Source organism: Salegentibacter sediminis, assembly GCF_002078605.1.
GTDB classification, from domain to species: Bacteria; Bacteroidota; Bacteroidia; order Flavobacteriales; family Flavobacteriaceae; genus Salegentibacter; species Salegentibacter sediminis.
Window position 1 is genome coordinate 173,015 of sequence record NZ_MSJR01000005.1, and the last position, 50,128, is coordinate 223,142.

General features: G+C 40.4%; 51 protein-coding genes and 1 other RNA gene (1 of these 52 only partly in view). 29 read left to right on the forward strand and 23 right to left on the reverse strand.

From position 1 onward, the window contains the following. Positions 1-740: the 3' portion of a glycosyltransferase family 2 protein gene (locus BUW93_RS09570; protein ID WP_081211478.1), read on the forward strand. 85 nt of this gene lie to the left of the window's left edge; 740 of the gene's 825 nt are visible here — the last part of the coding sequence; the start codon falls outside the window, past its left edge; it ends in the stop codon at positions 738-740. Positions 741-742: 2 nt separating this feature from the next. Here BUW93_RS09570 and BUW93_RS09575 read toward each other — a convergent pair whose 3' ends face one another. Beyond that, positions 743-1,798: a glycosyltransferase family 9 protein gene (locus BUW93_RS09575; protein ID WP_081211479.1), complete on the reverse strand. Its 1,056-nt coding sequence runs from the start codon at positions 1,796-1,798 to the stop codon at positions 743-745. A 117-nt stretch (positions 1,799-1,915) separates the two neighbouring features. Continuing rightward, positions 1,916-2,731, reverse strand: coding sequence for a 2,3,4,5-tetrahydropyridine-2,6-dicarboxylate N-succinyltransferase (locus BUW93_RS09580; protein ID WP_081211480.1), 816 nt, complete (start codon positions 2,729-2,731; stop codon positions 1,916-1,918). 88 nt (positions 2,732-2,819) lie between these two features. Between BUW93_RS09580 and ruvX the strand changes: the two genes are divergently transcribed. From ruvX to BUW93_RS09595, 3 genes are read left to right on the forward strand one after another with little or no spacing between them, the layout of a single operon-like run. Next, complete coding sequence (ruvX, locus tag BUW93_RS09585) at positions 2,820-3,227, forward strand: Holliday junction resolvase RuvX (RefSeq protein ID WP_081211481.1); 408 nt, start codon at positions 2,820-2,822, stop codon at positions 3,225-3,227. A 56-nt stretch (positions 3,228-3,283) separates the two neighbouring features. Further along, positions 3,284-3,874, forward strand: a complete 591-nt coding sequence (def, locus tag BUW93_RS09590) for a peptide deformylase (protein WP_081211482.1) — start codon at positions 3,284-3,286, stop codon at positions 3,872-3,874. 58 nt (positions 3,875-3,932) lie between these two features. After that, positions 3,933-4,355, forward strand: coding sequence for a DUF5606 family protein (locus tag BUW93_RS09595; protein ID WP_081211483.1), 423 nt, complete (start codon positions 3,933-3,935; stop codon positions 4,353-4,355). A 56-nt stretch (positions 4,356-4,411) separates the two neighbouring features. Here the strand turns inward: BUW93_RS09595 and smpB are convergent, their stop codons facing one another. Continuing rightward, positions 4,412-4,876, reverse strand: a complete 465-nt coding sequence (smpB, locus tag BUW93_RS09600) for an SsrA-binding protein SmpB (protein ID WP_081211484.1) — start codon at positions 4,874-4,876, stop codon at positions 4,412-4,414. Positions 4,877-5,016: 140 nt separating this feature from the next. On the opposite strand from smpB, the gene BUW93_RS09605 reads away from it, so the two are divergent. Then, positions 5,017-5,757 carry a DUF6503 family protein gene (locus BUW93_RS09605; protein WP_081211485.1) on the forward strand — a complete coding sequence of 247 codons (741 nt, stop codon included), beginning with the start codon at positions 5,017-5,019 and terminating at the stop codon, positions 5,755-5,757. Here the strand turns inward: BUW93_RS09605 and BUW93_RS09610 are convergent. From BUW93_RS09610 to BUW93_RS09620, 3 genes are all read right to left on the reverse strand, one after another. After that, positions 5,754-6,278, reverse strand: coding sequence for a phosphoglycerate mutase family protein (locus BUW93_RS09610; RefSeq protein ID WP_081211486.1), 525 nt, complete (start codon positions 6,276-6,278; stop codon positions 5,754-5,756). The two genes, BUW93_RS09605 and BUW93_RS09610, sit on opposite strands and share 4 nt — an antisense overlap. Before the next feature lie 197 nt (positions 6,279-6,475). Next, a complete protein-coding gene (locus tag BUW93_RS09615) occupies positions 6,476-8,683 on the reverse strand; it encodes a DUF5916 domain-containing protein (RefSeq protein WP_081211487.1) in 2,208 nt (735 codons plus the stop codon). Between the two features lie 365 nt (positions 8,684-9,048). Next, positions 9,049-10,149 (reverse strand): esterase-like activity of phytase family protein, encoded by a 1,101-nt coding sequence (locus BUW93_RS09620; protein WP_081211488.1) that lies wholly within the window; start codon positions 10,147-10,149, stop codon positions 9,049-9,051. Between the two features lie 125 nt (positions 10,150-10,274). Here BUW93_RS09620 and BUW93_RS09625 point away from each other — a divergent pair, with 125 nt between their 5' ends. Next, positions 10,275-10,460, forward strand: coding sequence for a CsbD family protein (locus tag BUW93_RS09625; protein ID WP_081211489.1), 186 nt, complete (start codon positions 10,275-10,277; stop codon positions 10,458-10,460). 65 nt (positions 10,461-10,525) lie between these two features. Here the strand turns inward: BUW93_RS09625 and clpB are convergent, their stop codons facing one another. After that, positions 10,526-13,132, reverse strand: a complete 2,607-nt coding sequence (clpB, locus tag BUW93_RS09630) for an ATP-dependent chaperone ClpB (RefSeq protein WP_081211490.1) — start codon at positions 13,130-13,132, stop codon at positions 10,526-10,528. Positions 13,133-13,313: 181 nt separating this feature from the next. Here clpB and ytxJ point away from each other — a divergent pair, with 181 nt between their 5' ends. Beyond that, positions 13,314-13,706: a bacillithiol system redox-active protein YtxJ gene (gene ytxJ / locus BUW93_RS09635; protein WP_081211491.1), complete on the forward strand. Its 393-nt coding sequence runs from the start codon at positions 13,314-13,316 to the stop codon at positions 13,704-13,706. Positions 13,707-13,789: 83 nt separating this feature from the next. Beyond that, positions 13,790-14,020 (forward strand): hypothetical protein, encoded by a 231-nt coding sequence (locus tag BUW93_RS09640; RefSeq protein WP_081211492.1) that lies wholly within the window; start codon positions 13,790-13,792, stop codon positions 14,018-14,020. Positions 14,021-14,062: 42 nt separating this feature from the next. On the opposite strand, the gene fahA is transcribed toward BUW93_RS09640, so the two are convergent. Continuing rightward, on the reverse strand, positions 14,063-15,352 hold the full coding sequence (fahA, locus tag BUW93_RS09645; protein WP_081211493.1) for a fumarylacetoacetase: 1,290 nt from the start codon (positions 15,350-15,352) through the stop codon (positions 14,063-14,065). 109 nt (positions 15,353-15,461) lie between these two features. Between fahA and glyA the strand changes: the two genes are divergently transcribed. Further along, on the forward strand, positions 15,462-16,739 hold the full coding sequence (glyA, locus tag BUW93_RS09650) for a serine hydroxymethyltransferase (RefSeq protein ID WP_081211494.1): 1,278 nt from the start codon (positions 15,462-15,464) through the stop codon (positions 16,737-16,739). A gap of 96 nt (positions 16,740-16,835) precedes the next feature. Here the strand turns inward: glyA and BUW93_RS09655 are convergent, their stop codons facing one another. Together BUW93_RS09655 and BUW93_RS09660 are read right to left on the reverse strand one after the other, a co-directional pair. Then, positions 16,836-17,240 (reverse strand): acyl-CoA thioesterase, encoded by a 405-nt coding sequence (locus BUW93_RS09655; RefSeq protein WP_081211495.1) that lies wholly within the window; start codon positions 17,238-17,240, stop codon positions 16,836-16,838. Continuing rightward, positions 17,240-18,295, reverse strand: a complete 1,056-nt coding sequence (locus BUW93_RS09660) for a glutaminyl-peptide cyclotransferase (protein ID WP_081211496.1) — start codon at positions 18,293-18,295, stop codon at positions 17,240-17,242. Before BUW93_RS09660 ends, BUW93_RS09655 begins: the two co-directional genes overlap by 1 nt. Before the next feature lie 84 nt (positions 18,296-18,379). On the opposite strand from BUW93_RS09660, the gene ffs reads away from it, so the two are divergent. The 3 genes from ffs to fsa all read left to right on the forward strand — a co-directional run bounded on the left by ffs (position 18,380) and on the right by fsa (position 20,056). Next, positions 18,380-18,478, forward strand: an RNA gene (gene ffs, locus BUW93_RS09665) — signal recognition particle sRNA small type. Between the two features lie 44 nt (positions 18,479-18,522). Then, a complete protein-coding gene (locus BUW93_RS09670) occupies positions 18,523-19,344 on the forward strand; it encodes an SDR family oxidoreductase (RefSeq protein WP_081211497.1) in 822 nt (273 codons plus the stop codon). Positions 19,345-19,399: 55 nt separating this feature from the next. After that, positions 19,400-20,056: a fructose-6-phosphate aldolase gene (gene fsa, locus BUW93_RS09675; RefSeq protein WP_081211498.1), complete on the forward strand. Its 657-nt coding sequence runs from the start codon at positions 19,400-19,402 to the stop codon at positions 20,054-20,056. A 70-nt stretch (positions 20,057-20,126) separates the two neighbouring features. Here the strand turns inward: fsa and BUW93_RS09680 are convergent, their stop codons facing one another. Continuing rightward, positions 20,127-21,548: a hypothetical protein gene (locus tag BUW93_RS09680; protein ID WP_081211499.1), complete on the reverse strand. Its 1,422-nt coding sequence runs from the start codon at positions 21,546-21,548 to the stop codon at positions 20,127-20,129. A 177-nt stretch (positions 21,549-21,725) separates the two neighbouring features. On the opposite strand from BUW93_RS09680, the gene BUW93_RS09685 reads away from it, so the two are divergent. Beyond that, positions 21,726-23,357 (forward strand): ABC-F family ATP-binding cassette domain-containing protein, encoded by a 1,632-nt coding sequence (locus tag BUW93_RS09685; RefSeq protein ID WP_081211532.1) that lies wholly within the window; start codon positions 21,726-21,728, stop codon positions 23,355-23,357. A gap of 76 nt (positions 23,358-23,433) precedes the next feature. On the opposite strand, the gene BUW93_RS09690 is transcribed toward BUW93_RS09685, so the two are convergent. The 3 genes from BUW93_RS09690 to BUW93_RS09700 form a co-directional block, all read right to left on the reverse strand. Next, on the reverse strand, positions 23,434-25,716 hold the full coding sequence (locus BUW93_RS09690; protein ID WP_081211500.1) for a TonB-dependent receptor: 2,283 nt from the start codon (positions 25,714-25,716) through the stop codon (positions 23,434-23,436). Between the two features lie 86 nt (positions 25,717-25,802). Next, positions 25,803-26,102, reverse strand: coding sequence for a hypothetical protein (locus tag BUW93_RS09695; RefSeq protein ID WP_157893308.1), 300 nt, complete (start codon positions 26,100-26,102; stop codon positions 25,803-25,805). Positions 26,103-26,322: 220 nt separating this feature from the next. Then, positions 26,323-28,680, reverse strand: coding sequence for an outer membrane beta-barrel family protein (locus BUW93_RS09700; protein ID WP_081211502.1), 2,358 nt, complete (start codon positions 28,678-28,680; stop codon positions 26,323-26,325). Positions 28,681-29,092: 412 nt separating this feature from the next. Here BUW93_RS09700 and BUW93_RS09705 point away from each other — a divergent pair, with 412 nt between their 5' ends. Next, complete coding sequence (locus BUW93_RS09705; RefSeq protein WP_081211503.1) at positions 29,093-29,455, forward strand: CoA-binding protein; 363 nt, start codon at positions 29,093-29,095, stop codon at positions 29,453-29,455. On the opposite strand, the gene BUW93_RS09710 is transcribed toward BUW93_RS09705, so the two are convergent. Next, a complete protein-coding gene (locus BUW93_RS09710; RefSeq protein ID WP_081211504.1) occupies positions 29,426-30,871 on the reverse strand; it encodes a sodium:solute symporter in 1,446 nt (481 codons plus the stop codon). The two genes, BUW93_RS09705 and BUW93_RS09710, sit on opposite strands and share 30 nt — an antisense overlap. Positions 30,872-30,965: 94 nt before the next feature. Here BUW93_RS09710 and recR point away from each other — a divergent pair, with 94 nt between their 5' ends. Together recR and BUW93_RS09720 are read left to right on the forward strand one after the other, a co-directional pair. Further along, the gene (recR, locus tag BUW93_RS09715) at positions 30,966-31,583 is read left to right on the forward strand and encodes a recombination mediator RecR (RefSeq protein ID WP_081211505.1); all 618 of its coding nucleotides are present in this window, start codon (positions 30,966-30,968) and stop codon (positions 31,581-31,583) included. 200 nt (positions 31,584-31,783) lie between these two features. After that, a complete protein-coding gene (locus BUW93_RS09720) occupies positions 31,784-33,115 on the forward strand; it encodes a dihydrolipoamide acetyltransferase family protein (RefSeq protein ID WP_081211506.1) in 1,332 nt (443 codons plus the stop codon). Between the two features lie 50 nt (positions 33,116-33,165). On the opposite strand, the gene BUW93_RS09725 is transcribed toward BUW93_RS09720, so the two are convergent. Further along, complete coding sequence (locus BUW93_RS09725) at positions 33,166-33,582, reverse strand: BLUF domain-containing protein (RefSeq protein WP_081211507.1); 417 nt, start codon at positions 33,580-33,582, stop codon at positions 33,166-33,168. 140 nt (positions 33,583-33,722) lie between these two features. Between BUW93_RS09725 and BUW93_RS09730 the strand changes: the two genes are divergently transcribed. The 10 genes from BUW93_RS09730 (at position 33,723) to BUW93_RS09780 (ending at position 40,677) form a co-directional block, all read left to right on the forward strand. Then, a complete protein-coding gene (locus BUW93_RS09730; protein ID WP_081211508.1) occupies positions 33,723-34,499 on the forward strand; it encodes a 3'-5' exonuclease in 777 nt (258 codons plus the stop codon). Positions 34,500-34,511: 12 nt separating this feature from the next. After that, positions 34,512-35,126 carry a fumarylacetoacetate hydrolase family protein gene (locus tag BUW93_RS09735; RefSeq protein WP_081211509.1) on the forward strand — a complete coding sequence of 205 codons (615 nt, stop codon included), beginning with the start codon at positions 34,512-34,514 and terminating at the stop codon, positions 35,124-35,126. Positions 35,127-35,130: 4 nt separating this feature from the next. Beyond that, entirely contained in the window at positions 35,131-35,472 is a 342-nt protein-coding gene (locus BUW93_RS09740; protein WP_081211510.1) for an Hpt domain-containing protein, read from the forward strand. Continuing rightward, positions 35,469-36,725 carry a competence/damage-inducible protein A gene (locus BUW93_RS09745; protein WP_081211511.1) on the forward strand — a complete coding sequence of 419 codons (1,257 nt, stop codon included), beginning with the start codon at positions 35,469-35,471 and terminating at the stop codon, positions 36,723-36,725. The genes BUW93_RS09740 and BUW93_RS09745 overlap by 4 nt, the downstream gene beginning before the upstream one ends. 261 nt (positions 36,726-36,986) lie before the next feature. After that, positions 36,987-37,226 (forward strand): 50S ribosomal protein L28, encoded by a 240-nt coding sequence (gene rpmB / locus BUW93_RS09750; protein ID WP_081211512.1) that lies wholly within the window; start codon positions 36,987-36,989, stop codon positions 37,224-37,226. 24 nt (positions 37,227-37,250) lie between these two features. Further along, positions 37,251-37,433 carry a 50S ribosomal protein L33 gene (rpmG, locus tag BUW93_RS09755; RefSeq protein WP_081211513.1) on the forward strand — a complete coding sequence of 61 codons (183 nt, stop codon included), beginning with the start codon at positions 37,251-37,253 and terminating at the stop codon, positions 37,431-37,433. Between the two features lie 8 nt (positions 37,434-37,441). Continuing rightward, positions 37,442-37,594 (forward strand): DUF4295 domain-containing protein, encoded by a 153-nt coding sequence (locus BUW93_RS09760; protein ID WP_081211514.1) that lies wholly within the window; start codon positions 37,442-37,444, stop codon positions 37,592-37,594. A 209-nt stretch (positions 37,595-37,803) separates the two neighbouring features. After that, a complete protein-coding gene (gene ftsY, locus BUW93_RS09770; RefSeq protein ID WP_081211516.1) occupies positions 37,804-38,757 on the forward strand; it encodes a signal recognition particle-docking protein FtsY in 954 nt (317 codons plus the stop codon). Between the two features lie 10 nt (positions 38,758-38,767). Next, complete coding sequence (locus BUW93_RS09775; protein ID WP_081211517.1) at positions 38,768-40,399, forward strand: amidase family protein; 1,632 nt, start codon at positions 38,768-38,770, stop codon at positions 40,397-40,399. Next, the gene (locus tag BUW93_RS09780) at positions 40,399-40,677 is read left to right on the forward strand and encodes a hypothetical protein (RefSeq protein WP_081211518.1); all 279 of its coding nucleotides are present in this window, start codon (positions 40,399-40,401) and stop codon (positions 40,675-40,677) included. Before BUW93_RS09775 ends, BUW93_RS09780 begins: the two co-directional genes overlap by 1 nt. A 42-nt stretch (positions 40,678-40,719) precedes the next feature. Here the strand turns inward: BUW93_RS09780 and BUW93_RS14930 are convergent, their stop codons facing one another. Both BUW93_RS14930 and BUW93_RS14935 read right to left on the reverse strand, forming a co-directional pair. Beyond that, the gene (locus BUW93_RS14930; RefSeq protein WP_157893309.1) at positions 40,720-40,860 is read right to left on the reverse strand and encodes a hypothetical protein; all 141 of its coding nucleotides are present in this window, start codon (positions 40,858-40,860) and stop codon (positions 40,720-40,722) included. Between the two features lie 314 nt (positions 40,861-41,174). Then, the gene (locus BUW93_RS14935; protein ID WP_157893310.1) at positions 41,175-41,336 is read right to left on the reverse strand and encodes a hypothetical protein; all 162 of its coding nucleotides are present in this window, start codon (positions 41,334-41,336) and stop codon (positions 41,175-41,177) included. Positions 41,337-41,669: 333 nt separating this feature from the next. On the opposite strand from BUW93_RS14935, the gene BUW93_RS09785 reads away from it, so the two are divergent. Continuing rightward, on the forward strand, positions 41,670-42,530 hold the full coding sequence (locus BUW93_RS09785) for an aminotransferase class IV (RefSeq protein WP_081211519.1): 861 nt from the start codon (positions 41,670-41,672) through the stop codon (positions 42,528-42,530). A 77-nt stretch (positions 42,531-42,607) separates the two neighbouring features. Here BUW93_RS09785 and BUW93_RS09790 read toward each other — a convergent pair whose 3' ends face one another. Further along, complete coding sequence (locus BUW93_RS09790) at positions 42,608-44,062, reverse strand: MltF family protein (RefSeq protein WP_081211520.1); 1,455 nt, start codon at positions 44,060-44,062, stop codon at positions 42,608-42,610. Positions 44,063-44,440: 378 nt separating this feature from the next. Here BUW93_RS09790 and BUW93_RS09795 point away from each other — a divergent pair, with 378 nt between their 5' ends. Continuing rightward, entirely contained in the window at positions 44,441-45,100 is a 660-nt protein-coding gene (locus tag BUW93_RS09795; RefSeq protein ID WP_081211521.1) for a hypothetical protein, read from the forward strand. A 77-nt stretch (positions 45,101-45,177) separates the two neighbouring features. Beyond that, positions 45,178-46,149 (forward strand): Acg family FMN-binding oxidoreductase, encoded by a 972-nt coding sequence (locus tag BUW93_RS09800; RefSeq protein ID WP_081211522.1) that lies wholly within the window; start codon positions 45,178-45,180, stop codon positions 46,147-46,149. 105 nt (positions 46,150-46,254) lie between these two features. On the opposite strand, the gene BUW93_RS09805 is transcribed toward BUW93_RS09800, so the two are convergent. From BUW93_RS09805 to BUW93_RS09820, 4 genes are all read right to left on the reverse strand, one after another. Beyond that, the gene (locus tag BUW93_RS09805) at positions 46,255-47,259 is read right to left on the reverse strand and encodes a TlpA disulfide reductase family protein (protein WP_081211523.1); all 1,005 of its coding nucleotides are present in this window, start codon (positions 47,257-47,259) and stop codon (positions 46,255-46,257) included. Between the two features lie 195 nt (positions 47,260-47,454). Next, positions 47,455-48,219, reverse strand: coding sequence for a DUF6090 family protein (locus BUW93_RS09810; RefSeq protein ID WP_232778340.1), 765 nt, complete (start codon positions 48,217-48,219; stop codon positions 47,455-47,457). Between the two features lie 4 nt (positions 48,220-48,223). Then, a complete protein-coding gene (locus BUW93_RS09815) occupies positions 48,224-48,847 on the reverse strand; it encodes a DUF4386 domain-containing protein (protein WP_081211524.1) in 624 nt (207 codons plus the stop codon). Positions 48,848-48,961: 114 nt separating this feature from the next. Then, positions 48,962-49,999: a serine hydrolase domain-containing protein gene (locus BUW93_RS09820; RefSeq protein WP_081211525.1), complete on the reverse strand. Its 1,038-nt coding sequence runs from the start codon at positions 49,997-49,999 to the stop codon at positions 48,962-48,964. Positions 50,000-50,128 lie beyond the last annotated feature (129 nt).

Below are 50,128 nucleotides of genomic sequence, written 5' to 3' on the forward strand. Positions count from 1 at the left end.
AGGACACTACCGATTTTGAACTCGTGATTGCCGACGATGGCTCTTCAGAAGAAACCAGGCTTTTCCTTGAAGCATTTAAGAAAGAAAGTCCGGTACCGGTAATTCACGTATGGCAGGAAGACGATGGTTTTCAAAAGACGAAAATTCTTAATAAGGCGATCCTGGCCTGTAATGCTAACTATATTCTAATGAGTGATGGGGATTGCATTCCCCGCAAGGATTTTGTAAGTACTCATTTAAAGTATAGGGAAGAAGGATATTTTCTCTCCGGGGGCTACTTTAAACTCCCCATGGATATTTCAAAAAAGATTGTAGAAGAGGATATTATCGCTCAAAAATGTTTCGAAAAGGCCTGTCTTAAAAAATACGGCTTAAAATCTTCTATTAAAAATCTGAAGCTTACAGCAGGCCAGAAAAGGGCGTTTCTTCTTAATAATTTAACTCCCACCGGCGCCACCTGGAATGGGCATAATGCCAGTGGATGGAAAAAGGATATTATTGCAGTAAACGGTTTTGATGAACGAATGCAGTATGGTGGGGAAGATCGTGAACTGGGCGAGCGACTTTTTAATTACGGGATTAAATCTAAGCAAATTCGCTACTCGGCAGTTTGTGTACATTTGGAACATCCCCGGGGCTACAAAACCCCTGAAGCTATGGCTTTTAATAAGCAGATTAGAAGAGAGACCCGGGAAGAAAAAAAGACCTTTACTCCACACGGTATTGTAAATAGGCTTTGATCTTAACTGGTCTTTAGGGAATTGAGCTCTGCTAAAAATCTTTGGAGTTTAGGAATTATAAGGATTGGAGAAAAACTTTGATAAAGATTAGGATTCGCTTTCTTTTCTTTAAAAAGCTCGGGTTTAAAATCTTTGAGATGAACACTTTGATTCTGCCTGTCTTCATAGATCGCCCAGGCATCTTTGTTAATTTGGGGAGAGAAGATAGCAAAAGTCGGAATTTTAAGAGCCTTCGCCATATTAATGGCGCCGCCTTCGTTACCTATTAAAGCATTACAGTGAGCGGTAAGTGCCAGGAATTCCCGGAGATTCTTTCCGTATATATTTAGGTGAATTCTTTCCCGGGTCTCAGGTGTGCATAAATTATAAATAACTTCTACTTCCTTTTTTTGCTTCGGAATATAATTAAATAGAAAATCGGCCTGGGGATTTTTTGCTATTTCATCCAGGAGAACGGCCATGAATTCCGGGGGGTAAGTCTTTTCTTTTGAGCTTCCCAAAACTCCTATCATAAACAAAGAGTTTTTAGGATCAATTCCCGCTTTGAGAAGTTGATTTTTGGCTTTAGCCTTTTCCTTTTCAGTAAGATAGATTTCTGGCTTTAATTCTACGGGGAAAGCTTTCTCCAAAGCCTTTAACAGCAACATCCTGTTCTCGATGGCTAATCCGGCATTTGTAGTTGGTTTATGGCGCTGTTTTACCGTTTTGGTATATAAATAAGACGTGTACCATTTGTGGTATGAGATACGCACTGGAGCTCCCGATGCTTTACTTATAATTCCGGTAGCAATCTTGGAGTATACATCGATCACTATCTCATAATTTTCATTTCTGATAAGCTTCAGAAAATTTAAAAACTTTAATGGTTTCCCATCTTCTTCCGGTTTATACGTGATAATCCGGTCTATATACGGGTTATTTTCAATAACCGGAAGTGTGTGTGGATAAATTAGATAATGCAGCTCGGCCTTAGGATATTTTTCCCGAAGCGCCTTAAATAAGATTGAGGATGTAAGCACATCCCCAATCATCTTTTGCTGTATTATGAGTATTTTCATAGGTCACGCCCGGCCTCCCCGAGTGGGAAGAGTTATCTTGATTTTTATTGTTTAAAACTTTCCCATTTTTCCATTCAATAAAGACTGAAATTCCTGCTTTCGCGGTGGGGGTAAAGCTTATACCGCTACATCATATTCTCTAAGCGCATCGTTCAGAGAAGTTTTTTTGTTTGTGGATTCTTTTCTTTTTCCGATAATAAGAGCGCAAGGCACATTATATTCTCCTGCAGGGAATTTCTTGGTGTAACTCCCAGGTATAACCACAGATCTAGCCGGAACAATTCCTTTCATTTCCACAGGCTCGTCTCCGGTTACATCTATGATCTTGGTGGAAGCGGTAAGCACGACATTTGCACCCAGCACTGCTTCTTTTTCTACTTTTACACCTTCAACGACAATACTTCGAGAGCCCAGGAATGCGTTGTCTTCTATGATTACAGGAGAAGCCTGAAGTGGCTCAAGAACGCCGCCAATTCCGACTCCACCACTTAGGTGAACATTTTTCCCGATTTGGGCACAACTACCAACGGTGGCCCAGGTGTCTACCATAGTCCCTTCGTCTACATAGGCACCAATATTTACATAGCTGGGCATCATAATCACCCCACGGGAGATATAGGCTCCGTGTCGGGCAACAGCGTTCGGTACTACGCGAATTCCTTTTTCTTTATAGCCTCTTTTAAGCGGCATTTTGTCGTGATATTCAAAAATACCGGCTTCAAGGGTTTCCATTTTCTGGATTGGGAAATAAAGCACCACACCTTTTTTGACCCATTCGTTTACCTGCCAGCCGTTAGCTGTAGGTTCCGCTGTTCTTAGCTTACCTTGGTCCAAAAGATTTATCACTTCTCTAATGGCATCTTTGGTGTCTTTATCTTTAAGTAGCTCCCGGTTTTCCCAGGCCGCATTTATCTTCGCTTCTAATTGTTCCATGTTCCGAAATTTTAGACAAATATAAGGGCTTCAGGCTAAATTTTGGCAGCAATGGATTATAAACATTACCTTTGCGCAAAATTGTAGAATGGCACGTATTTTGGCTATTGATTATGGAACCAAACGCACCGGGATCGCGGTAACCGATGAGCTTCAGATTATTGCATCGGGGCTTACTACCGTGAATAGCCTGGAGCTTTTAACTTTTCTTGAAAAGTATTTCAGGGAAGAAAGCGTAGAGTTGGTCCTGGTGGGAGAACCAAAACAAAAAGATGGTTCGGCCTCTCAGAGCGAAGTTCATATTCAGGAATTTTTAAAGAAATTTTCTGAAAAATTCCCCTCAATGCCTGTAAAAAGGGTAGATGAGGCTTTTACCTCAAAAATGGCCTTTCAAACAATGATAGATAGTGGACTTAAAAAAAAGAAGCGCAGAGATAAGGCCCTGATCGATGAGATCAGTGCAACGATAATTTTACAAACCTATTTGTATCAATAATCTTTTGGTTCCAGAAGTCTATCCTTATTTAAAAATTAAAATACTTAATTAAAAGAATGATTTTACCAATAGTAGCCTACGGAGATCCGGTTTTAAGGAAAAAATGCAGCGAAATACCTGAAGATTATCCTAAGTTGGAGAAATTGATAGAGAATATGTGGGAAACCATGTATAATGCTTACGGAGTTGGTCTTGCGGCTCCGCAAGTAGGTGTGCCTGTTCGACTATTTATGATAGATCCGAGTCCCTTTGCTGAAGATCAGGAATTGGAGGAGCAGGAGCGGGAACAGCTCAATAACCTAAAAAAGGTTTTTATCAATCCAAAAATTGTTGAGGAAGAAGGTGATGAATGGGCTTTTAGCGAAGGATGCCTTAGCATTCCCGAGATTAGGGAAGATGTGTTTAGAAAACCGGTGATCACAATAGAATATCAGGATGAAGATTTTAAGAGCCATCGCGACACCTATTCTGGCCTGGCTGCCCGGGTTATCCAACATGAATATGATCATATTGAAGGTATTCTCTTTACCGATAAGCTATCCAGCCTTAAAAAGAGACTTATAAAAGGCAAACTTGCCAATATTTCTAAAGGAAAAATAAAAATTGATTATAAGATGCGTTTCCCCGAAATGAAAAAAGGGAGATAAAGACTTTGATAATTTGTTCAGGCAGGTGATATTTGCCAGCCAAAATTGAAAATATACTATGGGATTAGAGAAAATATTAGCGATTTCAGGAAAACCAGGATTATATGAACTTACTGCCCAAAGTCGGGGTGGTTTTATCGTACAATCTATTCCTGAAGGAAAAAAAATGGCGGTAAATATTCGTCATAACGTTAGCCTGTTAAGCGAAATTGCGATCTATACTTACACTGAAGAGGTGCCGCTAGCCGAAATTTTTGAGAAAATCAAAGAAAAAGAAGATGGAGGAGAGGCGATAAGCCCTAAATCCTCTAAAGCCGAAATGGAAAAATATTTCGCCGAAATTCTTCCCGATTATGATGTAGATCGTGTTTATGCCAGTGATATGAAGAAAATCTTTCAGTGGTATAACCTGCTTATCAAAAATGGATTTACAGAATTCGCCGATTCGGATGAATCAAACGATAAAAGTGAAGAAGAATAGAACTTCCCTTCATAAACCAAAAAAGGCTGAAAATTAAATTTCAGCCTTTTTTAGTTTTAAGAGTATTCTTTTTTGATTCTGTCGAGTTTGCGTTTGCTCTCCCGGTCTTTTATGGTTTCCCGTTTATCATAGAGTTTTTTTCCTTTAGCCAGGGCAATCTCCATTTTAGCCAGGCCGCGATCATTGATGAAAAGCCTTAGCGGAATAATGGTCAAACCTGTGTTTTTCACTTCCTTTTCCAGTTTGCGAAGCTCTCTACGTTGCATTAAAAGCTTGCGTTCGCTCTTGGGGTTATGGTTAAAATAGGTGGCGTGAGAATATTCTTCTACGTGCATATTGATTACAAAAAGTTCGTGATTCTGAAATTCACAAAAACTTTCGGCTATAGATGCTTTCCCCTGGCGAATTGCTTTTATCTCGGTACCGGCCAGTTTAATTCCGGCCACGTACTTATCGAGAAATTCATATTCAAATTTCGCTTTTCGGTTCTTTATATTGATCGTGTTGGTCTTCTTTTTCATACTTAAGCAAAAATAGGAAGCTTATTTTAGATTTCGGTATAAGGGAATTGTAAATTATACGAAGCCGGTCTTCCGAAATATATTTTAGTATTAAAATTCAGCATACATTAATTACCTTTGAAATTCAGATACCAAATACAATGAAAAAAATCATCTTTTTAATGGCGGTAAGTGCCCTGTTTTTTTCCTGTGATCAGAATAAAGAACTAACTGCTCAGGAAATTATTGATAAGGCCATAGAAAAGGCTGGAGGCGATAAATATAATAATGCTGAGATCAGCTTTAAATTCAGGGATGCTGAATACAAGAGTACCCGGAAGGGAGGCGAATTTCAGCTTGAGCGTTTTATAACCGATTCCACGGGTGCCGAGTTTCACGACGTGCTCAATAACGAAGGATTTACCAGGTATCATCAAGATTCCGTGGTGACTTTAAACGATTCTATGAAGACCGTTTACAGCAATTCGGTTAACTCTGTGCATTATTTTGTGCAGCTTCCCTATGGCCTTAACGATGCCGCAGTGAATAAGAAACTTCTCGGGAAAGACAGTATCAGAGATAGAGAATATTATGAGGTACAGGTGACCTTTGAAGATACAGAAGAGGTGACCGATCACGAAGATGTGTACCTATACTGGGTCGATACCGAAAATTTCACTATAGATTATATGGCCTATAGTTTTAAGATTAACGATGGTGGTGTTCGTTTTCGTAAAGCCTATAACCCTCATACTGTTGGAGGAATAAGGTTTGTAGATTACGAGAATTACAAGGCCGACGACCTGGATATTCCTCTGGAAGAGCTGGATGAAAAATATGAAGCCCGGGAGCTGGAATTGCTTTCTGTAATAGAGAATGAAAATATAGAAGTTAAGCTTTAATTGAAATAGAGCACTTCTGAAGTGCGGGTTCCGTCGGGATGTATTACCGCGATGAATAGGCTGCCGTACTCCTTCTCATCGAGATCCTCATATTTCTCCTGCTCAATAATGTAATTAACAAATTCAGGATTCAAATTGCTGTGCCCAACTACCAGCACGGTCTTTCCTTTTGTTTTTTGCTGAAAGTCCTCATCGTTAAGCTTTTCAGTATTGTAAAAATCGATTTCCTTGGCTTGTGAATCGGCTATTGGTTTGGCGGTATTTAGCGTGCGTTTGTAATTTGAGCTGAAGATGAGATCAAATTCAACATCCCTGAAAACCTCTGCCCATTTTTGGGCGCGTTCCACCCCCTCTTCTGTTAATTCAGGATCTTTATTTTCCGGGTTCAGCGTGTCTTTTTCAGCGTGACGAATAAAATAATAGGTGGTTACTTTTGGATCTTTCATTTCTTCTGAAGGCTTCTCCTTCTGAAAATTGCAACCCGCGATTAATATCAATGAAAAAAGGAGTAGGTATTTCATTTAATTGTTTTTTAAAGTTGATTTCTAAAAGTATAAACTGGGAATCTGAAGCTACTAAAGTTGTCAACTGACACCGATAATAGAAACTGCTTCTCGTTAAGTAAACAGGGCTAGATCCCCCCTTCAATATTATCGATTATTTCTTCTAACAGGAAATTCTTCTTAAAAAATTTTGACTCACCAATGGCAGTACATTCTTATAAATTCCACCAATAGGTGAGTTTAAGTAAGACTGCTCTGTTTTTCACCTGAACCGGGTAAGGAATATAATTATCGGTATAAACCAGGAATAAATCTGAAGCAGGACTAAAGCGCCACTGGAAACGACCATTTAAATTAAGGTTGTCCATTTGTTCATTATACTGGGCAAAAGCCGTAAAGAATACCTTATTGGTTAGGGTCACATCCAGGCGGGGACCTACCAACCAGAATTTGGTGTCTCCCCACCGCTCAGGCAGTTCCAGATCGTTATAGGTTGCGTTAAGAGTGATTCCCACATAAGGCTGAAACCTATACCCCATTTCTGCAGCATAATTTGCCATCGCTCCTTCTGCATAATAGCCTCCTGAACTATAGGATAAGGCATAAGTGAAAAGGCTCTGTGGTTTAGAATTAAATTTAGCGCCCCAACGATACCAATTATGTTGGGTGCCTGCCGCCAGTTCGATACCACTAAAATTAGTAGGGTCAAAGGGTTGCTGCAGTTCCACATAATCATGCCCTGCCCAGAGGCTTAGGACGCTTTGGCTATGAAACCGCAGAATATATTCCAGCAAAGTCTGATTTTCGGTTTTCTCCCAGTGCTTATTGAAGAATATTGAAGTGCTTAACTGGGGGCCATGGTTTAGTATATATTTGTTCTTTTCAAAAAACAGGTAGCCAATACTCGGATTGATTTTGTAATAACCGGTGCGGGGAATATAACCAACTTCAGCCTGGTAATTTTCCGAAATATATTCATGCCTCCAGTTAAAATTCAGATTTCCGCTGGTATATTGCAAATTGGCGGCGTGAATTAAATTTTCTTCAGATTCGTTGGGGCTAAAAGATTTTAAAACCATTGCTTTGCCGGTCCAGACATTATTGGCAGAAGCAAGATTATATTCCAATCCCAGGTTTCTGTTGAATTGGTTGTAAGGCTGGTGGTCTGATGAGGGGTTGGGGGAGTAGTTCAGCAATTCTTTATTTACGAAAATTGCCCTGATGTTGGAGCGGGAGAAGACTCGTTTCTGTATCCCTATCACGCTGAAGTTTTGGGCCGGAAGCCCGATATCATTTACTTTCCCGGTTTGCATACTCATGGCATTAATCCTCCAGTCCTCCCCAATGTTCCCGCTAAGGCGGGCACCAAAATCAATAGGGGCGTTAAGGCCTATGCGTCGGGAGAAGAAGGGTCTGATATTTTCATAACCAAAACCGGCCACTATATCTGCATTTTCCAGGAAGAATTGGCGGCGTTCGGGAAAGAATAATTCAAACCGATCCAGATTCGTCACCTGCCGATCGACCTCTACCTGGGAAAAATCGGGGTTTATCGTTAGATCCAGGTTTAAGGAAGAGCCTAAGCCAATTTTGGCATCCAGGCCAGCTTCACTTCGTTTATTTATCCCGTCCTGGCCCTTAAAATCTTTGCTTCCTCCTGCCAGAACATAAGGGATTAAAGAAATATTAGATCCTGTGGAGGGCGGGGTTTCATCCCAGACCAGGGTGCCCGTATAGGCCAGGGATGCTGAGGGAAACTGGCGGGGCACAGGAGCCCAGCTGGATTTTTCGGTAGTCTTTAGATCATTTCTGCCAAAATTAATGCCCCATTCTTTAATTCCTTTTTTATAGCGTATACTTTTAAAGGGTATGGCTGCTTCAAATGTCCATTTATCCTCATAATTTTTCACAGCCGAGGTCCATTTATTGTCCCAGCTTAGGTCTACAGAGCCACCGTCATACATCAGCCCATCCCATTGAGCTCCTGCTGCATTTGCTCCAAAAGAAAAACCATTGGTTTGATCATCGAAAGGATCCATAAATAAGAGAAAGTTGTCGTTTTTGGTAAAGGAGAAATCTCTTCTTAATGATTCTACCATATAAGGACCCGGGACCCCGTGATGATTGGTCACAAATAGATAAAGGTTTTCCTCATCATAAGTCATTCCTACATCAGTGAGGACCTCGGCATAACTGGTATCAGTGGGGAGAATCATATAAAAATCTTTAGCGACATCTGCCTTTGACCAGGCCTTATCATCCATTATTCCGTCAATTTTTACCTTTGAGGTAGTTTTTTTTATGTGTAGGCGATAAGCGCTATTTACTTTTTGCCCCAAAAGACTTGCTGGTGACACCACAAGGATGAGGAAAATAAAAGATGGTAAATATTTAAATGCTATACGATAAATATGGCAAGGCATAAAGAAAATTATTTCTGATGTTTTGTAACTTTTAAAAGATTATTCAAAATAAGAAGACCAATATAAAAAAAATAGATTATCTATGGATGGCGGATTCGTAATACTTTCATTCTTAGGTTTTTCTCTTCCATTATTCGGCGTTTTGGGCATTTTTAAACCAGAACTTAGTGGAAATGACCACGGGAATGGTGGCTAAAATTAAGGGCTTTTAAAATTGATCTGTTTTGCATTGCAGGCGAAATACCAAAAAAACGGCCCTGCCCGGATGGACTCATGGGATTATTGGGTTAATGGAGAATCCTGAGGTACCTTCCCGAAATTGGAGTGATGAAGATGTATGAAAATAGCGCCTGGGTGGAAAGTTATTATTTTTTAAATTCGATTTCTAAAAGTATAATCTGAGTAATCTGATGTCCAAAACTACTGAAGTTATCATCTGATACTACTAGCAGGGATTGTTTGCCGTTTGGTAAAACGGGGCCAAAGCTCATACCTTCAATATTATCGATTATTTCTTCCTCCAGGAAATTCTTAACCGATTTAAAATCGAAAACGAGTCTTTTTTCTGCCGGTATAAAATCACTTTTTCTTAGGTTTTCTACCTGCAAGGTATTTGTCGCTTTGGAGGCATCCACCTCAAAGATCTTAACGGTATTTCCATGGGAGCCATAACCTGCAGAATATGCCCGTTCCAGAATTAGGAATTTATTGTCGGTATATTCTAAAAGCTCGGTCACCCCGTTAACTGCAAACCAGTTGATAGGAAATTTGGAAATCCTCTCCAACATATATGTAAATTGCCTTTCGGCTTTCCGGGATTCCTTATTGAATTTGGTTATTCTCACAGGCGATTCTGTTGGATATATCTTAGGTTTGGGACCGTCTTTTTCTAAGGGAAGTTCCATGGCTACCCAAAAACCGGTTTTGTCCACGCTTTCGGCCAAACCTTCAAAAACACCGTTGTTTCTTGGTTTTTGTATTCCACCAGCCTTAAAGTATTCCGAAATTTCATAATGAAATAAATATTCTCCTTCAGTTGAGATATGAAAAAGGGAAGGGTCTTTACCGTTTTGGATAGAACCTTCCGAGCTTACTACCAGTGTTCCGGTTTCATCACTAAAACGAATGGCTTCCAGATCGGGGGTGCTTTCCCTGAAAAAGGCTTCCTCTTTGTTGAGGCTGATTACTTCTGAAATAATTACAGTATCTATGCTCCGATTTAAGAAAGGAATTTCAGCCTTATAAATTCTGGGACTAGAGGCTTGATCTGCCACTAAAAAATAAGTGTTGTTGTGAAAATCTATTCCGGAGAGTCCGCCTACTCTGGTGCCGTTTACCTCCAGACCTTGCTCAAGTACGAAATCGTCAAGGTAAGTGATCTTAATATTCCTGTTATTTAATTTTCGGGTGGTACCACAGCCGGAGAACAGCGCAATGCTTATGATTAAAAGGTAGAGTTTCTTCATATAAAGTTTACTTGAGAGGGCAAAAATAACAAACCCTTAAGATAAGAATAGGAGTTTCTTTAGAGACTTAAGGAATGTAATTTTTTAATTTTATCGATGTATTAATAATTAAAAACCAAGATATTATGAATGATGATCAGTTAGAAGGAAAATGGAAACAAATTCGTGGAGAATTCAAACAAAAATATGGTAATCTTACCGATGACGATACCACATATTCTGAAGGTAAATTTGATGAAATGCTGGGAAGGATGCAGGAAAAAACCGGTAAGAATAAAGAAGAACTCAAAAGAGAGATTGATAAGTGGTGATTTTTTGTTTAAAAGTTTGATTATTTAGAGAATAAGGGCCGCACATTGTGCGGCCCTTTTTTTTATTAATTGTGTTCTGCCAGGTTTTCCTGGTTTCTAAAAACCATCTCGTCATTAAATTCATCGAGTAAGATAATACTGTCGGTATGAATTTTCCCGGCGAGTATTTCCTTTGAAAGTTTGTTTAGTACTTCCCGTTGTATCACCCGTTTCACAGGTCTGGCACCATACTGCGGATCGAAACCACGATTCGCAAGGAAACTAATGGCTTCAGGAGTGGCGTCTAAAGTAATGTTCTGTTGAGACAGCATTTTCTTCACCCCGTTTAACTGAAGCTCCACAATTTTATTGATGTCTTCCTGGGTTAGCGGGCTAAACATCACAATATCGTCTATCCGGTTTATGAACTCCGGTCTAATGCTTTGCTTTAAAAGCGCCAGGACTTCGTTTTTAGACATCTCCATCGCTGTGTCCATATCCTTGATAGTATCAAACTTCTCCTGGATAATATGGCTACCCATATTTGACGTCATTATGATAATGGTATTTTTAAAATCGGCAAGCCGTCCTTTGTTATCGGTTAATCTACCTTCATCAAGAACCTGTAAAAGAATATTAAAGGTATCCGGGTGTGCTTTTTCGATCTCATCCAGAAGAACCACAGAGTAAGGCTTACGACGTACGGCCTCAGTTAGTTGTCCGCCTTCATCGTATCCCACGTATCCCGGAGGAGCACCTACCAATCGGCTTACCGAATGCCTTTCCTGATATTCACTCATATCTATTCGAGTCATCGCTGCTTCATCATCGAAAAGGTATTCTGCCAGCGCCTTTGCAAGTTCGGTTTTACCAACCCCGGTGGTTCCCAGAAAAAGGAATGACCCTATTGGTCTTTTCTGGTCCTGGAGCCCTGCGCGACTTCTTCGCACCGCGTCACTTACCGCAATAATGGCTTCTTCCTGTCCAACCACTCTCTTGTGAAGGTGATCTTCCAGTTTAAGTAGTTTTTCACGATCACTCTGTAACATTTTTGTTACCGGGATGCCGGTCCATTTCGCTACCACTTCCGCGATATCTTCCTGGGTTACTTCCTCCTGGATCAGGGATTTGCCTTCCTGTTTTTCGGCGACTTCCTGCTGAAGCTTCTCCAGGTTTTCCTGGGCTTCTTTGATCTTGCCATAACGTATTTCGGCTACTTTTCCATAATCACCATCGCGCTCGGCTTTTTCTGCTTCCAGCTTGAAATTTTCAATATCTGATTTTAGATTCTGAATATTATCTACTACCGTTTTTTCATTTTGCCAGCGAGCATTTAATTCGTTACGCTGCTCTTTTAATTCAGCGAGTTCAGAACGAAGAATTTTGAGTTTATTTTCGTCCTTTTCGCGTTTAATGGCTTCAATTTCGATTTCCAACTGCATAATTCTGCGATCAAGGACATCAAGTTCTTCGGGCTTGGAGTTGATCTCCATCCGAAGTTTTGAGGCAGCTTCATCCATAAGGTCAATAGCCTTATCTGGTAAGAAGCGGTTGGTGATATAGCGCTGCGATAATTCCACAGCTGCAATAATCGCTTCATCCATAATCCTCACCTTGTGATGAGTTTCATATTTTTCTTTAATTCCGCGTAGAATAGAAATTGCACTTTCGGTATCTGGCTCATCTACCGTTACCTTCTGGAAACGACGTTCCAGGGCTTTATCCTTTTCAAAATATTTTTGATACTCGTCCAGCGTTGTAGCACCAATAGCTCTTAATTCCCCGCGGGCAAGGGCAGGTTTTAATATGTTGGCGGCATCCATAGCTCCCTGGCCTCCCCCGGCCCCAACGAGCGTGTGTATCTCATCTATGAACAGCACGATGTTACCTTCGCTTGAAGTAACCTCTTTTATCACCGCTTTTAGTCTTTCCTCAAATTCTCCTTTATATTTTGCGCCGGCGATAAGTGCCCCCATATCCAGGTTGTAAATCACCTTGTCCTTAAGGTTATCGGGAATATCTCCTGCAATTATTCGGTGGGCCAGTCCTTCTGCAATAGCGGTTTTACCTGTACCCGGCTCTCCAACCAACATTGGGTTGTTTTTGGTACGGCGGGACAGGATTTGGAGTATTCGGCGAATCTCTTCGTCTCGTCCAATTACCGGATCCAATTTCCCCTCTTCTGCCATTTGGTTGAGGTTCTTGGCGTATTTATTAAGGGCGTTATAGGTGTCTTCTGCACTTTGGGAGGTTACTCTATCTCCTTTTCTCAATTCTTCAATTGCTGCTTTTAAGGCTTTTTCTGTGGCGCCCTGGTCCTTAAGAATCTGAGCCACTTTACTGGAAGATTTAAAGATTGCCAGGATTAAATGCTCGATGGAAACATATTCGTCATTCATCTTTTTAGCGATGATTGGCGCCTCATTTAGCGTTTTTCCTGCTTCGCGGGATAGCACTATATCTCCGCCGCTAACTTTGGGAAAACTCTCCAGAGTTTTTTCCAGGATATCGTTAAAGAGATTTACATTTATATTTAATTTCTTAAGCAAAAAAGGCGTTATATTTTCGTCAACCATGGTTATGGCTTTAAAAATATGTTCGTTCTCAATTTGCTGATGTCCTAATTCCTGAGCCAGCTGCTGAGCCTGCTGAATAGCCTCCTGCGATTTTATGGTAAAATTGTTGAAATTCATAGTCTAGATGTTTTTCTGGATTAAAGCAATACCTATACCACTGAAAAATAAAGACAAAATGACCGATATCTCTAAGAATCTACAGACAAAAAGTCATTTTAATTTAATTTTATGGAAAAATTTTTGAGATTTGGCGGGATATTAAAGTTATTAATAAATAGGATTAGAAAAAAGAAAAACTATGGGATTATTTGATAAAATGTTTAAAAGTGAAAGGGAACTTGCCAAAGAAGAGTTGGAGAAAATCCCGTGGATATATATTACCGAAGATGGGGATATAGAGGAATTGGAAAAACGCTCTTTCGAAAAACCGGTGATTATCTTTAAATATTCTACCCGTTGCGGAATTAACCGTATAACATTGCGCCAATTCGAAAAAGATTTGCCAGCGGAACCTGATTTTGCCTTCTATTTTATGGATCTCGTAAAATACAGGTCTTTATCGAACGAGATAGCCGATAAATTTGGAGTACGTCACGAAAGTCCGCAGCTAATTGTTCTTAAGGACGGAAAAGTTCTGCATCATAGTTCCCATCAGGAAATAAATGCCAAGGAATTATCGGAATATACCTAATTGGCTTTTTGCTGTTAAAAATGATATAATTCTTCAGGGGTTTCCGAATGCCTTTGTATCTTTTAATTTAAATCTGAAAAAAAATGGCTAAAAAAGAAGATATCAGGAAATTGGAAGAAAACTGGAAACAGTTAAGAGAGGAAGAGAAAGAAAGGGAGAAAGATGAATTCCAGGACGGTTCTCAAAAGAAAAAGAATAAGAAGGAAAAGGCTGAGAGCGGGAAATCTGCCGATGAAATAGCCGCCGACCAGGACCGCCAGAAAGAGGAATTTATGGACCTGAAGCAGCAGAAAAAGAATAAAGACAAAAAGTAAAAGTCTGAAAAATAAAAAAGCCCGGTCTCCCGGGCTTTAAAATTATTTCTTTTTTGGTTGAAAGACAGGGAGGAGTTTAGTCCTAACTTCGCCAAAACCAATGCGACGGTCGCTGCCATTACAATACCCTCGCATAATTACCGTGTCGTTATCTTCGATGAATTTTCGTTCACTTCCATCTTTTAATTTGATGGGTTTTTCACCTTTCCAGCTTAGTTCAAGCATAGAACCATAGGAATCGGGGGTGGGACCTGAAATAGTTCCTGAAGCCATCATGTCTCCAGAATTCACCGGGCAACCGTTCACCGTGTGGTGAGCCAGTTGCTGACTCATATTCCAGTACATATATTTAAAATTTGATTTAGCCAGGAGATTTTCCTCGCCATTTTCAGGCTGAAGGGAAACCTCCAGGTGGATATCAAAACTTTTCTTTCCGCTACTTTTTAAATAGGGTAGGGGTTCTATTTCCGGTTTAGGGCTCTCAGTCCTGAAAGGATCCAGGGCATCTAAAGTGACTATCCAGGGAGAAATAGAAGAGGCAAAATTCTTTGCAAGGAACGGCCCAAGTGGGACGTATTCCCAGGTTTGCATATCTCTGGCACTCCAGTCGTTAAACATCACCATTCCAAAAATATAGTCTTCTGCTTCTTCAATAGGGATTGGTTCCCCAAGTACGTTGGCATCGGTGGTGATAAAAGCCATTTCCAACTCGAAATCCACACGCTGGGAAGGCCCGAAAACGGGTTTGTCTGAATCCTTTGGTTTGGTTTGTCCTTGTGGGCGGTGTACCGGAATTCCGCTGGGAATAATCGATGAGCTTCTGCCGTGGTATCCTACAGGAATATGCAGCCAGTTTGGTAGTAATGCATTTTCAGGATCACGAAACATGGTTCCTACATTGGTCGCGTGCTCTTTGCTGGAATAGAAATCGGTGTAATCACCAACCTGTACCGGCATTTGCATTTCAATCTCATCAAGGGTGAAAAGCACGGTTTGGCGGTGCTCTTTATGGTCTCTTAATTTTGGGTTCTCAGCATCAAAGATATCTGCGATGCGGTTTCGAACCAGGCGCCAGGTCTTCTTTCCGTCTGAAATAAAATCGTTTAAAGTATCTTGCAGGAATATATCATCGGTTAACGGAATTCCTTCGAAATAACCAAGTTGGTGCAGAGCTCCCAAATCTATGGCGTAATCCCCAATACGGGTGCCAATTGTAATTACATCATCCCGGGTTAAAAAGACTCCAAAAGGAATATTTTGGATCGGGAAATCGGTGTCTGCGGGAGTATCCAGCCAGGTTTTTCTTTTAGGATCGTTAGCAGTAATAGACATATATTTCTTGTTTTTTTGTTAAAATCTAATGCATCCAAATATATTATTTTCCTGTTATTAACCGAATGGATTTCTTACTTTTGAGGAATATTTAACGTAAACAATTGTAATGCAAGTAGACACAGAACTTTTTGATTTAATAACAGAAGAAAAAGAGCGTCAGTTAAATGGGTTGGAATTAATTGCCAGTGAGAATTTTGTGAGTGAACAGGTGATGGAAGCTGCCGGCTCTGTGCTTACCAATAAATATGCTGAAGGTTATCCTGGAAAACGCTATTACGGTGGTTGTGAGGTAGTAGATAAAGTAGAACAACTGGCCATAGACCGTGTGAAGGAACTTTTTGGGGCAGAATATGCCAACGTGCAACCTCATTCAGGCTCTCAGGCCAATACCGCAGTTTATCATTCCTGTCTCAAGCCGGGAGACAAATTCCTTGGTTTTGACCTCTCTCACGGAGGGCACCTTACCCATGGCTCTCCCGTGAATTTCTCCGGAAAATTATATCAGCCCGTTTTTTATGGAGTAGATAAGGAAACCGGTAAAATAGATTACGATCAGGTAGAGGAGATCGCTAAAAAGGAGAAGCCTAAAATGATTATTGCCGGTGCCTCGGCATATTCAAGAGAAATAGATTATAAAAGATTTCGTGAAATCGCTGATAGCGTAGGAGCTATTCTTTTTGCCGATATAGCGCATCCGGCGGGTTTGATTGCTAAAGGACTATTAAGCGACCCGCTTCCTCATTGTCATGTGGTTACTTCTACAACGCACAAAACCCTGCGTGGGCCTCGGGGAGGAATAATCCTGATGGGGAAAGATTTCGATAACCCATTTGGTGAAACCCTTAAAAACGGAAAACCCAAGAAGATGTCTTCAATCTTAAATTCTGCCATTTTTCCTGGAAATCAGGGTGGGCCGCTCGAGCATATTATCGCAGCAAAAGCGGTGGCATTTGGAGAAGCTCTTAGCGATGAGTTCCTGCACTATATGGTACAGGTAAAAAAGAACGCCGCTAAAATGGCCGCTGCCTTTGTTGAAAAAGGTTACAAGGTAATTTCTGATGGAACCGATAACCATATGATGCTTATCGATATGAGAAATAAAGATGTTAGTGGAAAAGAAGCCGAAGAGGCGCTTGGTAAAGCTGAGATCACCGTAAATAAAAACATGGTCCCCTTTGACGATAAATCTCCTTTTGTAACTTCAGGGATAAGAGTTGGTACTGCTGCAGTGACCACACGTGGGCTCACAGAAGAAGATATGCCTAAAATTGTAGATCTTATGGACCGGGTGATTTCTAATATTAATGACGATGCTGCTATTGAGAAAGTCAAAAACGAAGTTTTTGAACTTATGAAAGGTCGCCCGCTTTTTAAGTGGGAGTAAGATTAATTAACTTGTATAAAAGCTTTTTGGAATTTCGTGAGCTCAGGCGGTTCGATTTTTCAAAAAGCTTTTTTTATTTTCACTTATTTTGAAGCTTTACTGTTCAAAGATCTTTTTAAGATCTTCCGCTATTTTGGCAGGCTTTTGAATTTGTTTATCGATTAAAGCCCAGGTTGTTTTTGCCTCAACTAAAACTTTCCCGGTTTTTGCATTTTTGATGATCACGTGGCGAATAGATTTTACGTGGGTAGTTTCTGATACATAAGTCTGTAACAGAATCTCTTCGTTTAAAAAAGCCTGTTTTTTGTAATCGATCTCGTGGCGAACTACCACCCAAAAGTATTTCTCCTGAAATTCCCGTGGCGCACGGCTTTCCCAGTGCGCTTTAGCCACGTCCTGTACCCATTGCACGTATTGTACGTTGTTCACGTGGTTTTGCTCATCGAGATGCGATTGCTCTACCTTAAGTTTTTGCTCAAATATTTCAGGGTTTGCAGCCATTATTTCTCTTTTATTTCAACCTCAAAAAGCTTATCCCAGTTCTTTCCTGTTACATAAAGTTTCCGGGAATTGGGGTTCCAGGCAATTCCGTTTAGAACATCCAGCTTATCGTGCTGGGTAACTTTATCTCTTAGACCGCGAAAATCTATCAGGCCTTCAATTGCACCGTTTTCAGGATTGATGATGGCCACCCCGTCTTTTTGGTAGGTGTTGGCATAGATCTTCCCATCTACCCATTCCAGTTCATTCATGCGGGAGACGATGCTTTTATGTGTGACAACCTGGATGAAGTCTTTTTCAGAAAGGGTTTCGGCATCAAGGATCCATATTTTTTCGGTTCCGTCACTCTTATAGAATTTCTCTCCATCGTTACAAAGGCCCCAGCCTTCTTTACTTTGATTATAACCAAAACTCCCTGTTTGTTCGAAATTCTCAAGATTATAAATGAGGCCTTCCTCAGCATTCCAGGTGAGTTGGTAGATCTTCCCGTTGAGAATGGAAAGGCCTTCTCCGAAATAATTATCTGAAAGCGCTTTTTTCTGAAGCACTTCTCCTGTTTTATGATAGGTTTTTCTCAGGCTGGAAGAACCATACTGGCCAGTGCTTTCATACAGGGTGTCGTTATAGAACTCCAATCCCTGGGTATAGGCATCCTGATCGTGCGGAAATTCGTTTATAATTTCATAGGTATAAGAAACCGGCGCCGCATTGTTATAGATCTTAACACTTGAAGTGATAGTGTCGGTTTTACCTTCGTAGAATACCACCGCTTCGAAAATATGTTTCCCAAGTTTTACTTTTTCAAATTTGAAGGACAAACCTGTTTCGGTATTTGGTTTTATTTTCTTCTGCTGAAAATAGTAAAGGACAGAATCTATTTCCCGCTCTTTTTTGTTTTCAAGATTAAGCTTCAGGGTCTCTCCCAGCTGAAATTCGTTTTTATTTTCCTCGATTTTCAGGGAGAAATCAGAAGATTTTTTCGCCGAATTGCTTCCGCAGGAAAAAATGGAAATACTTAATAATAACAGTAACAGGGACTTAAATTTGCTTATCATTTCTAGCTGTATTTTCTCTGGCTAAATTAACCATTTCGTATTAAAATTTACTTGCCAGAAGTAGGAAAGATTGTATATTTGCACCGGCAAGTCCCACACAACCAGCTCCTGCTGAATCCCCCAGGGCGGGAACGCAGCAAGGGTAGGCGGTCGTAGCGGTGTGATGTGGGTAGCTTGCCATTTTTTGTATCTGGAATTCTCCTAATTTTATCGCATCTTTGCGAGGTATGAAAACAGATAATCCTCCCCAAAAAATAGTATTGATAACCGGAGCTTCTTCCGGAATCGGAAAATCTATAGGCGACTTTCTTCAGGATAAAGGTTTTAAAGTGTATGGAACCAGCAGAAACCCAAAAAAAGTTACCGGGAGCAAATTTCCATTGCTCGCTCTTGATGTTACCAAAACCGAAACTATTTCTTTAGCAGTAAATGAATTGATTGAAAAAGAAGGTAGGCTGGATGTGCTGGTGAATAATGCAGGGGTGGGTATCACGGGCCCCATTGAGGAAACCCCCGATGAAGAAATAAGAAAAGCCTTTGAAACCAATTATTTTGGACCTATTAAAGTGATCAAGGCTGTATTACCAATTATGCGGGAACAAGGTTCGGGCCTAATTATAAATATCACCTCAATTGCAGGTTATATGGGCTTGCCTTACCGGGCAATTTATTCGGCTTCCAAAGGTGCCCTGGAACTTACCACGGAAGCTTTTAGAATGGAACTTAAAGATTTCAATATCGAAATGACCAATGTGGCTCCAGGAGATTTCGCTACCAATATTGCTGCGGGACGCTATCACGCCCCGGTGCTGGAGGATTCGCCTTATAAAAAAGCCTATGGGAATACCCTGAAACTTATGAATGAGCATGTAGATTCGGGAAAAGATCCTAATATGATGGCCAGGGCAGTCTATGAGATTATTAATACTCCAAAACCAAAGGGGCATTATAAGGTAGGGGAGTTACTGCAAAAATTTTCTATTGCCCTTAAACGCATCCTGCCCGATAAAGTTTACGAGAGAATGTTGCTAAAACATTATAAATTGTAATTTTGCAAACCAGAATCCGGTAGCCCGGAAATACTAAACTTTTAAACACACAACTATGAAATTTTTTATTGATACCGCTAACCTGGATCAGATTAAAGAGGCCAGAGATCTTGGGGTTTTGGATGGAGTGACCACCAATCCTTCCCTTATGGCTAAAGAGGGAATTACCGGAAAAGACAATATTCTAAAACACTATAAAGCGATCTGTGATCTGATAGACGGAGATGTGAGCGCCGAGGTTATCGCAACCGATTTTGAGGGTATGATAAAAGAAGGCGAAGAGCTTGCAGAACTGCACGAACAGATTGTAGTGAAGGTTCCTATGATAAAAGAAGGAGTTAAGGCTATCAAATACTTTAGCGATAACGGAATAAGGACCAACTGTACCCTGGTATTTTCTGCAGGACAGGCTCTTTTAGCCGCTAAAGCCGGAGCTACTTATGTTTCTCCCTTTATCGGACGCCTGGATGATATCTCCACCGATGGTTTGAATCTTATCGCTGAAATTAGATTGATCTATGATAACTACGGCTTTGAGACTGAAATTCTTGCCGCATCTGTACGTCACACTATGCACGTGCTTGAATGTGCGAAATTAGGTGCCGATGTGATGACCGGACCACTTTCATCTATTGAAGGTTTACTGAAGCATCCGCTTACCGATATAGGACTGGAAAAATTTCTTGCTGATTATAAAAAAGGGAATAGTTAATTAGCTGGATAACATAAAATAAAAAAACCGCTCAGGTAGCGGTTTTTTTATTGATAAATTTTAAAATCTTTTAATTATACCTGTTCAAAAACTCAAGGACTTCTCTTTCAAAAGACTTGGAATTTAATTGTGAACTTCCCCTGGCGATCTCACCTCCGGTATCTAAAAAAAATGTCTTATTTAAATATGCTTTGAGTAAATCCTTATCTATACGGGTAAAGCTTAGATGAAACTCCATTTCAGGATTTGTAGTTTGGGTTTTCACGATCTCTGCCCAGTCGGCATGGGTGTTATTGTCGATATTTATTCCTACAAAATCTATTTCGGGGTATTTCTTTCTTAAATTATCGATAATGTTTTGTTGCCAGCGAAAATGGTTCTTCGAAGACATTGACCAGTGGTAGGTAATCATAGGCCTGTTGGAAATTTCTTTCAATCTTATGGTATCGCCCTTAACATTCCTTAATGCAAGGCTTCCGATATTATTTCCGGGTAAAAGACTCTTTTGAACCGCAGCCATCTGCTTTAGTTTATTGAGGTTCTCTTTATCATAATCTGTTTTCTCCAGTAAATTGATGACCGAGTCAATCGATTCAGCTTTCCGGGAAAAAGTAACCCCTTGTGAGCCCAAACGGTCGTAGTAGCTATTCTTTATTTCCTGACTTTCAATGAGAGAGTCTGCCAGGATAATTTTATAGCTAATATTGCCTATAGAATTCAGGTCGAAACAATCAGCGCTGGGAGGGAGTTTAGGGTCGCAACGTTCAATAGCTTTGGTCCTGAAATAATCATCGATAAAATTGGTGTAAACGTAATAGGTATTTAGGTTTTCACTTTCAAAATTTATCTTTTCTCTGTAATCGTGGAAGTCTTCCGGAATTTCCTGGGCTAATTCCTTAAAGTATTTTCGGGTTAAAAAAGCATAACGTTCTTTAAAGTGATAGTACTGGTAGTCTATCCCCGCTCTTGCGATCTCGATAAACTTGTCTGAAAAATCCTTTTTTTCAATTAATTTATTGAGTTGTTTGGTCTTTGCCTGGAAAATTGAATCTATTTTTTCAGAAAATTCATCAGGATGATATTTATAATAGGAAAGAATCATTTCACTCTCATCCTGGTTAGCCAGATAAAGATCCAGTAAAAAATCACTCTTTTTAGCTCCCTGCCCGCTAAAATTTATGGACTCATCAAATGCCAAAGTGTTGAGCCAAATTAGAATACTATCCCCCGGCTGTAAGTATAAAACCTGATTTTCGGGTGGATGGTTAAACCGGTAAATCCCTTCCTCCATGTCTTCAAAATATTTTCCGAATTGGTTATTCTGATTCAGATACAGGGTGTCTATTGTGGTGTTGTTTTTAGACAGAATGAAATATTCTGATTTTGGATTAACGATTTCCCCGCCAATAAAGGTAGATTGGGCTTCTTCTTCAGATTTACATCCGAGAAGACCAAGGCTTATTAAGGAAATCAAAAGCAATTTAAACTTCATGTAGGGCTCTCAATAGTTAGGCGGATTTGTAGCTTTAATAGTAGTTAACCGCAAATATAGTAGGTGCAAAAAGCGATGAATGTTAATTGGTCGTTAAAAGAATATTTAAATCGTTAATCTTTAAATATTTGGGCTTAAATGGCTACTTTTGCAAAAAATTCAGACAAAAAATATTTTATGCTTTCAGTATCAAATCTTTCGGTTCAATTTGGCAAACGCGTTTTGTTTGACGAGGTGAATACCACCTTTACCCAGGGGAACTGCTATGGAATTATTGGCGCCAATGGTGCCGGTAAATCTACATTTTTAAAGATCCTTTCGGGAAAATCTGAACCTACCTCAGGTCACGTTCATTTAGAGCCGGGTAAAAGGATGTCGGTATTAGAACAGGATCATTCGCTATATGACGAATATCCGGTCCTTGAAACGGTAATGAAAGGGAATAAGCCTCTTTTCGCTATCAAAAAGGAAATGGATGAGATCTATGCCAAGGAAGATTTTAGCGATGCCGATGGAGAAAGAGTAGGCGTACTACAGGTGGAATTTGAAGAAATGAACGGCTGGAATGCCGAAAGCGATGCTGCTTCCCTTTTATCAAATTTGGGGATCAAAGCCGAGAACCATTATACCCTTATGAAGGACCTCGATGGGAAGCAAAAGGTACGGGTACTGTTAGCACAGGCCCTTTTCGGCAATCCCGATGTGCTTATTATGGATGAGCCTACCAACGATCTGGATTATGAAACTATTTCCTGGCTGGAGAACTTTCTGGCGAATTATGATAATACGGTAATCGTAGTTTCTCACGACCGTCACTTCCTGGATGCGGTTTGTACCCATATTTCTGATATTGACTTCGGAAAAATAAATCACTTTAGCGGGAACTATACCTTCTGGTATGAGTCTTCCCAGCTTGCTGCCCGCCAGCGTGCACAGCAGAATAAAAAGGCTGAAGACAAAAAGAAAGAACTTCAGGAGTTTATCCAACGTTTCAGTGCCAACGTAGCCAAATCTAAACAGGCTACTTCCCGTAAGAAGATGATAGACAGGCTTAATATTGAAGAGATTAGACCTTCAAGCCGAAGATATCCTGCCATTATCTTTGATCGCGACAGGGAAGCCGGGGACCAGATTTTAAATATTGAAAAACTGGAAGCCAGCCAGGAAGGGGAAACGCTTTTTAAAAATGTAGATATCAACCTGGCTAAGGGTGATAAGGTGGTGGTGTACTCTAAAGATTCCAGAGCAACCACTGCATTTTATGAAATAATAAACGGCAAGCAAGACGCCGTTTCGGGGAAATATTCCTGGGGAGTAACGACTTCACAGTCCTATCTTCCGCTTGATAATGCTGAATATTTTGACAACGACCTCACCCTGGTAGACTGGTTGCGCCAGTATGCTAAAACCGAAGAAGAAAGAGAAGAGGTATACATTCGTGGATTCCTGGGGAAAATGCTTTTTAGCGGCGAAGAAGCCTTGAAAACTTCCCGGGTACTTTCGGGAGGTGAAAAAGTGCGCTGTATGTTAAGCCGAATGATGATGATGAGGGCCAATGTGTTGATGCTCGATGAGCCAACCAACCACCTCGACCTCGAATCGATCACAGCTTTCAATAATTCCCTTAAGAATTTTAAAGGTACGGTGATGTTTACCACCCACGATCACGAATTTGCCCAAACCGTGGCAAACCGCGTAATCGAGTTAACGCCCGGAGGAGCCATAGACCGTTACACTACTTTCGAGGAATATATGAGCGATCCTAAGATTAAAGAACAACGCGAGAAAATGTATGCAGTACAGGTATAACTGAAAGAGAAAAATTATTATTGAAGCAAAAAATCCCGCTATTTGCGGGATTTTTTGTTTCAGGTTTCGCGCAGAATCAGAAATTGTAGTTCACAAATAGCGTGAAATTCCTTCCCGGTTCTGTAATGGGTTGCCGGCCGAAGTTGGCTTGATTGTTAAACGCGAAATTCAGATGACTGTGATAATATTTATCGAAGACATTTAACACTCCAACACCTATATTCAGGTTTTTAATAGCTGTGGTACCTGCCTTTAAATCCATTAAGCTATACCCCGGGGTTCTGGTTTCGCCAAAAGACGGAGCAATATTTTCCTGGTCGGCGGTGATGTTGTAATAAACGCCTCCCCAGAATTTATCATTTTCATATTCAACCCGTGAGCGGCTTACCAGGGGTGGAGATAGTGGCAAAGATTCTCCAAGATCTTCATTTTGGGTATAGGTGTAAGCCAGATCCGTTCCCAGTTTAAAACCGGAGGAAATAGCCAGTTCTCCCGAAAGTTCAAAACCGGTTTTGTAGGCATCATCTAGATTTCTGAAAACTTTAGGATGAACCGGAGGTTGGTTCGGCATATTTCTTCTTGTTAAAGTTTCATCCACCAGACCAACGATATAATTTTCATAAATAGAATAGAACGCACTTGCTGAAAAGCTAAAATGCTTCAGGTTCCCGGAATATTCCTCTTTTCCCTTAAACCCGATTTCAAATTGGTTATTTACCTCTGCTTTCAGGTTTGGATTCCCTACATACTCATAAGGATCTCGTCCAATATTGAAAAACGCGATATAGCGTTCTTCCATATTTGCAGGCCTGGCACCTCTTCCGTAGGAAAACTCCAGGGAATAATTGTCTTTCAAGATGCGTTTGTACGCCACGGTACCACTAAAAAGCTGCTCGTCGATTTTGCCGGTTTCGGGGTATAGTTCAGCAAAGCCCGCATCCGGATCTTTGCTTTCAGCAACAATATGGTCCAGACGGGCTCCAAAGTTGAAGATATCCTTTTCGCTTAAGCTAAATTTGGCCTCGGCAAAAAGCCCGTAATCGTTCACGTAGCTATCCTGCCATACCTTATCCTGAAATTCCATGGGCATTGCCAGAGGTTCCCCGGCCATATTCATTTTAACCAGGCGCTCTCTTTGCCCGTCACGGGACAAATTTGTCACATCTACACCGGTAAAGAGTCGCCATTTGTTGTTTAGTCTCCATTCGGTTTCCAGTTTTCCGCCATAGGTGGTTGCGTCTACCCTGGAAATAGCCGCCGTGCGATTAAATGAGGGACGAGTATAATTGTTCATAATATGGTCTACAAAAGAATAGTAAGTCTTAGCGGTAAAACCTCTGAACTTACCCTCGTCCGACCTGTAATTATAGTCCAGGCTAAAGATACTACTGTTGTCCTCATCGGTATCCATCATTAATCCCGCGTGTTTTACATCACGCCCAAAAGATTGTCTGAAACCGGCTTTTAGCCTGTTATTTTCGTTAAAGGTATAGCCTGCTTCCAGGTTATAACCCAGGCTTCGGAAAGAGGAAGGGATACTTCGGCCCTCGCCGTCTTCATAATCGCCATAGTCTCTGTGACTAAAATTACCCGACAGGTTCAGTTTATTCAGATTTCCCTGAAGCTGAACCATATTTACCATAGAATTTCCGTTGCTCTCGTAACCTGAAGAAACGCTTCCCGAAAAATTATCGGTGGTTTGCACTGCATTATCGGTCACCATGTTAATAATCCCACCAGAGGTATTTCCGTAGCGAACACTGAAGGGACCTTTTATAATTTCAATTCTACTAACCTCTTCTGGATTCACCAGGGTGGTGATAGGGTCCATACGGCTTGGGCAGGCGTGCATGGCCTTAACGCCACCGTCAAACTGAATATTTAATTGTTCGTACTGGCTGGCCCGCATACTGGGATCCATAGCATAGCTGCCTCGTTTAATTAAGGCAAATCCATTGATGTCCCCAAAAAGTTCCCCAACATTTTTAGGCTGCACCACTTTCTCCCTGAAATTTGTTTTCACCAGGCTTTGTGCAGGATCTATTTGGGGGTTTCCGTATAAAAGAATCTCACTGATTCTAAAAGTTAACCTTTCAAGATAGATTAGCGCTCCGGGTTGAATGTTGGTAAGACTTTGTTTTCTGTATTTTAAATGACTTATCTGAAGGGTGTCGTCTTCAGAAAATTCTATAAAAACCTCTCCATTTTCATTGCTAACGGCAGCTTTGTTAGTGCCTTTAATTTGGATAGTTGCATTTTCTATGGGTTCCATACTTAGCTCGTCGAGAAGGCTTACTTTCGATTGGGCTTGCAGTAATAGCGTTGAGGATAGGAAAATTAATATGCTTAAAATTCTCATTTAATTTTGATTAAAAATTGATATAAGTAGAGTATATCCACCGGTTTATACCGATAGATTTTATAATAATTCTGAAAAAATCAAGCTTAAAGAGATGGGGGATGAGTTATCCTTGGTAAGTGTTGGTATTTGTAATTATTTAAATAGGCCATTGCAGGTGCCTGCTCTTCCGAAAATTGAAAGACTTGCAGGTGTAGCACAGGATTAAAAAAGAGAACTACCTGTTCCTGCAAAAAATCAAGCTGCGAAGGTTTTCCCTTAGTGGTGGAATCTTTATTTAATTTAGAAAGCTCACACTTTCCGTTACATTCCATTTCAGGTTTGTCCTGGTTTACACAAAATAACTCTGTAAAACTCGAATTATCTACCAGGTAAAAACTTATCATGAAGCCACTTTTTATGCTGTTAAACAGCATAACTACTACAAAAAGCAGAACAATAAGTGTACTTCTTTTTTCCATTTACGCGCAAAGATAAGCTTATTATAGGCTTAGAAAATGTGACCTTAATCACAAATGGAAAAATATTGGCCTATAAATAAAAAAAGGCCCGGCTATTTCCCCGGGGCCTTTTCAAACTAACCAACTTAACTAAAAAATGAAATTTTTAGAAAACCCCGCCGCCCTTGGCCTGGTTGTCATCTCTCTGTTTTCTTTGCAAAGCTTTATTTTTTCCGCCCCCAAAGCGATAGGAGAAACCTAAATACACAGTTTGTGATTCTCCTTTAAACCTGCCTTCCTGTGGCATAGGCCTGCCGTTAATGAAACTGAATTCCTGGGTGTTAAAGATGTCATTGAAATTCAGGCTCAGGCTGGCTTTATCCTCCCAAAAGGAATAGCGACCTCCCGCATTCATGAAATACATGGGTTCCATATCCATTTGCAGGTTCTTGCTTTTTCCACGGTAAAATCCGAAAAGTTGAAAACTTAAGTGCTCCGAAGCTTTGAAATTATGGCTACTTCTTGCGGTAAATGCCGTGTTATCCATTTCAAGGTAGTCGGTGCCTACTAATCCTTTTAGTTGTTGACTGTAAACTTCGAAACTGGAATTAGTGCTCCACCATTTGGTGAATTTGTAATTGGTAGATAATTCCAGCCCATAAGAATTGTTATCTTCAAGGTTTGCAAAAGAAAGCAGCAGGGATCCCGGGTCGTTAGGATCTTCCACAAAAACCTGACTTATTTCGTCGTTGATATTTCTGAAGAATATTCCTGCGCTTATACTACCCTTTGTTTCAAATTTCCTGGTGTAATTAAATTCCAGGGAATTGGTGAATTGAGGTTGTAGATCGGGGTTACCAGATACTGTTAATCTCGGGCTGCTTACTTCCCGTATGGGGTTTACCTGGGAGAAGCCTGGCCGGTCTACCCTGCGGCTATAACTTAGCTGATAGGTGTTCTTTTCTCCGGGAGTATAAGTGATAGATCCTGAAGGATACAGGTTTAAATAATCATCGGTAAAAACTTCTTCTCCATTATAAATAGCATTTACCTTAAAATTCTCCAGCCTGGCTCCAAGTTGATAGGACCATTTTTCAAAATTCTGGCCATAGGTGGTGTAAAAACTGTAAATGTCTCTTTTAAACTGATAGGTGGCATTGTTCATCTCCACATTTGTTGTGGTAAAGGCATTATCGGTATCGAGGATTCTTGCTTCAGCCCCCATTTCCAGCTTGCTGTGTTCATTTAAAGGATTCTCATAATCCAGGTTTAGCGTGAGGTTCTCCCTTTTATTCTTTACATGATCCCGATATGCTGCCAGGTTTCCGGTGTTTCCGTCAAAGGTGAAACTGGAATTTTCATCTTCATCAAAGTAGTTGTAATTGCTCTCCAAAAGAATCTTGTGTCCCTCATCATTGAACTTATGGTCGAAAACGAAATTATAGGTAGAATTCTGATTTTCGAAATACAGATCCAGGTTTTGGGTAAGATTGTTTTCCGGGTTATTGGGATAGAGGAGCTGAAGTGCCCCTTTCGGCCCACCCTCAAAAGGGTTTTGATTAGTATAAAAGGAGAAGGTGTTCCTGTCGTTTAGATAAAAATCGACACCCACTTTAAAGAGCAGGGAACGTCTCTTGAAATCCAGATCAAAGTTCTGGCGGTAATTATCTTCGGTGAGGTAAATGCGGCCAAAATTAAAACGTTCTCCCCATTGTGCGCCAAAATTTCCGAAAAAATTGAATTTGCCTTTACGGTAATTTAAGTCAAGAGAACTATTATAGCGGGTATTCTCTCCAATGGTCACCCCAGCGTCCAGATTTCCGTTGAAGCCGTCTTTGGCATTCTTATGCAAAACGATATTGATGATCCCGCTCATGCCTTCAGGATTATGTTTTGCTGAAGGATTGGTGATGAGTTCAATGCTTTTGATGGAGGTAGAAGGGATCTGCCTTAGCAGCTGCGCCGCATCCATATTGGTAGGACGCCCGTCAATTAAAATCTTCACATTGGAATTTCCCCTGAGTGCGATATTTCCGTTTTGGTCTACACTTACTGAAGGGATATTATTCATAATATCAGATGCGCTGGCACCCGTGGTGGTTAGGTCTTTCCCAACATTGATCACCTTTCGGTCTACGCGTTGTTCAATGGTGGTTCTTTCAGCAACCACGGTGACCCCGTCCAGCATAGCAACATCAGGCTTCAGATAGATCTTCCCTATGTTAATGTTGGAATTTCTACTGTTGATGTCTATTTCCCGGTTGAAGGTTTTATACCCCATAAATTGCACCTGGAGCATATATTTTCCTGCTGGAAGTTTTTCTATGACAAAACTGCCATCTCCGTCCGAGGTGTTTCCCGAGATAAGATTCCCTTCCATATCATTTATTACTACCGTGGCATAAGGAATGGGTTCCTTTAATTCCTCGTCTATGACCTCCCCGGTAATATTTCCGAAGACTTCGTTGTTTGCCAGGGAAATGGCGGATGAAAAAAGGGCGATGATTAAAAATAACTGTTTCATTTTTTGATTGATTTTGATGATTAGTATTTATTAGATGATACCTTGTTATGCATATTAATTATAAATTTGTTTCCCTGAATTAGTCTCCTTATGCTAACTATTCAAAAGGGATTGTCTCTCTAATTCTTATAGGTTTATGTATAACAATGTACTTTGCAATACATAATAAAAGACCATAAAATTTCGCAATTTATTAAAAGCCTTCACTATAAAAGACGCAGGAAATTCTGGAATGTTACACTTTTTTTTTAAAAAATAAACCCATACCGGTAATTTGGTATGGGTTAAGGAAAAATCCCCTGGTCCCAACACTAACCATCACATTATACCGGGATATCGGGGAGGTCTCCTGTTTAAAAGACAATACCATAATTTTCTTGTTACACTTAAGCAGAAAATTTACTTTTGTTATATGAAAAAGAAAACTTTAGTTATAGGCGCTTCCTTAAAAGCCTCCCGTTATTCTAATATTGCCATAAAGCGCCTGGTCCATCACGATCAGCCTACAGTTGCAATTGGTTTGCGCGAAGGAGAGGTAGAAGGTGTAAGAATAGAGAAAGATAAACCTCCGTTTGAAGATATAGATACGGTGACTTTATACTTAAGTCCTCCACGCCAACCTGAATATTATGATTATATTCTCTCCTTAAATCCGGAAAGAGTAATCTTTAACCCCGGCACAGAGAATCCGGAATTCTATGAGATTCTGAAGAAAAACCATATTGAAGTAGAGCCGGCCTGTACTTTAGTGATGCTTTCTACGAATCAATACTAAGCCCAGGAAGCTTAAGGCTCCATTTAATATCAGGATAAAAAACCCGAATTCGAATCCGAACCAGTTAAGGCTGTTAAGGCTTATTAAATACGATAGGATCGGGGCCATGATCGCTACTACAGGCACAAGTTTATCTTTTATTTTCCAATTCGTAAAGAGGCCCAAACTATAGAGACCCAGTAAGGGGCCATAAGTGTAACCGGCAAATTCAAAGAGTTTATTGATCACGCTTTTGTCGGCGATGGCATATTTAAAGATCAGCATTACAAGGATCATCAGGATAGAGATCACAATGTGTATCTGTTTTCTAATTCTTATTTGTTTCTTCTCGTTGTAATACTTTTCGATTTCCAGTATATCTATACTAAATGACGTGGTGAGCGCGGTTAGAGTACCATCGGCACTGGAATAGGCTGCAGCGATCAATCCCAGCACAAAGAGTATGGCAACGCCCATCCCAAGTTCTCCACTGGTAGCAATTGCAGGAAAAAGGTCATCTTTTATGGCGTCTATCCCGTTAAGATCGGCGTATTGGGTGAGAAGCACCCCGAGAATTAAAAAGAGCATATTTACTATAGTGAGTACAATGGTAAAGGAGAACATGTTTTTTTGCGCATCTTTCAAGTTCCTGCAGGTGAGGTTTTTCTGCATCATATCCTGGTCGAGCCCGGTCATTACTATGGCTATAAAAGCTCCGCTAACAAATTGCTTAATAAAATGATGACTGCTTTTCCAATCCTCAAAAAAGAAAATTTGGGTCAACCCGGTATCCGAAAGATAATTGATCATTCCAGCCCCTGAGACTCCTAGTTCTTCTGAAAGCACCACCAGGGTAATTCCCAGGGCCAGGAGCATAAACAAGGTTTGTAGCGTATCTGTCCATACCACTGTTTTAATTCCGCTTCTGAAAGTGTATAGCCAGATAAGAAATATGGTCACCGTGACCGTTGCATAGTACGGAATTCCCAGTCCGTCAAATAGTATAAGCTGCAAAACATTAGCTACCAGAAAAAGCCGGAAACTCGACCCTACAATCCTGGAAAGCAAAAAGAATGAAGCCCCGGTTTTATACGAATATTTTCCGAAGCGGGAGTCCAGGTAGGTATAGATAGAGGTGAGGTTGAGGCGGTAATATAGAGGCAGCAACACCAAGCCTATCACGGCATAACCCACAGTATATCCCAACACCACCTGAAAATAACTAAAACTATCAGTAGTAACGGTTCCGGGAAGAGAAATAAAGGTCACTCCGCTCAGGGAGGCTCCAATCATCCCAAAGGCTACGATATACCAGGGCGATTGCCGGTTTGCCCTGAAGAATTCAGCATTACTGCCGGCGCGACTGGAAAAAAAAGAAATTAAAAACAAGACACCGAAATAGGCGGCAATCAGGAGCAAGATTTGGTAAGGCTGCATAAAATTTTTTTCTGAAAAGGCGAATTTACAAATTCAGGTTAAACTTGGGAGTTTTCGGCTAAAATTCGTCCGGTAAAAATCTTAACTTCGCGCTATGGATTTTTCATCAAAATTGCTGGAGCAGGCTGTAGACGAAATGTCTCAATTACCGGGTATTGGGAAACGTACCGCCCTTAGGCTGGTTTTGCATCTCCTGAAGCAACCGGAAACACAAACCCAAAACCTGGCTTCTGCCTTAACAAAACTACGCGGCGAGATTAAACTCTGTAAAAATTGTTTTAATATCAGTGACACCGAACTTTGTGATATCTGTGCCAATCCTGCCAGGAATGAGGAGCTCGTTTGTGTGGTAGAAGACATACGCGATGTGATGGCCATTGAGAACACCGGGCAATATCGGGGGCATTATCACGTCCTGGGAGGGAAAATAAGCCCTATGGATGGGGTGGGGCCCTCGCAACTTAATATTCATCCACTCATAGAAAAAGTGAAGGCAGGGAAAGTTGAGGAGATTATTTTTGCACTTAGCAGTACCCTGGAAGGAGATACCACAAACTTTTATATTTTCAAGCAGCTGGAAGGTACTAATATTAAAACCTCTACCATTGCCCGCGGAATTTCGGTAGGAGATGAGCTGGAGTATGCCGATGAGGTGACTTTGGGCAGAAGCATCGCCAATCGGGTACCCTTTGAAAGCTCTCTTAAAGGCTAATAAAAGTGCCTGCTTCGTTTTTTTTCGGGTAAAAATTTAGTTTCAGCCTTTGAAATTGTAAATTTACCCGAATCTCGATGTACCATTAACTTCAAAAAATCATCGCTAAAATCAAGTTTTATTGATTTTTTAATATTTAAATGGAGTAATTTTGGTAAATTCGCAAATACAAATCAAAAAATTAGCGTTCTAATATAGATATGGCAAAATTCGAACTTAAGCTACCCAAGATGGGGGAAAGTGTTGCCGAGGCAACCATTACAAGTTGGTTAAAAGAGGTGGGAGACACCATTGATGCCGATGAACCTGTGCTGGAAATAGCAACCGACAAAGTTGATAGTGAAGTCCCAAGTGAAGTGGAAGGGAAATTAATAGAAAAACTCTTCGATATTGATGATGTGGTGCAGGTGGGGCAGACTATAGCTATTATTGAAACAGATGCTGAAATCTCAGCAGGTGATGATGAGCTTGAAATGGACCTCGATGGAGAAGACTCTGAAGATGCGCTCACCGAAGAGGTGGAAGCCAGCGTGGAGTCAGCAAAGGCAACTGCAGGGAGTGAAGATTTTTCAGATTCTGATCGTTTTTATTCTCCGCTGGTAAAAAATATCGCCAGGGAAGAAGGAATTAGCTTCGACGAACTGGAAAATCTCGAAGGAACAGGCAAAGATGGTCGCGTAACCAAAGATGATATCTTAGCTTATGTGAAGGCCAGGAAAGAACAGCCTGCTCAGCCAAAACAGGCTCAGCCTAAAGCAAAACCAATAGATACCGGTAAACTTGAAGGTGCGATGACAGGGGAGGAAACCCCTATGCCTTCCGGCGAAGATGAAATTATTGAAATGAGCCGAATGGGTAAGATGATTGCTCACCACATGGTTCAAAGTAACCAAACCTCGGCGCACGTTCAATCTTTTATAGAAGTTGATGTAACCAAAATCTGGAACTGGAGAAATAAACATAAAGCTGAGTTCGCTAAAAGAGAAGGTGAAAAATTAACCTTCACCCCAATCTTTATGGAAGCCGTAGCTAAAGCAATACGCGATTTCCCGATGATCAATATCTCTGTGGATGGGGATAAGATCATCAAAAAGAAAAATATTAACCTAGGGATGGCAGCTGCCCTTCCCGATGGGAATCTTATTGTACCGGTTATCAAAAATGCCGACAGGCTTAACCTTGTAGGAATGGCCAAGGCGGTGAACGATCTTGCAGGGCGTGCCCGTCAAAACAAATTGAAACCGGATGAGATTCAGGGAGGTACTTATACTGTTACCAATGTAGGGACTTTTGGCAGTGTAATGGGAACTCCAATTATCAACCAGCCACAGGTTGGAATCCTTGCACTTGGTGCAATTAGAAAAATGCCTGCTGTAATTGAGACTCCCGAAGGAGACTTTATAGGGATAAGGTATAAAATGTTCTTATCGCACAGCTACGATCACCGCGTGGTAAATGGAGCCCTGGGTGGACAGTTCGTACAACGCGTAGCTCAATACCTGGAAAGCTTTGATAGCGACAGGGCTATTTAGAAATTATAGTACTCAAAAAAAAAAGCTGCAATTGATTTTGCGGCTTTTTTTTATAGATTTTTAATAAAGGACTTGAGCAACTGCAAGGCCGGGTGATTTTTATCTATTGCTTCTGAAAAAAGAACCTGCCGGTTCAGGTTTTTATACCCGGTTATTTCCCTGGCTTCTTCAGGCTTAAGTCTTTCAAAAGCCATCGACCAGTCTGCGAAGCTTCTGGTTTCAGAATGTCCATAATCCAGGATCAGGATTTCCTGGTGCCTTTTGTCTTTTGATATTTTTTCGAATAAGCGGGTGATAGCCCCTTCTTCTCCTTCCAGATATTGAATGAACAAACCTTCATAACAAATCAGCATGCCGGTAATACCGGCCGCCTCATTGCTTGATCTGGCCTGGAATAGCATTTTTTCCAGGGCAGCTTCGGTTAAAGAATGAGATTGCTTACTAACGTAAGAGAGATATTTTAACACTGTTAAAAAGTTTCAGAACTATTCAAAGATATAAAATCCCTTTTTGAAAATCATTTCCGGAGAATAAGGAGTTCTTCTCTGTGTTTCCGGCTAATGCAACCGGCTAAATTATGGTATATTTGCTCAAAAGAAGCTTTCCTATGGAATTAAACTTAACCAAACCTATATGTTTTTTTGATCTTGAAGCCACCGGAACAAATCTGGCAAAAGATCGTATTGTTGAAATCGCCATTTTAAAGATATTTCCCAATGGCAATAAAGAAAGTAAAACCTGGCTGGTAAATCCTGAGATTAAAATTCCGGAGGAAGTTATCGCCATTCATGGAATTTCCAATGAAAAGGTGGCCGATGAGCCAACGTTTAAGGAGTTGTCTTTCAGAATTTACGAAATGATAAGAGGCTGCGACCTTGCCGGCTATAATTCTAACCGTTTTGATATTCCCCTCCTGGTGGAAGAGCTATTACGGGCAGGGATAGACTTTGATATGAAGAATGTTGTTGCGGTAGATGTACAAACAATTTTTCATAAAAAAGAACAACGAACCCTGTCTGCAGCCTACCAGTTTTACTGCGGAAAAAATCTTGAAGATGCTCATACCGCTGAAGCCGATACCAATGCAACCTATGAAGTGCTGAAATCTCAGTTGGAGCGGTATGAAGATCTTGAAAACGACATAAAGTACCTCGCGGATTATTCAGCAAGAAAACGCTTTGCCGATTTTGCAGGCTTTGTGGTATACGATAAAAAAGGGGAGGAAGTATTTGGTTTTGGAAAGTTTAAAGGAAAGAATGTAGCAGAGGTTTTGGAAAAAGAACCGGGTTATTATGGCTGGATCCAGAATGCCGATTTTCCGCTGTACACCAAAAGAGTGCTAACGGCGATTAAACTAAGAAAACTCAACACCAAAATTAAGTAGAAGTCTCCTGCTATGAAGATTATTTGTATAGGTAGAAATTATACCGAACACATTGCCGAACTTGAAAATGAAAAACCCGAAGATCCGGTTATCTTTCTGAAACCAGATACGGCCATTCTGCTTAAAAAACAGCCCTTTTTTATTCCTGATTTTTCTCAAGAGGTACATTATGAGGTTGAGGTTTTAGTGAAGATCAAAAAAGTGGGAAAACATATTCAGTCTAAATTCGCTCATAAATATTATGATGAGATCGGTTTGGGAATAGATTTTACTGCCCGGGATCTTCAGAAGAAATTGAAAGAGAAAGGCTTGCCCTGGGAAAAAGCAAAGTCCTTTGACGGGGCAGCCGTAATTGGAGAAAAATGGATATCCAAAAAATCGTTTCCCGATATAAATAATATTAACTTTAGTCTTTTGAAAGACCAGAAGAAGGTGCAGCAAGGCAATACCTCTCATATGTTGTGGAAAATCGATGAGTTGATTGCTTATGTCTCAGAGTTTTTCACCCTCAAGATAGGGGACGTTATTTTTACAGGAACTCCTGCGGGAGTAGGGAAAGTTGAAGTCAACAATAGGTTGACTGGATTTTTAGAAAAGGAAAAAATGTTTTCAATCAATATTAAATAGCGATATGAGCAGTTACAATTTAGAGGGCGTAGAAGAGATGGCTGGGGGTGACAAGGAATTCATGAAAGTGGTGGTACAGACTTTTTTAGAAGAAATTCCGCCGGATGTAGAGGCGATGAATGAAGCTATTTCTAACGGTAATTCTACCCTGGCATACCAGTATGCCCATAAGATGAAACCTAACCTGCAATTGTTCGGTCTCGAGCTTATGAATGAGGTGAAAGTGATAGAAAGCTGGGCGAAAACAGGGAGGAAGAAGGATGAAGTTCCACAAGCGGCAGCGAAGATCACCAAAAAAGTGAAGGTGGCGGGTATCGCCCTAAAAAGAGATTTTGAACTCGAATGAAGGCAGAGATAATAACCATTGGCGACGAGATATTAATAGGCCAGATTATAGATACCAATTCGGCTTTTCTCGCGGCAGAGTTAAATAAGATTGGGATTGCCGTACACCAGATCTCGAGTATAGAAGATAAAAGCTCCCATATTCTTACCGCCTTGCAGGAGGCTTCTCAAAGGGCCGAAATTGTGCTCATAACCGGGGGGTTAGGTCCCACCAGGGATGATGTTACCAAATCCAGCCTCTGTAACTATTTTGAAGATGAGCTTACCGAAAATAAAGTGGTGCTGCAGCATATAGAACAGCTCTTTGAAAAATATATTGAAACTCCAATTTCTGATCTAAACCGAAGGCAGGCCCTGGTGCCTGGTAAGGCCGAGGTGCTTTTCAATAAATACGGTACCGCGCCGGGGATGTTATTTCGCAAAGATGGGGTGATGTATATCTCGCTGCCGGGTGTTCCCTTTGAAATGAAGGAGCTGGTTAAGAATGAGGTGCTGCCCAGGTTACAACAGGAATTCAAGCGTCCGGTGATTCTTCATAAAACCGCGATTACTTATGGCCTTGGTGAGAGTGCCATTGCCGAGAAAATATCAGATTGGGAGGATGAGCTTCCTGAAAATATTAAATGTGCTTACCTGCCAAATTTTGGAAAGGTAAGGATAAGGCTTACCGCCATTGGAGATAATGAGCAGCACCTCCAAAACTCTATTGATGGTCTGCTCACCGACCTGCATCAGTTGATTGGGGATATTATTGTGGGCTATGAAGACGATGAACCGGTAGAGATACAAATAGGCAGATTGCTTTCATCGGCCAGGCAAACCATCGCTACCGCCGAGAGCTGTACCGCCGGCCGTGTCGCTAATTTGCTGGCTTCTCCACCTGGAGCCTCGGTATATTATAAAGGCAGTGTGGTGAGTTATGCTACCGAAATAAAAAAAGAAATACTCAAGATTCCTGCAGAATTAATAGAAAAATATAGCGTGGTTAGTGCAGAGGTAGCCGAAGCCATGGCAAAGAATGCACGCTCACTTCTTAAGACCGATTTTGCTGTTTCCACTACCGGAAATGCAGGTCCCTCAAAAGGAGATAGCGATGCAGAGATCGGCACTGTTTTTATTGGCATTGCCACCCCTGAAGCCGTATATTCCAAAAAATTCATCTTTGGAAATCACCGTGAGAAAGTGATCGGGAAAACCGTACATAAAAGTTTAGAGCTTATTTTAAGTGAAATTCTTAAATTTGCAAAAACATAATTTTTTCAGGCTTCCAGATGCATTCTGCCGTTTTTTAGGCAAGGATGAGGCACCTGAAAGCAAATATTTTGCTTAACACCTGTGAATTAAGGGGGTAGCTTTTTGAATGAAGCCTTAAAAACAGAGGGATGGAAGGAGCCGAAATTCAGAAGAAGAAAAAAATAAAGTCCACGAAATATTTTTAAAAAATGAGTTGGCGATTAGGTAAAAAAATCGTTAATTTGCAGCCTGTTTTGAAATAACAAGATAAAGAATAGAACAATGTCAAGAGTTTGTGAACTTACGGGAAAAAAGGCGATGGTAGGAAACAATGTTTCTCACGCGATGAATAAAACCAAGCGTAAATTTAACGCCAATCTGGTTAAAAAACGTTTTTTTATTCCTGAAGAAGACAGATGGGTAACTTTAAAGGTTTCTACTTCTGCACTTAAAGATATTAATAAAAAAGGCATCTCTGCTGTAATGAAAGAGGCAAGGGAGAAAGGCTTTTTCAAGAAATAATCCCGGGCATAAAAACATAGAACAATGGCAAAGAAAGGCAACAGAGTACAGGTAATTTTAGAGTGTACAGAGCATAAGGAGTCTGGGCAACCAGGAACTTCAAGATACATCACTACCAAGAATAAAAAGAATACACCGGATAGAATGGAGCTGAAGAAATTCAACCCTATTCTTAAAAAAATGACGGTTCACAAAGAGATAAAATAATTTGAGTCATGGCAAAGAAATCAGTAGCATCTATACAAACAGGGTCTAAAAGATTGACCAAAGCGATAAAAATGGTTAAATCTCCAAAAACCGGTGCCTACACCTTTGTAGAAGCAATTATGGCTCCGGAAGACGTGAACGACTTTTTAAAGAAAAAGTAATTTAGTACTTTAGTACAAAGACATTATAAAAAGCCGTCTGGATTAGCTCCGGGCGGCTTTCTTTATTTAAAACATTTTTATACCGGAAATTCAGGTTCCCATTTTCTGTATCGGCAGGCTGGGGTATGAGAACCCATTTATGTATATTTACACTTATTATTGCTGAATTTCTCTTGCCGGAAATTCCTTTTTTTAAACCAAACCAAAAAATGAGCTTATTCAAAAAAATATTTTCCAAGGATAAGAAAGAAAACCTGGATAAAGGCCTCGAAAAAACCAAATCCAGCTTCTTTGATAAAATGAGTAAGGCTGTTGCCGGAAAATCTAAAGTAGATGATGAAGTTTTAGATGACCTGGAAGATGTGCTGGTAAGTAGCGACGTTGGAGTTGCAACTACAATTAAAATCATTAATCGCATAGAAGAAAGAGTAGCCCGGGATAAATATCTGGGCACTGATGAGCTTAACAAGATCCTGCGGGAAGAGATCGCTGCCCTTATGGCTGAAACCGAAGCCGGAGAAGCTGCGAATATCCAGTTGCCTGATGTGAAACCCTATGTGATCATGGTGGTAGGTGTAAATGGCGTTGGTAAAACCACTACCATAGGAAAACTGGCGCATCAGTTTAAAAGCGCCGGAAAAAAAGTGGTGCTTGGAGCTGCCGATACTTTTCGGGCTGCAGCTATAGACCAGTTACAGATCTGGGCTGATCGCACCGATGTTCCTATTATAAAACAAAAAATGGGAAGTGATCCTGCTTCTGTAGCTTTTGATACCGTGCAAAGCGCCGTTAAAATGGATGCCGATGTGGTACTTATCGATACCGCCGGGCGCCTGCACAACAAGGTGAATCTCATGAACGAGCTTAGCAAGGTGAAACGGGTGATGCAAAAGGTGATCCCCAATGCTCCACACGAAGTGCTCCTGGTTTTAGACGGCTCTACCGGCCAGAATGCCTTTGAGCAGGCTAAACAATTTACAGCGGCTACCGAGGTGACTTCTCTGGCTGTAACCAAGCTTGACGGTACCGCCAAAGGTGGTGTGGTCATCGGTATTAGCGACCAGTTTAAAATCCCGGTAAAATATATTGGTGTGGGCGAAGGCTTGGAAGACCTCCAGGTTTTCAATAAATACGAATTCGTCGATTCCTTCTTTAAACAATAAAAGCCCTCTTATGAAAAAACTTATACTCCTGCTTAGCCTCCCGTTGTTTATTGCCTGTGGCGATAAAGAAACCGAAAATGAAACTTCAGAGAATGTCAATGACACGCTTACGCAACCGGAAGAGATGGAGTATAAGGTCCTGGACTCAGAATTTATTCTATTGGATTCCCTTTGGGCGCCATTCGAGCAGGAGCTCAGGGAGTTTGCCGGAAGCAGGTATTCTGAATTAAAAGGAAAGCTTCTGGAAGCCGATATTCCCGCCATTCAGGAGCAGATCAAAAATGGAGAGCTTTCCTACGAAGAGCTGGTTTTATTCTATCTGCATCGTATCAAAAAATACGACCGGGAAAACGAACTTTCCCTGAACTCGGTTATTTCCCTGAACAAAGATATTCTGAAAGAAGCCCGGGCAAAAGATGAGGCTTTGAAAGACGGCGGCGACCGTCATCCGATCTTTGGAATTCCGGTTCTGTTGAAAGATAATATTAATGCTGAAATTGCTTCGACTACCGCAGGTGCTGTGGCATTGCAAAATAATAAAACCCAGGATGCTTACATCGTAGAGCAGTTGCAGAAGAATGGTGCCCTTATTTTAGGAAAAGCAAACCTAAGTGAATGGGCGTATTTCTTTTGTGGCGAATGCCCAAGTGGATATTCGGCTATTGGGGGGCAAACCCTTAATCCTTACGGGCGAAAGATATTTGATACCGGCGGTTCCAGCTCCGGAAGTGCCGTTGCCGTGGCTGCTAATTTAGCACCCGTGGCTGTAGGCTCTGAAACTTCAGGTTCTATCCTGTCGCCATCCAGCCAAAATTCCCTGGTAGGACTAAAACCTACTATTGGGCTGCTAAGCCGCGGTGGGATCGTTCCTATTTCTGGAACGCTTGATACGCCGGGACCGATCACCAAATCGGTGATAGACAACGCGATTCTGTTATCGGCTATGGCGGGGAAAGATGAAACCGATCCTGCTTCTGAAGGATTCGCAGCTCCTGTGCAGGATTACTACAGCGCTCTGGAAAATGCAAGCCTAAAGGGAAAACGCTTTGGCGCGATTAAAGGATTGATGGACGACTCGCTGTATGTTCAGGCCGTAGAAGATCTTAGGAAAGCAGGGGCCGAAGTGGTGGAATATGAAGCCGAAGAAGTTCAGCTCCCTAATTTTGTTAGACTCCTGAACCTGGATATGAAGACCGATCTCCCCGAATATTTTGACAAATACGGAGGAAACACCGGTTTTTCTTCCGTAGAAGATCTCGTAAAATTTAATATCGAAGATTCAACTTTAAGAATGCCCTATGGCCAGGCTTTATTTGAAGGTATCCTCCAGGATTCGGCTTCCAAAGAAGATTTTGCCGCTATAAAAGATACCCTAAGCCGCAATGGGAAACAGTTTTTTGATGTGCCTATGAAGGAGCACGATCTTGATGCCGTGCTTTCCATAAATAATTATCATGCAGGCTTCGCCGCGGTAGCCAAATACCCTGCGATTACCGTGCCTATGGGTTTTGCTGAAGACGGCGCGCCAAAAGGGCTAACGATAATCACTGCCCCCCACGGGGAGCAGGACCTGCTAAACTGGGCTGCGGCTTACGAAAAGCAATCTAAGAGACGTAAAGCCCCCGAAAATTACACCGACTAATGCGAAGTAATTATCTCTCGCTCATCTCGAAGATTATTTTCTTTTACAGCATTTTTTATGTGGTGATGAAACTTATCGCCGCCCTGGGTGGAAATGCTTCCTATGCCAATTTAATCCTGGCTTTGCCTTATCTTGTTTTTGGCGTAATTGGCTGGGTGATGGTCAAAAAGAATAGCTACAACTGGGCCTACGTGATCGCAGGAGCGATTCTCATCAGTCTGGTGCGGTATTTTGAACAGGATTGGATGATTGCCATTGAAAATTATTTCGGAGGTTAAGAGCCGGAGGTTAAATAGGTACTTTATTCCGTTCCGATAGCTTTAGGGATGACCCGGAATCTCCTCCTGCCTGGTTTTATTTTTGGATGTTTTTGAATCACTCGAATGAGACCCTGAATCAAGTTCAGGGGGACGCCAGACCAAAGAAGCAATCGTCATTCCGGGCGTGACCTGGAATCTCATCCTGATTGATTTTGTTTTTGAGATGTTTCCGACTTACTCGAATGAGACCCTGAATCGAGTTCAAGGTGACGGTAGGTATTTCAAACGTCATTCCGGGTGTGACCCGGAATCCCATCCTGCTTGATTTTGTTTTTGAGATGTTTCCGACTCACTCGAATGAGACCCTGAATCAAGTTCAGGGGGACGCCAGACCAAAGAAGCAATCGTCATTCCGGGCGTGACCTGGAATCTCATCCTGATTGATTTTGTTTTTGAGATGTTTCCGACTTACTCGAATGAGACCCTGAATCGAGTTCAGGGTGACGGTAGGTATTTCAAACGTCATTCCGGGTGTGACCCGGAATCCCATCCTGCCGGTTCTCCGTTTTGGATTCTGAAGTTCTCGGTTGCTCACTCAGGTGAGACCCTGAATCAAGTTCAGGGGGACGCCAGACCAAAGAAGCAATCGTCATTCCGGGCGTGACCCGGAATCTCATCTGCTTGATTTTGTTTTTGAGATGTTTCCGACTTACTCGAATGAGACCCTGAATCAAGTTCAGGGTGACGCCAGACCAAAGAAGCAATCGTCATTCCGGGCGTGACCCGGAATCTCATCCTGATTGATTTTGTTTTTGAGATGTTTCCGACTCACTCGAATGAGACCCTGAATCAAGTTTAGGGTGACTCGAGACTTCATTAGGTTTCCCATCCAGATCTTCCAGGCTCAATCATTGGAGACGGATTAACCTGCTTATCGCGAAAAAACATTTTCTTTTTAAGCTGATTTTCCGGGTATTTTCCGATTTTTACTTCAACAAAAACCTACTCTTGTGAAAACTAAAAAATCCTACCCCCAGGAAGTTTACCTGAATGGCAGCTGGCTTAAGCCGGAAAAGGCTCAGGTTTCTGTATTTGACCGTGGCTTTATGTTGGGCGATGGGATCTATGAGGTGAGTCCGTTTTATAAGGGGAAGGCTTTTAAGCTTCAGGAACACCTGCAGCGGCTTCAGTATTGCCTGGATGAGATAGGCCTTGATTTTGATGCTTTCTCTTTAGAAGAGATCATTTATGAAGCTATAGAACGCGCAAAACTTTCTGATGAAGATTGCGCGGTGTATATGCAGGTAAGCAGGGGAACGGCTCCCAGAAGCCACTTCGTCCCCGAAAAGATTGAAGCTACAATTTTGCTGTATGCCTTCCCCGTTACTTTAGAAGGCTTTGAAAAAAAGACCTGGGACGTGATGGCTACGGAAGATAAGCGCTGGCATCGTTGTGATATTAAATCTACCGCCCTTTTGGCCAATGTAATGGCCAACGAAGAAGCCATCGCTGCCGGTTTCGCTGAAAACCTGCTGGTACGCAAAGGATATTTTACCGAAGGTTCCCACTCCAGCCTCTTTTTTATAAAATACGGAGTGGTGCATACCCATCCCGAAGGTCCCGAGATCCTCTCGGGCATTACCCGGGCCGAAGTGATTAAAATCTGCAACGACTTAGGAATCAAAGTGCGGGAAAAAGCCGTTCATATTGACGAACTGGTGGAAGTAGAAGAAATTTTTGTTACCGGCACCACCACGCAAATTATACCCGTAAGTTCCATTACCCACAATAACAAAAAGGTTTATAGCGCCAGCAAAGACAGCATTACCAAAAAATTACAACAGGTTTTTATAGAACGCACCAGAAGCTAGGCTTTTAAAAGACTTGCCAGGCCTTTGTTCTTTGTGAAAATAGGTAGAATGAGTCACGACCAGCTTTAAAATGGGATTTATTCTTCAATAAATTTTTTATAGTGCTCGTAGCGTAAAAATATATCCCTTACATAATTGTATGGCTCTCTTCCTCTCACAAAACCGTGTCTAACCACATCATCCAGGTAGTATTTCTTATCCTTTAATTTCAGTATATATTCTTCTACATTTTCATCCCATACATGCGGGTTCCTGCCATTTTTTTCTGCCAGGCGCATAGCATCATATACATGACCTGCCCCACAGTTGAAGGCGGCTAAAGTGAACTTTATTTTTTGGATTGAGTCTTTTACAACTTCAAAATTATCACGCATCCTGTCTAAGTATTTTACGCCTCCTGCTACATTTTGTTCCGGGTTGTGATTGTTGCTCACGCCAACTTCTTTGGCCGTAGCCGGCATTAGTTGTATTAGTCCGGTTGCTCCTGCCCAGGATTCTGCTTTAGGGTCAAACCTGGATTCCTGGTAAATCTGGGAAGAAAGAAAACGCCAATCCCATCCTATTTCAGAAGCATTTGCTTTAATAATATCGTCGTACTTACTAATCTTATTGCTGTTTTTACTGTAGAAATCGCTTTTAATCCTACTTCTATTAGATCTGGTGTTTTTAAAGTACTTATTGTAAATCACATAGTAATCGTCTGACTTTTTCTCTTTTTCAATCCATTTGTTTATCGCCTTGAGCAGCTGGGGAGAATTCTGTCTTACCGCCCAGGCTATGCGTTGTGAGAAGGAAACCCTGGTGTCGATATTTAGAATAGGGTAGTAGGTTTTATTGATAGCCGCAATATTGTGATCTGCAACGGTTCTTTCAATTTCACCATCCACTACCATTTTAATTATTTCATCTGTAGTAACATTTCCGTTAATATGTGCTATCGGAATGTCAGCACCAATCTCATTCTCTAAGTTTTTAATTCTTTCAGCATAAGATGAATTTTCTCTAACCCACACGGTATCGTTGCTTAATTCAAGCGTGTTTGAAATCAGCTGTTTATCGATCTTGTAGCCGGGGAGGGAGCGCCAATTGTCAGGCATTCGCTGTACCAAAGCCTGGTGGGTTACGTAGTGGTTTTCTGTAAAACTCACCAATTTTTTTCTGGGCTCAGTGATGGTTAAACCATAAGCAATTAAATCGCCTTCACCCTTGTTCAGCATCTCAAATAGGTCATCGATATCTTCAGCGATTGTGATTTTAAGCTCTAAGCCTAAGTTTTTGGCCAGGCGCGATAACAACTCATATTCAAAGCCCATGGGCATTCCTTTATACAGGAAATAACTCGTGGAATTGTATATGCTTATCGCATGTAGCACCCCATCTTTCTTTATAGCCTCCAGATCTCTGGAAATTTTATAAGGTTTAGGGACTTGTTGGGTTCCAGCCAGGCCATCCCCGGAGCCATTATCTCCTTGAGAACAAGCTGCAAAAATTATAAAAACAACTATGAAAAGAGCGCTTCTTTTTAACTTCATAGCCTTCAAAATACAAATAAATAGGGGAGTTGCGGAAAATTTTGTTAAATAATAAAATATTTGACACTTGTTTAAGGCCGGGCTTTTTCCTGGTTTTAAATCTGTATCAGCAAATTCCCTATGTGATTTTTTAAGCAGTAAAGCCTAAAGATTACTCCCTGGTCCCCGATTCTACTTCTGATTAAAAGATTAACTAAAATCCAGCTAAATACCTGCTTAATAGATTTTTATGCTGAGATATATCATTTTTAAAATAGTTGATGCATCATATTTTTAATAAAAAATTTGTTACAAACTAAATCATTTCAAAATGGGGCATCTGTCCCTATCCTGAGTCTGCGGTTATGGGAGTTCTATGTTTTTTAATAATACACCACGATGAAGAAAATCTACAACATAGGTTTTATAGCCGGGATGCTTGCATTTACGGCAAACGTATTTTTTATAATTGCTCAAATCCTGCAACTTTTGGGTTTGCTTAGCTATCCTTATGATGAAATTTCAATCTACGGATTTTCTCTCTGTATCGTGATTCCGTTTTTATTAGAGATCTTAGCGCTTCATTATGTTACACCTAAGCAGAAAAAATTCTGGAGCCACGCTGCGCTTATCTTCACGGTGATCTACGCGATTTTTGTTACTGCAAATTACGTGGTGCAGCTCGCCACGGTTATTCCTTTTACCTTACAGGGCCGGGCCGACCAAATTGAAGTGCTCGTACAGTATCCACATTCCCTGTTTTGGAATTTTGATGCTATAGGTTACATCGCTATGGGGATAGCTTCTTTTTTCGTGCTTCCTCTCTTTAAAAAGCAAAGATTCGACAAGTGGGTTCGGGCTGCATTTTTGGCAAATGTACTGGTCACACCACTCATCGCGTTTGTGTATTTCTACCCAAATTTTTCTGAAAAAATATTACTACTTGGCATCCCCTGGATAATTACCGCTCCATTAATGATGCTTTTACTGGCGCTACGTTTCAGGAAACAAAAAATAAAACATTTTGGAAACCAACAAAGAATGAAACAAAGCAAATAAAACCAGTGGCGGACTTAAATCAGAGCCTTGTTTCTACCAAAAAGTAAGAATTAAATAACTCCTTTAAATTTGAAATTATGAAAACTCCGGAGCACATAAATGAAATCATCGAATACGGAACCAAAGCACCTTCCGGCCATAATACTCAGCCCTGGAAGTTTTTAGTTAAGGAAAATGAGATCCATATATACCCTGATTTTGACAGAGAATTACCCATTGTAGATCCAGATAATCACGCTTTATACATTAGCCTGGGATGCGCTGCAGAAAATATGCTTTTAGCAGCAAAACATTTTGGGTATGATTGTACAATTAATCTTGTAACAGACGATAAAGACATATTCATTAAACTATCCTTGAGAAAAAGAGGATCTATAGAGAAGGATAATTTGTTCGACTATATTCACATCAGACAATCCACCCGGAATTTATATACGAATGATAAAGTTTCTTCCTCACATATAGCAGCCCTAAAGGAATCCTTCAATTTTAAAGGCATTGAAATTTTAATGTTTACCACTGCTGAAGAAATTGAAAAATTAGAAGCATTTATTATTGAAGGGAGTAACAGGCAGTTTCAAAATAAGGATTTTGTTAAGGAACTTGTCTCCTGGATTCGTTTTTCCAAAAAGGAGGTAGCACAAAAAAGAGACGGGATATGGCAGGCGAGTATGGGAATGCCGGAAGTTGGGAGAACATTGGGCAATATCATTATGAAAAATTTTGTTTCCGCAAGCAGTGAGGCAAAGCGATGGAAAAAACAAATAGAGGCTTCTGCAGGTTTTGCTTTATTTACAGTCGAAAAAAATGATTTGGCTCATTGGGTTTTGCTGGGAAGAGCTTTTCAGCGTTTTGGCTTAACAGCCACCCAATTAAATATTAGCCATGCCCACGTAAATATGCCTTGTGAAGAAATACAGGTTCGAAATAAAATGGCAAAACAATTTGAGCTCACAGGGCATCCCTTGCTATTGATACGTTTTGGATACTCTAAAAAGATGCCCTATTCCTACAGGCGGCCTTTGGCCGATGTTGTGGAAACTACTTAATACGGATGCCGGCTTAAGCCCTGGTTTGTTGAACAGGTTAATTATTTTCTTTCTAGGGATGCCGCCTATTCGCATTATGTGCTGTGTGAACTGTGAAAGTGAAAATTATTTAAGATGTTCTTTGATTTCCTTCTCTAAGTCATCTCCTCTAAGGTTCCTCGCAACTATCTCTCCATTTTTATCGATTAAAAAGTTAGTTGGAGTGGAATGAATTCCATAGCCACTAAAGATCTTTCCATTCCAGTTGTCCAAATTACTTAGTTGAGGCCAGGTTAAATTATCTTCTTTAATTGCTTCTATCCAATTAGATTTCTTAACATCATTTGAAACGCTAATTATTTCGAATCCTTTAGGATGATATTTTGAATATACCTGAGTCAATTTTTTATTCATACCTCTACTGTGGCTACAAGATGAAGACCAAAATTGAAGTAGAGTTAATTGTCCTTTAAGTTCGGAAATTTTTTTTTCGATACCCATAGGGTTTGGTGCACTAAAATCATTATATTTTTCTCCAAGATCGGGAATATCTTTATCTAAATCATTTTTGATCTTCTGTCCAATAGAGGATACTTGAACATCTCTTGAAAGTTTTGAAAAATATTCTCCGATTTCATTCTGGCTCCATCGTTGGTTGCCATCCAGGATATAAGCGCTAAGTACAGAATTGGGATTTAGATTAATAAACTTCTTTTCTCTTAGCTTCAAAGAGTCCTTAGGAGTAGATTTTACATTAGCATAAACTGTTTGCTGCATCTTTGTAGACAAATTTTGAGTTTCTGAACCGGTGACTTTCGCATTTATAAACGTATTCTTTGTGGCATTAAAAGTCATAGGGTTCTTTTCAAGCCATAAATCTTTGAAGTTCTTGCGATCTTTTGTGAAGATCATTACATATAAAACAGGTTCCGGTAAATTTGTATTTAATAAAAATTCATTGTCTTTAACCAGTGCTGAATCTATATTCCCTCCGTTAACAAGATCTCTTAAATAAAGGTAAGTTCCATCTTTAATACCAGAGGTTTTTCCTGATAATGAAAAGTCGTTCTTCTGAGCCAAAACAACATTAAAGCTTATTAAGCTTAGTAGAATTAATTTTTTTGAAATCATAAATTATTTGGAATTTGATTTAAAGCTAATAAAATTATCTGGAGCATTGTCTACATGGTTCCCGGATAATGCAAGTGGCGGGTTTTATGGATGCAGATTTGTGGACTGGGTTATTTTCTTGCCTGATTTCTAAAATTACACTTTTTAAGTGATAAGCCTTAGATGCGATGAGCCGTTGGGGTGCGACGTTTTTTATTATTCTATTTCTTTTCTAATCAAATGCAAAATAGTGTCCAGATCATCCATTATGGGATTATAATGTGCGTGTTCTGTCGCATAACTAGTGAAAATAAACATCAGAATATTGTTTTCAAATTCTGTGGAATTTAATAAATGTAAGTTGCTAACCTCATTTTTACTTTTTGGTAAACCAATCTGACTATATACTCTTGTTTGTCCTAAAATTGTTCTAAGACTGCTTTTATCTGTTCTAAACATGTCCAGTACCTTTTCTCGTTGAACGCTTAATTCCTTCTCCTGTCTTGAAACATCTTCCATGGTAGACAGCCAGTTAGTCAATTGTTTTCTTAGTTCGGTATTGGAGAGGTTTTTGAGATTACCGGAATTAATCATTTCATTCAAGAGTGAATTATTTGGATTAAATGCGATATCACTAGAAAAGGTATTATAAAGAAGACTTGAAAAGGCTGTTTCAGTTGGAGTTTCATTCTTGTAGGTAATAAATTCTAATATTTTTTTAGAGTTATTAGAATTGCTTTTATTTACTGCAATCAATTCTTTTAACTTCGATCTACTGGTTTCAAATTCTTGTTCCAGGCCAAGTAAATATGTTTGTTCATAATTATTGTTTATTCGATTTTGATTAGCATTGTTGATCGCCAGGGCAATTAAAATCCCAATAACCACCAGGATGATCTCTCCCAGCGCATAGAATAAGTATTTGGTAAACCTTTTCTCTGTTAGTAAACTTAGCCTGATCTTTCTGAAAATCTTTATCATCTGTCTAAATTTCGGCGGTACTCTTACCTCCTTTTAAAATAAGCCATATAGCAAATGACATTTCGCCTAAAATGCTTGGAATAGCTACAAGTATCAAAAATATCGATTGATAATCACTATAATTTGAAATTAAAAAATGTGCAGAAGTATCAAGGATATACATAATTCCCGCAATCATAAGGAAAAGTGCAATAACTAAAGGTTTCCTGATAATTATGCCTAAAAGGATCAGGTGTATCCCAAAAAAGAATAAACCAATTAGCCAGATTGTGTTGAAAATATCAACCTGTCCAAGAATTTCCGCTTCTGTGGTTGATTTTATTGCAAATGGGAGCGCAAATATGGCTACACCCATAATGGCCGCGTGCATCATCCTGAAAGATATGCTTAAACCGGTCCAGGGATTTTCTTGATATAACTTATAAAGTCCCCAGGCCACCACCACATCAAACACCACAGTAATCAGAAATGCCAGGATGCCAAATCTGACTAATAAAGCATTATTCTGAAGGGTTGCCATAGGCGATTCGCGTAGAGCTTCAAGAACAAAAAAATTAGCAAATATGGCAGCAAAAAATATTATCCAATAACTTACGCCCGTAATTATTGATAAGGTTCTTGGTTGCATTTAAACATGTTAATTTTTAGTGATTCATTAGGTATAGCAACGGGAAATGGGGCGTTAAGCTACTGTATTGTAGTTGTTTGCCAATAAAATTAATATATTTTTTTAAATTTTCGACTATTCTTTTTTACTAACTATTTTTAGGATTCGATTATACATTATTTCGGATAAGTTCCAGTTGTAACCCTCGAAGTTAACCGTGTTTGTAAATTGTATAATTACAGCATCAATATCCTTATGATATTTAGCAATAGTTTGATATCCTGGTATTAAGCCAGTATGCTCATACTTATAAATGGAAGAATATATCTCTTGTTCCTTCTTATTTCTAAAAGCGGAACCATCATTTAAGGCTCGAATAAATTTGCTTAGATCTTCTGCGGTCGCAAGCATTGAGCCTACATTATCCGTTTTTAAATCCTTATCATAGCCCACATAGTAACCGCTCATCACATTATTTATGTTTACATCCTGAATTGATCTAAAGGTATGTTTTAGGTTCAAAGGATCTATAATCTCTTTTTGAATATATTCGAATTTATCATATCCAAGAACCCGGTTCATTATTCTTCCAAGCAGTAGGTAATTGGTATTGGAATATTCATAATCTTCATTGGGTTTAAAGTTGGCAGGTTTATCCAAAACCAAGGCAAGTTGTTCATCTGCAGTTTCTTTAGGAACAGCCCAATACATATAGGTATCGGTAAAGTTGGGAATACCACTTCTATGCTGTACCAACATTCGTAAAGTGATTTTATCAGCATATTCTATTCTCCCTTTTAATTCTGGTAAATAATCTGAGAGTGTTTTCTCCAATGATAACTTTCCATCATTCACCAGCTTCGCAACAGCTAAGGCATTATACAACTTACCTACACTAGCAATTTTAAATAATGAATTTGGGTCGGCGGGGGTTTTATTTTCCCTGTTTTTATAGCCCGAAGTATAAAATTCTGATTGATTCCCTTTTTTGTTGATACAAACAATTATACCATCAAATCCGTAATCCTCCGCTTTATTTACTTGTTTCTGAATGGAATCAGGTAACGGAGCTATCCAGGCTTTTACTATAGGCCAGGGCACAAAGTATAGGGAAACAATTGTTGCGGCGAACAATAGTATTCTAAGTATTACAGTCCTGGTTTTCCTTTCCATAGTATTTCGGCACCTATTAATAATTAGCTAAAACTGTCTTGGTTATCCCCGGTTGGAGTAGTAGAGGACATGCGGCTCGGTTGGCTTAATTTTAGTTTGTTGGTAAATTTAATTATTTTCTCTCTAAGT

What these genes read in the sequence shown, in the direction of transcription:
- BUW93_RS09605 (WP_081211485.1), top strand. Translation starts at nt 5,017, where the DNA reads ATGAAAAAAATCATCTTTTTAATGGCGGTAAGTGCCCTGTTTTTTTCC.
- BUW93_RS09775 (WP_081211517.1), top strand. Translation starts at nt 38,768, where the DNA reads ATGAAAAAACTTATACTCCTGCTTAGCCTCCCGTTGTTTATTGCCTGT.
- BUW93_RS09740 (WP_081211510.1), top strand. Translation starts at nt 35,131, where the DNA reads ATGAGCAGTTACAATTTAGAGGGCGTAGAAGAGATGGCTGGGGGTGAC.
- fahA (WP_081211493.1), bottom strand. Translation starts at nt 15,352, where the DNA reads ATGTCTATTACTGCTAACGATCCTAAAAGAAAAACCTGGCTGGATACT.
- BUW93_RS09615 (WP_081211487.1), bottom strand. Translation starts at nt 8,683, where the DNA reads ATGCCTTGCCATATTTATCGTATAGCATTTAAATATTTACCATCTTTT.
- BUW93_RS09700 (WP_081211502.1), bottom strand. Translation starts at nt 28,680, where the DNA reads ATGAAACAGTTATTTTTAATCATCGCCCTTTTTTCATCCGCCATTTCC.
- BUW93_RS14930 (WP_157893309.1), bottom strand. Translation starts at nt 40,860, where the DNA reads ATGAGATTCCAGGTCACGCCCGGAATGACGATTGCTTCTTTGGTCTGG.
- BUW93_RS14935 (WP_157893310.1), bottom strand. Translation starts at nt 41,336, where the DNA reads ATGAGATTCCGGGTCACGCCCGGAATGACGATTGCTTCTTTGGTCTGG.
- BUW93_RS09595 (WP_081211483.1), top strand. Translation starts at nt 3,933, where the DNA reads ATGGGATTAGAGAAAATATTAGCGATTTCAGGAAAACCAGGATTATAT.
- smpB (WP_081211484.1), bottom strand. Translation starts at nt 4,876, where the DNA reads ATGAAAAAGAAGACCAACACGATCAATATAAAGAACCGAAAAGCGAAA.
- BUW93_RS09655 (WP_081211495.1), bottom strand. Translation starts at nt 17,240, where the DNA reads ATGGCTGCAAACCCTGAAATATTTGAGCAAAAACTTAAGGTAGAGCAA.
- BUW93_RS09800 (WP_081211522.1), top strand. Translation starts at nt 45,178, where the DNA reads ATGAAAACTCCGGAGCACATAAATGAAATCATCGAATACGGAACCAAA.
- BUW93_RS09690 (WP_081211500.1), bottom strand. Translation starts at nt 25,716, where the DNA reads ATGAGAATTTTAAGCATATTAATTTTCCTATCCTCAACGCTATTACTG.
- BUW93_RS09660 (WP_081211496.1), bottom strand. Translation starts at nt 18,295, where the DNA reads ATGATAAGCAAATTTAAGTCCCTGTTACTGTTATTATTAAGTATTTCC.
- BUW93_RS09710 (WP_081211504.1), bottom strand. Translation starts at nt 30,871, where the DNA reads ATGCAGCCTTACCAAATCTTGCTCCTGATTGCCGCCTATTTCGGTGTC.
- BUW93_RS09610 (WP_081211486.1), bottom strand. Translation starts at nt 6,278, where the DNA reads ATGAAATACCTACTCCTTTTTTCATTGATATTAATCGCGGGTTGCAAT.
- ftsY (WP_081211516.1), top strand. Translation starts at nt 37,804, where the DNA reads ATGAGCTTATTCAAAAAAATATTTTCCAAGGATAAGAAAGAAAACCTG.
- glyA (WP_081211494.1), top strand. Translation starts at nt 15,462, where the DNA reads ATGCAAGTAGACACAGAACTTTTTGATTTAATAACAGAAGAAAAAGAG.
- BUW93_RS09695 (WP_157893308.1), bottom strand. Translation starts at nt 26,102, where the DNA reads ATGATAAGTTTTTACCTGGTAGATAATTCGAGTTTTACAGAGTTATTT.
- BUW93_RS09580 (WP_081211480.1), bottom strand. Translation starts at nt 2,731, where the DNA reads ATGGAACAATTAGAAGCGAAGATAAATGCGGCCTGGGAAAACCGGGAG.
- BUW93_RS09620 (WP_081211488.1), bottom strand. Translation starts at nt 10,149, where the DNA reads ATGAAGAAACTCTACCTTTTAATCATAAGCATTGCGCTGTTCTCCGGC.
- BUW93_RS09575 (WP_081211479.1), bottom strand. Translation starts at nt 1,798, where the DNA reads ATGAAAATACTCATAATACAGCAAAAGATGATTGGGGATGTGCTTACA.
- rpmG (WP_081211513.1), top strand. Translation starts at nt 37,251, where the DNA reads ATGGCAAAGAAAGGCAACAGAGTACAGGTAATTTTAGAGTGTACAGAG.
- rpmB (WP_081211512.1), top strand. Translation starts at nt 36,987, where the DNA reads ATGTCAAGAGTTTGTGAACTTACGGGAAAAAAGGCGATGGTAGGAAAC.
- recR (WP_081211505.1), top strand. Translation starts at nt 30,966, where the DNA reads ATGGATTTTTCATCAAAATTGCTGGAGCAGGCTGTAGACGAAATGTCT.
- ytxJ (WP_081211491.1), top strand. Translation starts at nt 13,314, where the DNA reads ATGGGATTATTTGATAAAATGTTTAAAAGTGAAAGGGAACTTGCCAAA.
- BUW93_RS09625 (WP_081211489.1), top strand. Translation starts at nt 10,275, where the DNA reads ATGAATGATGATCAGTTAGAAGGAAAATGGAAACAAATTCGTGGAGAA.
- BUW93_RS09670 (WP_081211497.1), top strand. Translation starts at nt 18,523, where the DNA reads ATGAAAACAGATAATCCTCCCCAAAAAATAGTATTGATAACCGGAGCT.
- BUW93_RS09805 (WP_081211523.1), bottom strand. Translation starts at nt 47,259, where the DNA reads ATGATTTCAAAAAAATTAATTCTACTAAGCTTAATAAGCTTTAATGTT.
- BUW93_RS09730 (WP_081211508.1), top strand. Translation starts at nt 33,723, where the DNA reads ATGGAATTAAACTTAACCAAACCTATATGTTTTTTTGATCTTGAAGCC.
- BUW93_RS09810 (WP_232778340.1), bottom strand. Translation starts at nt 48,219, where the DNA reads ATGATAAAGATTTTCAGAAAGATCAGGCTAAGTTTACTAACAGAGAAA.
- BUW93_RS09780 (WP_081211518.1), top strand. Translation starts at nt 40,399, where the DNA reads ATGCGAAGTAATTATCTCTCGCTCATCTCGAAGATTATTTTCTTTTAC.
- BUW93_RS09815 (WP_081211524.1), bottom strand. Translation starts at nt 48,847, where the DNA reads ATGCAACCAAGAACCTTATCAATAATTACGGGCGTAAGTTATTGGATA.
- BUW93_RS09760 (WP_081211514.1), top strand. Translation starts at nt 37,442, where the DNA reads ATGGCAAAGAAATCAGTAGCATCTATACAAACAGGGTCTAAAAGATTG.
- BUW93_RS09820 (WP_081211525.1), bottom strand. Translation starts at nt 49,999, where the DNA reads ATGGAAAGGAAAACCAGGACTGTAATACTTAGAATACTATTGTTCGCC.
- clpB (WP_081211490.1), bottom strand. Translation starts at nt 13,132, where the DNA reads ATGAATTTCAACAATTTTACCATAAAATCGCAGGAGGCTATTCAGCAG.
- BUW93_RS09735 (WP_081211509.1), top strand. Translation starts at nt 34,512, where the DNA reads ATGAAGATTATTTGTATAGGTAGAAATTATACCGAACACATTGCCGAA.
- BUW93_RS09640 (WP_081211492.1), top strand. Translation starts at nt 13,790, where the DNA reads ATGGCTAAAAAAGAAGATATCAGGAAATTGGAAGAAAACTGGAAACAG.
- BUW93_RS09795 (WP_081211521.1), top strand. Translation starts at nt 44,441, where the DNA reads ATGAAGAAAATCTACAACATAGGTTTTATAGCCGGGATGCTTGCATTT.
- def (WP_081211482.1), top strand. Translation starts at nt 3,284, where the DNA reads ATGATTTTACCAATAGTAGCCTACGGAGATCCGGTTTTAAGGAAAAAA.
- ruvX (WP_081211481.1), top strand. Translation starts at nt 2,820, where the DNA reads ATGGCACGTATTTTGGCTATTGATTATGGAACCAAACGCACCGGGATC.
- BUW93_RS09685 (WP_081211532.1), top strand. Translation starts at nt 21,726, where the DNA reads ATGCTTTCAGTATCAAATCTTTCGGTTCAATTTGGCAAACGCGTTTTG.
- BUW93_RS09745 (WP_081211511.1), top strand. Translation starts at nt 35,469, where the DNA reads ATGAAGGCAGAGATAATAACCATTGGCGACGAGATATTAATAGGCCAG.
- BUW93_RS09705 (WP_081211503.1), top strand. Translation starts at nt 29,093, where the DNA reads ATGAAAAAGAAAACTTTAGTTATAGGCGCTTCCTTAAAAGCCTCCCGT.
- BUW93_RS09790 (WP_081211520.1), bottom strand. Translation starts at nt 44,062, where the DNA reads ATGAAGTTAAAAAGAAGCGCTCTTTTCATAGTTGTTTTTATAATTTTT.
- fsa (WP_081211498.1), top strand. Translation starts at nt 19,400, where the DNA reads ATGAAATTTTTTATTGATACCGCTAACCTGGATCAGATTAAAGAGGCC.
- BUW93_RS09720 (WP_081211506.1), top strand. Translation starts at nt 31,784, where the DNA reads ATGGCAAAATTCGAACTTAAGCTACCCAAGATGGGGGAAAGTGTTGCC.
- BUW93_RS09680 (WP_081211499.1), bottom strand. Translation starts at nt 21,548, where the DNA reads ATGAAGTTTAAATTGCTTTTGATTTCCTTAATAAGCCTTGGTCTTCTC.